The organism is Flavobacterium sp. CF136 (genome assembly GCF_000282055.1).
Taxonomy (GTDB): domain Bacteria; phylum Bacteroidota; class Bacteroidia; order Flavobacteriales; family Flavobacteriaceae; genus Flavobacterium.
The window spans coordinates 1-57,671 of the sequence record NZ_AKJZ01000018.1; the positions used below are offsets into that span (position 1 = coordinate 1).

Annotated in this window: 36 protein-coding genes and 1 tRNA gene (1 of these 37 running past the window's edge); 17 read left to right on the forward strand and 20 right to left on the reverse strand. The window is 34.4% G+C overall.

Annotated elements, in window-relative coordinates:
• Positions 1 to 103: 103 nt before the first annotated feature.
• The 12 genes from PMI10_RS07795 to PMI10_RS07850 form a co-directional block, all read right to left on the reverse strand.
• Entirely contained in the window at positions 104 to 4,144 is a 4,041-nt protein-coding gene (locus tag PMI10_RS07795; protein ID WP_007806421.1) for a hybrid sensor histidine kinase/response regulator, read from the reverse strand.
• Between the two features lie 51 nt (positions 4,145 to 4,195).
• Positions 4,196 to 6,025, reverse strand: a complete 1,830-nt coding sequence (locus PMI10_RS07800; protein ID WP_035631570.1) for a metallophosphoesterase family protein — start codon at positions 6,023 to 6,025, stop codon at positions 4,196 to 4,198.
• Positions 6,026 to 6,231: 206 nt separating this feature from the next.
• Positions 6,232 to 7,818, reverse strand: a complete 1,587-nt coding sequence (locus tag PMI10_RS07805; protein WP_007806425.1) for a glycoside hydrolase family 28 protein — start codon at positions 7,816 to 7,818, stop codon at positions 6,232 to 6,234.
• An 81-nt stretch (positions 7,819 to 7,899) separates the two neighbouring features.
• Positions 7,900 to 8,751 carry a DUF4861 family protein gene (locus PMI10_RS07810; protein ID WP_007806427.1) on the reverse strand — a complete coding sequence of 284 codons (852 nt, stop codon included), beginning with the start codon at positions 8,749 to 8,751 and terminating at the stop codon, positions 7,900 to 7,902.
• Positions 8,752 to 8,836: 85 nt separating this feature from the next.
• A complete protein-coding gene (locus tag PMI10_RS07815; RefSeq protein ID WP_007806428.1) occupies positions 8,837 to 10,633 on the reverse strand; it encodes a hypothetical protein in 1,797 nt (598 codons plus the stop codon).
• Between the two features lie 228 nt (positions 10,634 to 10,861).
• Positions 10,862 to 11,428 (reverse strand): hypothetical protein, encoded by a 567-nt coding sequence (locus tag PMI10_RS07820; RefSeq protein WP_007806430.1) that lies wholly within the window; start codon positions 11,426 to 11,428, stop codon positions 10,862 to 10,864.
• A 7-nt stretch (positions 11,429 to 11,435) separates the two neighbouring features.
• Positions 11,436 to 13,712: a GH92 family glycosyl hydrolase gene (locus tag PMI10_RS07825; RefSeq protein WP_007806433.1), complete on the reverse strand. Its 2,277-nt coding sequence runs from the start codon at positions 13,710 to 13,712 to the stop codon at positions 11,436 to 11,438.
• A gap of 261 nt (positions 13,713 to 13,973) precedes the next feature.
• Positions 13,974 to 16,286: a GH92 family glycosyl hydrolase gene (locus PMI10_RS07830; protein ID WP_007806435.1), complete on the reverse strand. Its 2,313-nt coding sequence runs from the start codon at positions 16,284 to 16,286 to the stop codon at positions 13,974 to 13,976.
• Positions 16,287 to 16,657: 371 nt separating this feature from the next.
• Positions 16,658 to 18,274, reverse strand: a complete 1,617-nt coding sequence (locus tag PMI10_RS07835) for a RagB/SusD family nutrient uptake outer membrane protein (protein WP_007806436.1) — start codon at positions 18,272 to 18,274, stop codon at positions 16,658 to 16,660.
• A gap of 19 nt (positions 18,275 to 18,293) precedes the next feature.
• On the reverse strand, positions 18,294 to 21,305 hold the full coding sequence (locus PMI10_RS07840; RefSeq protein ID WP_007806438.1) for a SusC/RagA family TonB-linked outer membrane protein: 3,012 nt from the start codon (positions 21,303 to 21,305) through the stop codon (positions 18,294 to 18,296).
• Between the two features lie 162 nt (positions 21,306 to 21,467).
• Positions 21,468 to 23,396, reverse strand: a complete 1,929-nt coding sequence (gene nagB / locus PMI10_RS07845) for a glucosamine-6-phosphate deaminase (RefSeq protein ID WP_007806440.1) — start codon at positions 23,394 to 23,396, stop codon at positions 21,468 to 21,470.
• A 334-nt stretch (positions 23,397 to 23,730) separates the two neighbouring features.
• Entirely contained in the window at positions 23,731 to 25,914 is a 2,184-nt protein-coding gene (locus PMI10_RS07850) for an alpha-N-acetylglucosaminidase (RefSeq protein ID WP_007806442.1), read from the reverse strand.
• A 761-nt stretch (positions 25,915 to 26,675) separates the two neighbouring features.
• On the opposite strand from PMI10_RS07850, the gene PMI10_RS07855 reads away from it, so the two are divergent.
• The 6 genes from PMI10_RS07855 (at position 26,676) to PMI10_RS07880 (ending at position 31,468) form a co-directional block, all read left to right on the forward strand.
• Complete coding sequence (locus PMI10_RS07855) at positions 26,676 to 27,473, forward strand: SDR family oxidoreductase (RefSeq protein ID WP_007806444.1); 798 nt, start codon at positions 26,676 to 26,678, stop codon at positions 27,471 to 27,473.
• A gap of 41 nt (positions 27,474 to 27,514) precedes the next feature.
• A complete protein-coding gene (locus PMI10_RS07860) occupies positions 27,515 to 28,462 on the forward strand; it encodes an NADP-dependent oxidoreductase (protein WP_007806447.1) in 948 nt (315 codons plus the stop codon).
• A gap of 55 nt (positions 28,463 to 28,517) precedes the next feature.
• A complete protein-coding gene (locus PMI10_RS07865) occupies positions 28,518 to 28,901 on the forward strand; it encodes a DUF4345 family protein (RefSeq protein WP_007806448.1) in 384 nt (127 codons plus the stop codon).
• 123 nt (positions 28,902 to 29,024) lie between these two features.
• The gene (locus PMI10_RS07870) at positions 29,025 to 29,465 is read left to right on the forward strand and encodes a DUF2147 domain-containing protein (RefSeq protein ID WP_007806450.1); all 441 of its coding nucleotides are present in this window, start codon (positions 29,025 to 29,027) and stop codon (positions 29,463 to 29,465) included.
• A 284-nt stretch (positions 29,466 to 29,749) separates the two neighbouring features.
• Positions 29,750 to 31,273, forward strand: coding sequence for a glycosyltransferase family 39 protein (locus PMI10_RS07875; RefSeq protein WP_007806451.1), 1,524 nt, complete (start codon positions 29,750 to 29,752; stop codon positions 31,271 to 31,273).
• 122 nt (positions 31,274 to 31,395) lie between these two features.
• Positions 31,396 to 31,468, forward strand: a tRNA-Met gene (locus PMI10_RS07880).
• Between the two features lie 100 nt (positions 31,469 to 31,568).
• Here PMI10_RS07880 and PMI10_RS07885 read toward each other — a convergent pair.
• On the reverse strand, positions 31,569 to 32,252 hold the full coding sequence (locus tag PMI10_RS07885; protein ID WP_007806453.1) for a hypothetical protein: 684 nt from the start codon (positions 32,250 to 32,252) through the stop codon (positions 31,569 to 31,571).
• Positions 32,253 to 32,495: 243 nt separating this feature from the next.
• The gene (locus tag PMI10_RS07895) at positions 32,496 to 33,035 is read right to left on the reverse strand and encodes a DUF2004 domain-containing protein (RefSeq protein ID WP_007806457.1); all 540 of its coding nucleotides are present in this window, start codon (positions 33,033 to 33,035) and stop codon (positions 32,496 to 32,498) included.
• 451 nt (positions 33,036 to 33,486) lie between these two features.
• On the opposite strand from PMI10_RS07895, the gene PMI10_RS07900 reads away from it, so the two are divergent.
• Positions 33,487 to 33,726, forward strand: a complete 240-nt coding sequence (locus tag PMI10_RS07900; RefSeq protein ID WP_007806459.1) for a hypothetical protein — start codon at positions 33,487 to 33,489, stop codon at positions 33,724 to 33,726.
• Between the two features lie 29 nt (positions 33,727 to 33,755).
• Positions 33,756 to 36,086, forward strand: a complete 2,331-nt coding sequence (locus tag PMI10_RS07905; RefSeq protein WP_007806461.1) for an AAA family ATPase — start codon at positions 33,756 to 33,758, stop codon at positions 36,084 to 36,086.
• Positions 36,087 to 36,713: 627 nt separating this feature from the next.
• Here PMI10_RS07905 and PMI10_RS07915 read toward each other — a convergent pair.
• The 6 genes from PMI10_RS07915 to PMI10_RS07940 all read right to left on the reverse strand — a co-directional run bounded on the left by PMI10_RS07915 (position 36,714) and on the right by PMI10_RS07940 (position 47,114).
• Positions 36,714 to 39,146 carry a DUF4982 domain-containing protein gene (locus PMI10_RS07915; protein WP_007806464.1) on the reverse strand — a complete coding sequence of 811 codons (2,433 nt, stop codon included), beginning with the start codon at positions 39,144 to 39,146 and terminating at the stop codon, positions 36,714 to 36,716.
• An 83-nt stretch (positions 39,147 to 39,229) separates the two neighbouring features.
• On the reverse strand, positions 39,230 to 40,261 hold the full coding sequence (locus PMI10_RS07920; protein ID WP_035631557.1) for a glycoside hydrolase family 53 protein: 1,032 nt from the start codon (positions 40,259 to 40,261) through the stop codon (positions 39,230 to 39,232).
• Between the two features lie 3 nt (positions 40,262 to 40,264).
• Positions 40,265 to 41,374 carry a glycoside hydrolase family 53 protein gene (locus PMI10_RS07925; RefSeq protein ID WP_007806468.1) on the reverse strand — a complete coding sequence of 370 codons (1,110 nt, stop codon included), beginning with the start codon at positions 41,372 to 41,374 and terminating at the stop codon, positions 40,265 to 40,267.
• A 93-nt stretch (positions 41,375 to 41,467) separates the two neighbouring features.
• Positions 41,468 to 42,526 (reverse strand): SusE domain-containing protein, encoded by a 1,059-nt coding sequence (locus PMI10_RS07930; RefSeq protein ID WP_007806470.1) that lies wholly within the window; start codon positions 42,524 to 42,526, stop codon positions 41,468 to 41,470.
• Positions 42,527 to 42,559: 33 nt separating this feature from the next.
• Positions 42,560 to 44,167 carry a RagB/SusD family nutrient uptake outer membrane protein gene (locus PMI10_RS07935; RefSeq protein ID WP_007806472.1) on the reverse strand — a complete coding sequence of 536 codons (1,608 nt, stop codon included), beginning with the start codon at positions 44,165 to 44,167 and terminating at the stop codon, positions 42,560 to 42,562.
• Positions 44,168 to 44,171: 4 nt separating this feature from the next.
• A complete protein-coding gene (locus PMI10_RS07940; protein WP_007806474.1) occupies positions 44,172 to 47,114 on the reverse strand; it encodes a SusC/RagA family TonB-linked outer membrane protein in 2,943 nt (980 codons plus the stop codon).
• Between the two features lie 545 nt (positions 47,115 to 47,659).
• Between PMI10_RS07940 and PMI10_RS07945 the strand changes: the two genes are divergently transcribed.
• The 9 genes from PMI10_RS07945 to vgrG form a co-directional block, all read left to right on the forward strand.
• Complete coding sequence (locus tag PMI10_RS07945) at positions 47,660 to 51,730, forward strand: hybrid sensor histidine kinase/response regulator transcription factor (protein WP_007806476.1); 4,071 nt, start codon at positions 47,660 to 47,662, stop codon at positions 51,728 to 51,730.
• A gap of 551 nt (positions 51,731 to 52,281) precedes the next feature.
• Positions 52,282 to 52,884: a DUF4255 domain-containing protein gene (locus PMI10_RS07955; RefSeq protein ID WP_007806478.1), complete on the forward strand. Its 603-nt coding sequence runs from the start codon at positions 52,282 to 52,284 to the stop codon at positions 52,882 to 52,884.
• Positions 52,881 to 53,717, forward strand: coding sequence for a hypothetical protein (locus tag PMI10_RS07960; RefSeq protein ID WP_007806480.1), 837 nt, complete (start codon positions 52,881 to 52,883; stop codon positions 53,715 to 53,717). Before PMI10_RS07955 ends, PMI10_RS07960 begins: the two co-directional genes overlap by 4 nt.
• Before the next feature lie 21 nt (positions 53,718 to 53,738).
• Positions 53,739 to 55,838, forward strand: coding sequence for a phage tail sheath C-terminal domain-containing protein (locus PMI10_RS07965; RefSeq protein ID WP_007806482.1), 2,100 nt, complete (start codon positions 53,739 to 53,741; stop codon positions 55,836 to 55,838).
• Positions 55,839 to 55,868: 30 nt separating this feature from the next.
• On the forward strand, positions 55,869 to 56,297 hold the full coding sequence (locus PMI10_RS07970; RefSeq protein ID WP_007806487.1) for a phage tail protein: 429 nt from the start codon (positions 55,869 to 55,871) through the stop codon (positions 56,295 to 56,297).
• A 2-nt stretch (positions 56,298 to 56,299) separates the two neighbouring features.
• The gene (locus PMI10_RS07975) at positions 56,300 to 56,746 is read left to right on the forward strand and encodes a phage tail protein (protein ID WP_007806489.1); all 447 of its coding nucleotides are present in this window, start codon (positions 56,300 to 56,302) and stop codon (positions 56,744 to 56,746) included.
• Between the two features lie 7 nt (positions 56,747 to 56,753).
• On the forward strand, positions 56,754 to 56,915 hold the full coding sequence (locus PMI10_RS22200) for a DUF5908 family protein (RefSeq protein ID WP_007806491.1): 162 nt from the start codon (positions 56,754 to 56,756) through the stop codon (positions 56,913 to 56,915).
• A 1-nt stretch (position 56,916) separates the two neighbouring features.
• Positions 56,917 to 57,612 carry a CIS tube protein gene (locus PMI10_RS07980; protein WP_007806492.1) on the forward strand — a complete coding sequence of 232 codons (696 nt, stop codon included), beginning with the start codon at positions 56,917 to 56,919 and terminating at the stop codon, positions 57,610 to 57,612.
• Positions 57,613 to 57,671 carry the beginning of a type VI secretion system tip protein VgrG gene (gene vgrG, locus PMI10_RS07985; RefSeq protein ID WP_007806493.1) on the forward strand. It continues 1,687 nt past the right edge of the window, so 59 of the gene's 1,746 nt are visible here — the first part of the coding sequence; the start codon lies at positions 57,613 to 57,615; its stop codon lies beyond the right edge, outside the window.

The following is a 57,671-nucleotide window of genomic DNA, read 5'->3' on the forward strand; positions in this document are numbered from 1 at the left end:
TTTCGACGAAGGAGAAATCACATCCAGTATTCTACAATAGTACGTTCAATGCTTGTGTGATTTCTCCCAAAAGGTCGAAATGACAAACTGTGGAGAATTGTTTTTAATTAATCAGCTTACTTGGCGGGAAACCAAACTGTTTTTTAAAGCATCTGCTAAAATATAAAGGATCATTGAATCCTACTAAATCTGTCACTTCAGAAACATTATATTTTTTTGTTTTCAGCAGTTCTGCCGATTTTTTTAAACGTATGGTCCTGATAAATTCATTGGGGGCCAGATCCGTCAATTCTTTAATTTTTCTGTATAATTTAGAAGAGCTTACACCTAGTTTATCACATAAAAACTCTGTTGACAAATCCAATTCACTTAAGTTATCATTTATTAAACCTGTAATTTTTTGCATAAATTCCTCATCAATTGGAGAATGGGTAAGCAGGCTTATTTTGCTTTCTACTTCACCGGAGAATTTTAATTTCAGATCTGATCTTGATTTAATAATATTTTCGATTACTGTTTTTAATAACGAAGGTTCAAAAGGTTTCACTAAATAACCATCGGCTCCTGTTTCATATCCTTTTACCTTATCTGTGTTTTCTGCAAGTGCGGTTAACAAAACAACGGGGATATGGCTGATAAACTCATCATTTTTTAGTTCTTTGCAAAATTCCAGTCCATCCATAACCGGCATCATGACATCGGCAACACATAATATAGGTTTAATCTGTCGGCAGATTTTCAGGCCTTCCTCTCCATTTTCGGCATCGTAAACCTTGTAGTAATCAGACAAATAATCAACCAGATATTTTCTAAGTTCCATATTGTCTTCAATAACCAGTACTTTTTCTTTTAACTCTGTGTTCTGAATTATTTTTTTTGCCGATTTTTCCGGAATAAGCATACTTAGGTTATCATTTTTCAAAGCATATTCAAATACTTCTTTACTATCATAAGAAGTACGGTCTATTGGAATTTCAACCCGGAATGTACTCCCTTTTCCCGGAGTACTTTCTACTGTTATTGATCCTTTATGAATTGCCACTAATGATTTTACTAATGATAAACCAATACCGGATCCGGTATTATTTTCTTTACTGTTTGTTGCCTGATAAAATCGTTTGAAGATTTTTTCCTGGCTTTTTAAAGGAATTCCTATCCCATCATCACTGACTTCAATGACCAATATTCCTTCAACCCCATCTTTGAGCCTGAGAAACAAATCTACGTTTCCGTATTTATTTGTAAATTTTAAGGCATTAGACAGCAGGTTGTAAAGAATCTTATCATATTTATCATTATCTATCCAGCCATTAATATTTTCGGCTTCTGAAATAAAATTTAATTTGATCTTCTTATTATAGGCCATCTCCTTATAAGAATCAAAAATATTTTTTGAATAAGCCAGAATATCTGTTTTTGAAACTTTAAGTTTTAATTCCCCAGATTGTGCTTTTCTAAAGTCCAGTACCTGATTTACCAGGTTTAATAATCTGCTGGCATTTTGATAAATAAGATTGTATCTGCTTTTTTCATACTCAGTTGCATTAACATTGTTTTCATCCAATAATTGCTTTGCAGGACCTAAAATAAGCGTTAACGGAGTCCTTAACTCATGTGAAATGTTGGTAAAAAACCGGAGTTTTTCATTATTCAGTTTAACATCATGCTCCCTGTTTACTTTTTCGGTAAGCAATTCCTGTTTTAGACGGATACGGTTTTTAATCTCTTTTCTGATAAAATAAAAAATACCGGACAACAGTACAAAAATTATTAAAAACGCAATTGGCGTTAACCAAAAAGGAGGAAGAATCCTTATTTGATAGGAAACTATCTTACTCCAATACCCGTCACTGTTACTGGATCTTATTTTAAACACATATTTACCGGGGTAAAGATTGGTATACTGAACAAATCTTGAGTTACTATTAACAGTAATCCATTGTTTATCAAACCCCTCCAGCATATACTGAAACTTGTTAAGCTTCTCGTTTGCAAATGACGGAGTCGAAAACTGAAGCGAAAAATTGCGGTTTTTATAGCTGAGTTCTACTTTTTTACCATAATTCAAATCATTTAAAAGAGGAACCTGACCGTTGATCTCCATTTCCGGGAATACCTCTTCGTTCTGAACTTTAAATTCTGAAATAATTGGTAAAGGGGACCATTTATTTCTTTTCATTGTATGGGGTGAAAAAGAAATAACACCGTTTTTACCTCCCAAATAAATATTAGAATTGTTAAAATTAAAAAAACCGCTGGAGCTAAAAACATCCAATCTGTTTCCGCTATTTACATGATATATATTAATCTCTTTTAAATTGGCATTCACCCAGGCAATACTATTGTTGTTTATGTTTAACCATAAATTCCCGTTAGTGTCTGATAACATGTCGGTAATCCATTTTCCGGAGAGTTCCTTAAAATTTGAAATTGTTTTGAAATTGTTTTTTGAAGGTTCATAAACACATAGGCCATAACGGGTAGAAGCCCATATTTTTCCGTTTTTATCGATCATAACATCACTGACGTTATCATCATACGGCACCCCATTTTCTTTTTTAGAAAGTGACTTATAAGTTTCTATTTTGCCTGATGTATTGTTATATCTCACCACACCTGTTTCTGTGGCAAACCAAACATTGTTTTTAATATCTTTTTCGATAGCATTGATCTGAAAACCGGGCAATAATTTGCCTTTCGAAGCTTGAACTTCTAAGGTATTGGTGTTTATCATAACAGCCCCTTCCCCAAAAGAACCTACCATCATTGTCTCCGGTCCAATTTTGCAAAAAGCAAATACTGCCGAGGATTCAAACCCCAGATTGATTTCTTTTGAAGAATTAGTCACATAATTATACACCATCAAATTACCGTTCCAAAGACCACAATAAAAAATCTTTCCATCATCCGAATAAATACTGGCGACATCCTTATCATTATTATACAGTCGCATAAAACCTTTGGCATTAGAGATAAAAAGTCCATTATGACTGGTTGCTACAATTACTTTTCCATCAAATGTTTTAGCAAAACCTCTTATACGCGGAGCCTGATTGCCTATGTGATGGGATATGTCTTTATTGAGCATAAACTGATTTTCGTATGGATCAAATTTATCCAGTCCGTCTTCTGTTCCTATCCATAGCACTCCGGAGGCGTCAAAATATAATGCAGAAACCAGATTATCAACTATGGACGTATCTTCTGATAATACGGAATAATACCATTTGTAATCTCCTTTCGGAATATCTTCCAGATGCTTGCACACCAGTAATCCTCCTAAAGTACCCACCCAATATTTACCATCCTGAGCTTGGGCAACCGATAAAAAATACGGACCTAAACTCCCTCTAATCTCTTTGTTTTCAATATATAAGTTTACAAATTGATCGGTTTTTTTATCCAATTTATAAAGTCCCTGACGCGTTCCCACAAAAATATCTGACTTGGCGTCTTCATAAATAAAATTAACATACGGATTCTTTGCATTAGAATTAGGAACAAAAAGCGTATAGTCATTAATTTTCACAATAGCTCCTTTGGCGTCCATGGTAATTTTTGCCACTGATCCTTTTTCATAACTCCCAATCCAGATATTCCCTTTTTTATCTTCAAAAATTTCTTTTACATAATCAAAACCCCTGATTGGAATCTTCTCAAATCTGTTTTCCTTCAAAAAAAACAGATAAACACCTTTAGTTTTAGTGCCTACCCAGACTCTTTTGAATTTGTCTACATAAACCGACCGAATCTCTTCTTCCGGCAGGCTATTGGGATCATCTTTTTTGGAAAAAAAAGTGGTAAAAACCTGAGTATCTAATTTAAAAAGAGTCAATCCTTTTCTGGTACCTATCCATAAGTTGTTTGATGCTTCATCCAGTTCCAATGCTGTTATGTCATCATTGTACAATTTATTCGTACCAGGAGAATAACTCATATAGTTTTTAAACTGATACCCGTCAAAACGATTCAATCCTGAGAAAGTTCCCAACCATAAAAACCCTTTTTTGTCCTGAACTATATGTCTGACAGAATTATGCGACAATCCATTATTGTCATTATAATGTGTAAATTTTATATTCTGTGAATGAGAATAATAAAAAGTTACTAAACAAAAAAATAATATAAAAGGATTCTGTTTCATAATAATGAATTATCAATGTAATGTACTGTTTTTAAATAAGTAAACATTATTTTAAGGATTGATTCGATCAATCCGGTTCGTTTTTAAATTGATTTTAAAATGATTTGACGGTTTTCCATTCATGGTTTTTAGAAATATTTTTGACCATAAAACCAACTTATTATCATTCGATTTTTCTAACTGTTCGCAGACCATTTTATATTGTTTCAACCTGTTAATACCTATTTCCGGAATAGCTAATTCATCTGCATTTTTTAATCTGTAAAAATCGAATATCATATCAAAACCGGTCCATGATTCGAAATTCTGTATTGTTAAGTTATTAAATAATAATTGTTTTTCAATATCTGAAGTATTTTTATTGGTTTGCAATAGTTCTTTACCGGAAAGATTTTCAATGGATTTTAAAAATTCAACCGGAAAATCTTCAGGCAAAAACCGAAGACGCACTAATTCTTTTAAATGCCATCTTGTAAAATCCTCATAATCTTTAGCTTTCAGAATCTCTTTATTCCAAATATCAGGGCTTTTTATATCTTGCAAATGGGTATATTCTTCCTTGTAAAAAGGAAATAAACTATTAAATTTAGAAACCTTGCTTACTACTACAGTTTCAATCTCAACTTCAGTATCAGAATGAATCGTAAGTATTTTATAAGCCGGCATATAAGCAGCCAGAGAAGGTGTCTGAATATTAAATAAGGTATTGCCATTTGCAGTTGTTCGGACTCCTGTATCATTAATATGCATGTGTCCGCCAAAATGAATCTGAATACCTGCATCTGCAAATGTCCGGGCTACCTCTTCATTGGGTACTCGCTGCAATTGCATTTTATCAGAACCAAACAGCAATTTTAATTCGGGTGATGCATCATCATTAAAATCTACCATTGGATAATGGCTGAAAGCGATTAGTATTTTACCTTTTTGTCTGGCTTCCGCCGAAACCTTTTTCACCCAGTTTATTAAATGATTTTTATAAATAAGGACATTGTTATAACCCGTACTTGCTCCTGAAAAATCATGTGGATCATTGGGCAGACCTGATAATTTTTGGTTCGGAACATACGCATTGGCATCTATTGCCAAGAGCCAGACCCCTTTAATTGGCTCAACCAGATAACTGGCATCCGGAAGAAATAAATTGGTGTTTTTAACCGCATAAGTTCTTTTTTCTAATGCAGATTCTTTTAAAGCTTTATCATAAGTATAGCTTTCATAATTATAGCCTGAAAAAGGAGTTTCCCAATACAAATAGTTTTTTTGTGGAAAAAATCCAAAATCAGCCATTTCATTCAGTGTCTCTTTATACCCCCAGTTTTTTATATCGGATGTAATAATGGGTTCCAGTTGATTTTCCTGCTGTTTCAAATTCGTTTTAGAACTACTGATAATTTGTTCTTTTCCGTCTTTACCCAAAAAATCAGTTTTGGTCGCTTCTTGCGAAAAGGGTTTTACCACATCATGATTTCCTGTTGTGACAAAAAATGACATGCCGTGTTTTTTTGAGTACTCGTTTAATATTTTCCTCAATCCGCGTACATGCACAGGCTGTCCGTCATCACTAAAATCCCCCGGAAGTACCACTTGTCTGATTCCTCTTTTTGCAATGTCATTTAAGGCTTCTAAAAAGGCAAAATAATTTTCATTAAAAATCCTGGTGGAATGCAATTGTGAATTCATAGTCCTAATATTGGCATACTCTCCTGTTACCGGATTTTTAATTCCCTGATAGTCATTATCCTGAAATCTTGCAAAAATATCCTGTAAATGAACATCGGCAATAAACGCAATTTGCAGAGAAGACTTCTTTTCTGTTTGTTGCGCTTTACAGGCACTAAAAGAAAGTAATAGCAGTAATAAACCCGATACTCTTAGCATATAATTTTGTTTTAACATCCTGGATGAAATTTAATAAAAATAAAATGTTTTCAGAAATCAATGTCATCCTGAACCCATTCGACTTCGCTCAGGATAAACTTAGTCGAAGGCTTTTTAGATAGAAAGGGCTTCAACTCCGCTCAGCCTGACACCTATTTTGAATTACACCTAAAAGTTTTGTTTTTAATATTTTTTAAAGGTCTAGATTACTTACTCTTAATTTCTATTTTTTGTCCTAATAGCTGATCCTCCAATGTTGATGAAATTACATCCTTAAAGATAAGTTGTTTTTGCTTTTCTTTCGGAAAATCTATGCCTTCCAGTTTTAAGTTTTGAACATCATCAAATACAAATGCGGGTCTAAAGTCGGAATCATTCAGTATTAGTTTAATATTTTTCATGCTAATTCCGTTGACATGTCTCACATAAAAACCATAAGCCGGCAATTCTCCAAACATAGAAAATTCAGGATAATCTTTTGCTGCTTCCGGTACCTGATTCAATCGCGATAACGAAATATATGCCATTCCTTTTGTAGCTCTTCCGGGATAATTTATTTCAATGTTTTCGAGGATTACATTTTCAACAGCATGACCTTCCAAACCTACAATTGAAGAGGGAAAAGGATTATGGAAAAAATCAACTTCCGGTCCTCTTAAATCATAATTGCTATCCGGACGACCAAATGGCACTTGTACTTTTATGTTTTTCAGGTGTACGTTTTTTATGCTTCCCGGTTTATCACCACTTCGTTGTCCTAAACGTATGAAAACAGCATTCCCTGTATTTACGGCTTGTATGTTTGAAACATCGATGTTTTCTATAATCCCGCCATCAACAGATTCTATGGCAATTGCGGATCGAAAAGTATCATAGACCTTAATATCTTTAATCGTCACATTTTTAAATCCTCCAAAGGAAGCTGTGCCAAATTTTATTGCGCTGGCACTCGATCTAATGGTACAACTGGCAATATAAACGGAATCATTATAATATCCCGGATAGTACGATTTTAAACAAATTCCGTCATCTGCAGCGTTTATATCGCAATTGACAACTTTGACATTTTTACAATCCGTAATATCTATTCCATCGTTGTTCCAATAGGAGCGGTTTACTATTTTAAGATTATCCAGTGTAAGATTCGTGCATAATTCAAAAGACAATCCCCAACAGGAAGCTTCTCCAGCCTTTAACCCTTCGACTAATACAGTATCGCATTGTGAAAAACGAAACAATTTGGGTCTCATGGTTTCGTTTGGCCTGTTTCTGCGGAGGCTATATTTTGGATCTATGGAAACACCAGCATGATGAAGACTGTCAATATTCAAAGCCAGTTTTAAACCCTGACCATCAATTGTCCCTTTTCCCTTCAATGCGATGTTATTTGCTTTATGTGCTAAAATCAAAGCCATCTGGGAGTTGTCATCGTTTTTTGGCGAAATGGGTCTTCCTTCAAAAGCCATATTCACATAATCTTTAGGATTTGTACTTCCCAACAATACCGATCCTTCTTCAAAATATAAAGTTACATTACTTTTCAAAATAATACTTCCCGACAAAAATTTGCCTTTAGGAAAAATCACACGTCCTCCTTTATTTTTAAAAGCAGCATCAATTGCTTTTTGAATAGCGATTGTATTAATCGTTTTTCCATCTGCTTTTGAACCATATTCTGTAATCAGAAACTCCTTTTGAGATTTGATTATTTTTTGTGCCTGACATTTAAAACCAAATAAAAAAAGACTGACCAATAAGGTTGTAAAAAACAGTTTCAGTTTAATTTTTGACATTTTATTTTTACTATTTTACAATTCAAACAAAAATATATTAAACTAAAACTGCTCCTTAATTGGTATAAATTTCAAATAATCTTACTTTTTTATGTAAGCTTCTAATTTATCCAAAGTATTTAGTTCTTCTTCCCTTGCACTTGAAGATATGATTTTTGTTTCTAAATTTTTAGTTGGTTTTGAGATTAACAAATATTGTGTTCCATCATCGTTATTTTTTACATAATCTTTTGGATTGTACATTATTGCCGCACCAATTTCGACAACTTCTGCAGCTACGTCTTCAGGATGTTTTCCCCATACAGCAATATAATTTGCTCCTTTTTTTGTTTGGAAATCCTTAAAATAATTTATTCCGGTAACAAATTGTACTTTTTCTCCGGTTAAACTAACAGCTTCAACTTTAGCTTCTCTTTTTCCTGAAAATACGGTAACACGAACTAAAATATCTACTTTTTTCCCTTTGTAAGGAACTCCTCTTGAAATCATTTCCATCCATGAAGTAGTGTCTGTTTTTCCAACACGGGCCAAACGATTCGATACCGGATTCAACGGAACTACTTTTTCTCCGTCCCAAAGTTTTACTCCTCCTAAACCTACTGTTGATGCAACTTTATAATAATCCGCTCCCCATCCTTCTTTTTGTTGTTCCGGAGTTGGGTACCAATGCGCTTTTTTCAGCTCTAAACCCGGTTTTGCTTTAGAATAAACGTCTATAGCCACTTTATCACTAAAATAAATTCTCAATGCCATCCACTCGTTTTCGACTGCAGGTCCGTGATGTCCGATTGTTTGATATAAATCTCCTGATTCTGAACCTATATCAGTCAAATAAGTAATTTTATCGGACTTCATATACAAACTTGTGTCTGTATTATTTTGTGCAAAACATGTACAACAAAACAACAAAGCGGTAATAAATGATAATTTCATAATTTCAATTATTTATAGATTAAATTTTAATTATCGTAAAATTAAAACAACCTTTCAAACAATGCACTAAGAATTACCTGATTTATCAAGAAATCGTCATTTTGTGATAAAAAGGCGTAAATCCCGTAATATAGACATGCTCTCCATTTGTACGCAAACTACCCTGATGATACGTATATTCTTCACTATCCAGATTTTCTATGTTAAGATGTTCACCTTTTCCAGGTCCAAATTGTATGGTATCAGTTCCCGCAGAAAGCGCTCCAAATCCGGATTTAAGGAAATAGTTCTTTTTTTCATCCAATGTTGCTCCGGTTATGTTGCTTCCTTCCTTAAAACACATTTCGATAGTTACTTCAACATTTGGAGGCCCGTCCACTTTAAAATCTAAATTCAGCGTTCCATTGTCTTCAGTGATTTCGATTACCGTAACTTGTTTTTTTACATTGCTTTTAGCTCTGGAATCAAAGTCCATTTTATTCCAAAATCGCCCATCCGGTGATTCGGATAATTTATAATCACCATCAGCTTTGCGAAATTCTTCGGCAAGAGGCTGGTAATAATCTGCTTCTTTCGTTTCTTTAAGTATGTATTTATTTCCTTCTTTCACAATACCGTCGCTGCTAAAATATCCCATCCTGAAAAACGAAGTAGAAAGCCGCATGTATTTTAGTATCGCATCTCCTTTTCGATACATTAAAAAGTTAGGGTTTGAGGACCTTCCGGAAACAATCATTACAGGTTTGTCATTACCGCCAAATAGTGTTACCGAAGTTTTTCCCCGTCTGATTCTTGCCAGATTTGAAATTGCAAAAAACTTTTCAAAATCATTTGCAACTTTTCCTTCAATAGGAATTTGTTTTCGAAGCTCATCATTTTCCATAAAAAATGCCAGCGAATTTGATAAAATATCATTGGTGAATTCGGGAAGATTTTCGATAGTATCTGCCATATACGCAAACATTGGATTATGGGTGCGGATTGCCATATAGCGATACTGTAAATAAAAGTTCGTGACTTTTAAATTCATAAACTGATCCTGTCTTTTAGAATCAACAGTAACCAAATCACCGTTTGGTTCTGTATAATAAAAATAGGTCGTCAGATTTTTTTGAACGATATCCAATAGCTGAGGCCTGTTTAATAATCTGGCCATCGTAATTAATGCTTTATCAATAACCGCAGAGTAGATTCCGCTACGTTCTGAATAATGCCCGTCCTGATTAATGTAAATTCCTTCTGCCAGCCATTCATCAATTCTTCGAACATATCTGACATCCGGATACAGGGAATTGATATTTGCCAATGCAGCACAAATAACCCATCTGTGATTTGGAGTATGAACGCCTCCGGTTACCATAGCTTCACCTGCATTCAGAATAAATTTTTTCAATTTATCTTTCAACTGTACTAAATCAGCTTGTTTATTACTTTTTAATATAGCAGCTGCCGGACATATATATTCTAAAATAAAAGCGGTATCCGGTGGAGATTGCCTGTTTCCTCCGGCGTCTAGCGTACCGTCACTATATTGTTCTTTCAATAAAACATCTATGGCTTCATTCATTTTTTCAGCCAAAACTTTTGACTTATAATATTCTGATCCCGAATTGGACATTGAAGCAGTCATAATTGTTATCGAACTTGCGACACCCCGAAAACTGTTAAGTTTGATAGCCGGATCAAGCGGTGCCCTGTTCAATATGCTTTTAACTTTGGCGTCATTATTTAAAATGAGCTTTTTCATTAATTCAGTATCTTCTTTAGCAGTGCTGTTGTTTGATAACAGATCATTTGCAAAAACAACATTACTAACCAAAGCTCCTGCTAATGTCAGGCCTCCTAGTTTGATAAATTTTCCACGGCTCATCTGATGTTTCATATGGATATTTTTTGCTGATTTCAACTTAATAAAATGGTTCGCTTACAAAAGTTATGTGGCAATTAGTTTTTGATAATAATTTTTCGTCAGTTCTAGGCTTATTTTTTTTTACAAAAAAGCATATTAAATGACGTTACCAAATTAAGACCCTAAATCCCATCAAAACTTTGTGATTCGACTCCGCTCAGGGTGACACTTGGGAGGAAAGAGGTTACCAATGGTTATATATTACTTATCTACTATTTTTACTAATGTCCAATTTATGCCTAATGGATTTTTAGTTATTTTACAAATAAGAGGATACTCCGGATTTTTTACAATCCACATTTCGGTTTCATCAATCTGAGCGATGACGTGCAAAGCGTCTATTGATTTTCCATCTATTACAGCACCATTTTTATCTTCATTTTTATCTAAAACATACGTTGTATTGTTATAAATGAACTTGTCGTTTTTTAATAAATCCTGATAAGCTGATTGCGAAATCATAAAAAAAGTTTCTGTAGGTTTTAAGTTCAGAACCGGTGCAAATTCGCCTTGGTTATAACTTAATTCAGTACCATTTTTCAATGCTTCGGGCAAGATTACAATACTGCTTTTTACACCTCTTGTGTCGAGATCAAACACCAACTTATCATAAGCAATTTTAGTGGTTAGCGTTAAAGTTCTTGTCTGGCCATGCAGCTTGCAGATATAATGTAATTCGGTATTGTTTTTAATTGTGGGAATATAGTTTTGTGCGGTCACCATTTGAAATATTCCACAAAAAAGGATGGTTAAAATTGTATTTTTCATCGGTTGCTTATTTTGTTGGTGGTAAAATAGTAGTTCCCCAAGCCGAAGGTTTTGAATCCATTTCGAAAATCAATTCTCCTCCTTTAACAATATCTTCGTGTAAAATCCAAGATTTGTCGTATGGTTTTCCGTTTAATAAAGCTGATTTGATGTATTTATTTTTATCACTCATCTTTTTAGCGGTAATTTTAAAACTTTTACCTTCTTCAAACTGTAAAGTTATTTCCTTAATTAACGGCGCATTCAATAAATAATAGGGCTGACCCGCATTTGGGTACAATCCCATCATATGAAAAGCCAGCCACGAAGACATCGCACCGGAATCGTCATTGCCCGGCAAACCTTCTCGTGAAGTATTGAAATTTTCTTTAATAATGGCTCTAATTCTGTCACTGCTTAAATACGGTTTTCCGATCCAGTGATACATGGTAGGAGCCAAAAAAGAAGGTTCGTTTGAAACGTCATATAATTTAGTATCAAAAAAAGTATCCAGTCTGTTTTTAAAAGCCAAATCTCCGCCGGATTTAGCAACAATTGCCGGAATATCATGAGGGACACTTAACGAATATTCCCAGGAAGTTCCTTCATAAAAAAATACGCACCAATGACACACATACCAAGGAGATTCTGTTATTGTTGGTGTATATTTATAGGTCGGCTTCTGAATTTTTGATTCCCCGAAAACAACATCATCCAACCAATTACCGGATGCATCTTTAGGCATAATAAATCCTTTTGCACCGTTGTTTTCATAATCGTCGCGCCATAAATTTTTCCAATATTCTGATTGTTTTATATACCTGTCATAAATAGCGGTATGATTCAGACCTTTGGCAACGGTAGCAATATTATAATCGTTGTACGCATAATCCATGGTACGGTTTCCTGCGCGGTCTGTGCCAAACGGTACATAACCTAAGCGCAAGTAATCCAATAATCCGCCTCTGCCTTCTTTTTCTTCATTGCCTCCCGGTGGTACTTCAGCATCCTTCAGCATGGCTTTTAATGCTAATTCATAATCTATCCCTTTCAAGTTTTTTACAAAAGCATCGGCAAGGACAACCTCAGCATTAGAACCTCCTTGCGTACGGCCATTATCATTGCCGCTTCTGCCTTCCGGCAAATAACCTTCACGTTTATAAATATTCAATAAAGCATTGACAATTTCTACCTGACGCTTAGGATCAATTAGCGTAATTAAAGGGCTCGAACTTCTAAAAGTGTCCCAAATACAATAAAAATCATCATAATATGGTTCATCATTAGTCCATAACGGGTTTTCTCCTGTTCTGTTTACCGGCATTATCATAGTGTGATACAAACCGGTGTAAAACATTTTTTTATACTCTTCAGAAGTATCCGGTGAAAGTTTAATACGGCTTAATAACTGTTCCCATTTATTTTCTAAGGACGATAAAACCGTATTAAAATCCCAATGTGGAATTTCAACTTCAATATTATTTTTTGCTTTTAATTCACTCAAAAAAGAGATCCCAATTTTAACATTTAATTCCTGTTTTCCTTCTTTGCCAAAAGAAAGCAGTGCTGCTGTTTTCTTTCCTGAATCAAACTGAGCAGCTTGATTGGAGTAAAATTTCCCGTCTTTCCAGGTAACATATTTAGCAATTGGCTGATCAAAAGTAGCCCAAAAGTAAACGGTATAAGCACGGCCGTTATTCCATCCGCCTCTGATTCTGCTATATCCCCTAACTTCAGTATCTGAAACAATTTCTATTTGAGAACCTACAAATTGCTGTGCTTCTCTTGCATTAGGTTCAGGATTTTCTCCCAGAAAAAATCCCGGGTCAATTTTTAAATTTTTGGATGTATTTTCAGGATACGTAATGCGATAAAAAGATACTTTTTCAGCAGTGGTTATTTCAGTTTTTATCTGATTTTCTTTAAAAACCGTCTCATAGTAACCCAACTTTACGTTTTCTTTTTCTCTGTATGATGTTTGGTCCAATTTATCCAATGTTCCTGAAAAAGGCATAATCTGAATGTTTCCATATTTAGGACCACCACCGGTTCCGCTAACATGAACCTGACTAAATCCTGTTACTTCTTTTGGCAATGGCAGCCAGCCGCTATTTGGACTTACTGTACAATCCGGACTTGGTTTTACCATTCCATAAGGACAGGAAGGACCTACAAAAACCCGACCATCCCCTTCAGATCCAATCATGGGATCTACATAATTATGAAGCTGATTCTGGGCATTGATCTTAATAGTGCAGCATAACGATATTCCTAAAAAAATTATAATCTTAGTATATATTTTCATTGCTTATTTTATTTCTTTAGTATTTGATTTTGTTAAAGATGAGCCATTGTGAAATATATTTTAACACACTTCGACTCCGCTCAGTGCAAGTTAGAAACATAGATTTTCTCAGTGCAAAAAAGAGTTTAAAAGAGAAACCTATTTCTTTCACATAGCTATATGTATTTAGATTAAGTGAAACGCCTTTTACTTTTTCTATTTTAAACTATGATTCTATGTGTTAAAAATTTTAAGTTAAACTTTTAAACAGATTATACTGTATTACTGCTTTGGCGTATTAGACATTTCTAAAATTAATTCCCCTCCGTTTGTAATTTCTTTATGAGAAATACTGAACTTTTCTACAGGAGTATTGTTATATTTTATTTCATTGATATAAATATTTTCAGCACTGTTATTACTGGCGCTAATAACAAAATTTTTACCCGGATAATATTTTGGATTTAATTGAATAGAGACTTTGTTAAATATAGGGCTTCCTATCTGGTATACCGGATTTTCATCTGTACCTCCATTCATTTGGAACAAACCAATTTTAAGCAATACATTCAGGCTTCCCATTAATCCCTGATCTTCATCTCCATTATAACCTGTTGCAGGAGATAATCCGCTAAAAGTTTCTTTTACTACATTTCTGGTCCAATATTGTGTTAAATCCGGTCTTCCCAGTAAATTAAAAATATTGGATGTTTCCATGGAAGGCTGATTCCCAAAGTTTATCGGAATACGGCTAAACTCCGGATGCAGCTCAGCATCATGAGAGGTTCCGGAAGTGAATTTTAATTTTTGAGCAGTTTCAAACTGAGTGTTTAATTTTGCTGCAGCTTTTTCTTTTCCGCCCATTAATTCCGCCAGACCATCAATATCATGAGGTACAAACCATGTTGATTGTGCTGCATTCGACTCTATAAAACCATTTTCATATTGATACGGATCAAAATTTTCACCCCATTTCCCTTCAATATTTTTCGGGCGCATCCATCCGGTTGTTTTATCAAAAACGTTCTGATAATTTTTAGATCTGACCATAAAATAATTGTAGTCTTCTTCGTGATTTAATTTTTTAGCCAATTGTGCCAGGGTCCAATCCTGATAAGCATATTCTAAGGTCTGACTGGTTCCATCCTGATGACTTCCAAATTCACCATCGGGAAGCGGATAAGGAACAAAGCCGTTTTCTAAATAATATTTCAATCCTCCTCCGCTATCTGTATTATGTTCATATCCGGCTTTTCCCATAATACCGTTTAGCATATGGTTTTTTTTCAGTGCGATATAAATAGCTTCTAAATCTTCTTGGATTATTCCTTTTTGAATAGCGCTGACAATAAAAGGTGTGGTTGAAGCTCCGGTCATAACATAGGTGTCATTACCTCCGGAAGGACCACGTGGAATCATTCCGCCATCTTTATAATATTGCATTAATGACCATACGAATTCTTCCATAATTTCAGGATAAACAAGTCCCCAAAGGGTATTTATTGTCCATTGAGCTCCCCAAAACGCATCAGAATTGTAATGATTGAATTTTGGTTTACCGTTTGCATTCAGAGGCAATTGTCCAATTCTAAATTTTTCTCCTGTGTTATCAGGATAGGCACCATTTGCATCACTAATCATTTTTCTTCCCTGCAAAGCATGCCAAAGATCTGTATAGAATCGTCTTTGATCTGTTTCTGTTCCTCCTTCAACTTTAATCCTGCCCAACAAATTATTCCATTCATTTTTTGATTCGGTAACTACTTTATCAAAATCCCAATGTGGTAATTCTTTTTCAATATTAATAGCTGCATTTCCAATTGAAGTATATGAAATGCCCACCTTCATTAATATTTTTTTATCCGATTTACCAAAATTAATTAAATAATTGCCTGTACCGGTATTTTGCTCTATCGAGGTAACAGGCTCATTAAGTTTAATTTTAAAAAATACGGTTAATGGTTTTGGACGTCTGAAATTAGTGCTTAATACTAATGATCCTGAAAGTTCATAATCGTTATTCTTTTCTAATATGCCATTTGTATTTTCGCATGGCCCGAGAATTGTATTTAGATTGAAAAGAATCCCTTTTTGCGCATTAGCCGGAAAAGTATATCTATGAAAACCGACTCTTTTGGTACTGGTTAATTCTGCAGTTATTTGGTATCTGTCCAATTTTAGCAAATGGTATCCGGGAGTTATTTTTTCTGTTTCATGACTGAATTTAGAATAAAAATCTGTAAAAATAGTTGCTTCATTTTCCTTTGAAATTGTTACCGGCATCACAGAAACCCCGGACATCTGCCATTCATGAATATGACTAAAACCTTTTATTGTATCCGTTGTATATTTGTATCCGCCTCCCCAATCACCTTTAATTTCAGTATCCGGATTTAAATTCACCATACCAAACGGACGACTTGCCGATGAAAAGAAAAACCATCTTGAATTTTCGGTATCGAGCAAAGGATACACCATATCTGCTGCCTCCTTTTTTTTAAAAGAAGTACTTTTTTCGGTTTTACATGACACTAAAAAAATAAGGGCTAAACTTATTCCAATGTGTCCAATTTTATAAATTTTATCTAATTTCATCTATTCTATTTATATTGACAGGGGCTGACAATTTGTGTATGCTGAATTGATTTCATACTAATCAATTAATTCTAAAAGATATTTATGGAAGAATCTGCCTGAGAAATATTCTTTTTCATTTCTCAGGAAATTCAACCGGCATGAATATTACAGAAGACAATGTATTTATCATGTTTCTGCGTTATATCCTGCCATTCTTTATAATTAGTCCGGGGGCAAAAAAGGCTTATATTCAAATGTAAAAATGTAAAATTTTCAAAATCGGTCTTACTACTTTTTTAAGAAAAAAGGAGAAGAAACTCGATCTTCCTCTCCTTTTTAAAATTAAAATCAATGTGTAATGTGTAATGTATTTTTAAATTAATTTCATCCTAATTATATCCTGTAGTCTGAACTAAAGCAGGATTTAAAACCAAAGCATTAGTAGGAATCGGGAAAACACGACGATAGGTTTCAGAATTTGTTTTGAATCCCCATGAGCCTTCATATTTACCAAATCGGATCATATCGTTTCTATGCCATGCTTCCTGTGCAAATTCACGAGATCTTTCTTTGTAAAGTTCTTCTAAAGTCACACTGGTCCATGCAGCAGAAGTAGTACGGTTAGAACGAACCATATTTACTAATGAAAGAGCAGTCTGACCTAAAGTTTCACTGCCACCACGAAGAATTGCTTCTGCTTTCATCAGGATTACGTCTGAATAACGTAAAAATGGCACGTCATTATTTTGATTACGGCTTGTTGAACTCTTATCAGGATAAAATTTAATATTTCTGTATCCCATATTCCAGGCAATCTCATCATTTCCACAATCAAATAAGGCCTGACTTTGACGAAGAATAATATCCGGTGTTAAATTTACCTGATATGTATAGGCGGCACTTCCATCAGAACCAGTATAAAACTGATCGTATCCTTTCTTTGTTGTAGTAACCATTACAGGTGTAACACCGTCATTCATATATTGCAGACCAGTTAACCATTGATTATTACGAATATCATTGGCGTCATTAAAATTAGCATAAAATTCAGGCAGCGTACTTCTTGGTGCACTAGGCGTAAAAGCCAGACCAAACTTTGTTCTTTCTGAACGCGGCACATCATAACGTGAATGATACATCTGCCCATTGAAACCTACAGTTACAGCTGAAGGATCGTAAGGAACTGCAAAAATAAATTCTTTCATTGCCGGTCCATTGGTTGGATAAAACATTTGAAGATAAGTCGCTCTTGGTTCAATGTTATATAATCCTGAATTAATTACCTGGTCACAAGCTGCTATAGCATCATTGTAACGCTGCGTTCCGGTATACACTTCTGCATTCAGATACAATTTTGCAAGCAGGGCATTTGCCGTTTGCTTGTTTGGTCTGCCGTAAGTTGTAATTCCTGATGCCGGATTTAAGTTAGGAATTGCTTTTTTTAACTCTTTCTCAATGAAATTAAAAACCTCTGTTCTGCTGGATTTAGCGTGAGAACTAAAATCCCCATATACCGTATCTAATGGTACATCTCCATAACTGTCCATCAGCATATAATACGATATAGCGCGCATGGTTTTTACTTCAGAAATTAAAGTTGATTTTTCTGAACCTTCAGGCATTGCCTGATCCAAAATTGAAATTGTCTGATTGCTAATCCCTATCACTTTAGACGACCAGTCCCAAAGACTGCTTATTATACCATTATCCGGCGTCCAGTCATGATAATGCATAGCAATATAGTTTCTGTTATCAAACCAGTTACCTCCTCTTGCAGGCATAATGGCTTCATCTGTAGATAATGATTGTGACCACCACCATGAAAATGAAAAATCACCGCGAAAAGCCGAATAAACAGGCCCTGTGGTCTGAATATACTGTGTTGAGTTCTGAGGGAATACATCCGGTGTCAGTTGTGTCGTAATTGGCACATCAAGATCTTCACAAGACCAAAACAAACCAACCAAAAGTATTGGAAGCCCTAAATATTTTAATATCTTTTTCATAATTTTTACAATTTAATTTTTAGAATATCACATTTAAACCAAACATAAAAGTTCTGGTTTTTGGATAGAAATTATTCGAGTCTACACCTGGAGCAGTACCTCCTTGCTCTACTTCCGGATCAATTCCTGAATACTTGGTAATAACAAACACATTATTTATCGTTTCATAAATACGTATTTTTTGGATGTATTTGCCCACTCTGCCAAAATCATAACCCAATGTCATATTATCTAATCGGATATAACTGCCGTCTTCTATAAAACGTGACGAATATTTATAAGAGTTCAAATCGGCTGGTGATTCATTTTCTGCATCAACTAAAATATTATTGGTCATTGCGGTACTAGGCCTGAATAAATCGGCACGGGTAGCATTGAAAATTTTATTGCCAAACACTCCTCTGAAGAAAATACTCAAATCAAATTTCTTGTATTGAAAATTATTTCCCCACCCTAATAATACTTTTGGCTGTGCACTTCCTGCATAATGGTAATCAACTCCTATAAGAGGTGTAGTTGTCAGGTTGCCATTTTTATCATAATATTGAGAAACACCGCTAGCATTTTTTCCTGCATATTTAAGTGTAAAGAACTGCCCAAGAGGTTTTCCTTCTTTAAAAATTTGCAAAGTGCTGCCTGTTTGTCCTCCTCCATCAGGCTGTACTCTACGGATAGAATCTCCACCTATAAAGAAAGGGTTCGTCAATTTAACAATCTCATTCTTGTTGCTTGAAAAGTTCAAATTGGTTGACCAGGTAAAATTCGCAGTTTTTACAGGTGTAGCGCCCAAACTAACCTCAATCCCTTTATTAGACATAGTTCCACCATTAGCTACAATAGTTCCTACTGGTACAAGTACAGGGCTTACAGCATAATTAAAAATCATGTCAGTCGTTTTCTTGTCATATAGATCAACAGAAGCCGTTACTTTTCCGTTCAATATGGCAAAATCAACACCTATATTTGTGGTAGCTGTTTTTTCCCATTTCAAATCCGGGTTTGCTGCCTGATTAGGGCCATAAGCTCCTATTTGTTGTCCGTTATAATAAAAAGTTCCTAAACTTCCTGAAATAAACTGAGCTGTATAAGCATTAAATCCTGATGAATTTCCTGTTACTCCATAACTCGCACGGAATTTTAAGTCACTAAAAAGTTTTTGATCCTGCATAAAACCTTCTTTGTCAACTCTCCATGCAGCTCCTACAGAAGGAAAATACCCCCAACGATTATTTGCTCCGAATACTGAACCTCCATCTCTTCTGATTGTTCCCTGCAAAAGGTATTTATCTTTATAATTGTAGTTTAAACGTCCAAACTCTGAGATCAAACGTGTTTTTTGATAGGCTCTGCTATCTCCAAAATTTACTACATAACCATTCACTGAAGTATAATTGCTTAAAGCAAGGTTATTATAGCCTACATTATCTACTGGAAAATTAGTTGCTGTAGCCTGAAATCCGTCTCCTAAGATATTTTCCTGCCATGAATATCCTAAAACAGCTTTTATTTTATGACTCCCTAAAGTCTTGTCCCAGGTTAAAAAACTCTCAATAATATTATTAGTATTCTCATAAGAATTTCTTAATGCTGAACCATTTACTCCAAAATTTACAAGTCCTCTTGTTTGAGGCGGATCTGGATTATTGTAGAAGTTTGCACTATTATATTTCGAATAATAGCTATCATAAAATTCTCCATGTGTTGCAGTTAATTTTTGATGTGCAACGTTTAAGTTATACGTAAATCCAAAAGGAAGTTTTACTTCAGTAGTAAGGCTGCCGACAAGATTATTTGCTTTTGTCTCATCAGTTCCATGCTCAATCATAGCCACCGGATTAAAATATCCCGGACTAACAAAATTTTCGAAAAAAGTTCCATCAGGATTTTTTACCGGAGAAACCGGAAGATAACTTACAGATTGCAAAAGCACTGCATTACGCTGAGGCACATTGGTATATTTGCTGCTTGAGTTGGTAACATTCAAACCAAATTTAACTTTATCATCAAAGGCATATTGCTCAACAGATAAACGGGCAATCACACGCGAAAAATCACTTTTCATAAGAACTCCTTCCTTATTAAGAGAAGTTAAACTTGCTGTATAATTACCATGTTCACCACCTCCGCTCATTGATATGTTATGACTGCTTGAAGCTGCCCCTCCTGATCTTAAAATTTCTTTCTGCCAATTTGTATTAGCCCCTTTATCATTTTCAGGAGTGAAATTTAAATTGTTTTTGGCAGTAAACGCCCTAAGTTGATTAGCATCCATCATATCAAGCTGATTTGTAACATGCTCATAACCAAAATAACCATTATAAGAGATTTGAGTTCTGTCTTTACTACCTTTTTTTGTAGTAACCATAATAACCCCATTGGCAGCACGGTTACCATAAATTGCAGTTGCAGCAGCATCTTTCAATACATCAATAGTTGCGATATCATCTGGTGAAATAACCGAAATGTCAACCCCCGGAATTCCATCTACTACATAAAATGGCCCCTGAGAACTGTTTAACGTTGAAACTCCACGCAAAACTACTGAAGCTGATCTTGTAGGATCTCCACTTGATGAAATGTTCAGACCCGAAACCTTACCTTGCAGCAACTGTCCTACATCACTAATTGCTCCTTTATTTAATTCTTCAGCTTTAATTGAAGTTACAGCAGTGGTTAGGTTTTTACGGGTGCCTTTTCCATAACCAACCACTACAACTTGTTCTAAAGCAGTAGTAGTAGGAGACAATTTAATTGAATAATTGGTTTTTGATTCCTCTAATTTGAGAGTCAGGTCCTGAAATCCAATATAGGAAATTACCAATACAGCATTTTTGTTTGAAACACTCATTTTAAATTTCCCGTCAAAATCTGTTACGACACTTTTGTTCGTACCCTTTTCGAGTATATTGGCAGCGGGTAATGGTATACCCTTCTCATCTGAAACTATACCGGTCACATCTGTTTTTTGTGCCCATGTATTAATTGAGAAGCCAAGAAAAAAGGCTAATAATAAAAGTTTAAGTTTTTCCATGTTTAATTAGTTAAATTGGTTAATATAGTTAGGACGAAATTAACACTAATGAAATGTTAACAAATGGACAGGTTATTCAGAAACATGGATGTTTTTAGTAAAGTCAATGAGAATAAGGGGTTTGAGACTTACTTTTACAATATTATTGTAGTTAAAGTTTTACTAATATATCCATCTCACAAAAGCTTCCATTGCTGCATAATGTGATAATCCAAGCTGATGGTATAAATCTGCTGTTTCCCTGTTGCGATCTTCGGCGCGCTGCCAAAATTCCCTGCTGTCCGAACCCTGAAAAACGACTCCGTCTTTTTGTGATTGATGTTTAAAAATGCCTTTCCTTTTTTCCAGTACCTGATCCGGTCCCATTGGTACCGCCATCTCAATTTCATCTATTCCCCACTCCTGCCATGCGCCTCTGTAAAGCCAAACCCAGCAATCTTTCATGAAATCTTTTGTTTTCAATCGTTTTACTGCTTCAAAAATTGCATCCAAACATACTTTATGGGTACCATGCGGATCCGCCAAATCTCCTGCTGCGTATATCTGATGAGGTTTTATCTTCTCAATCAAATCCATAGTTATCCTGATGTCTTCTTCTCCTAATGGTTTTTTCTCAATCGTACCTGTTTCATAAAATGGAAGCTCCATAAAATGGATCCGGCTATCCGGTAATCCCACAAAATGACATGTAGCCTGGGCTTCTCCTTTTCGTATCAGGCCTTTAATATTTCTTACTTCAGGAATATCAGTTTCGCTGTTTTTTTTATTCTTAAGAAATGCAACCGATTTATTGTAGATATCATTAGCTTCCGTACTTGCAATTCCAAATTTATCATTGTAATCACACACAAAACCTGCGAATCGTAATGCTTCATCATCTGCTACAGCAATATTTCCAGAAGTCTGATAGCCAATATGTACTTCATGACCCTGTTCATGTAAGCGTTTGAAGGTTCCTCCCATACTTATAATGTCGTCGTCCGGATGTGGACTAAAAATAAGAACCCGTTTTTTAGCCGGTTCCGCTCTTTCAGGGCGTTTACTGTCATCGGCATTGGGTTTTCCACCCGGCCATCCGGTAATGGTGTTTTGCAGTTTATTGAAAATTTTAATATTAATATCATATGCGGGACCTAAGTCTGCAAGCAAATCACTCATCCCGTTCTCAATATAATCGGCATCTGTCAACATTAGTATTGGTTTTTTTAAATGCAAAGCCAAACCTAAAACAGCTTTTCGTATAAGTGTATCTGTCCAATTCACATTTTCAACCAGCCATGGTGTGTTGATACGGGTCAATTTTGAAGCTGCCGATTTATCCAGTACAAAAGTGGTATTATTATGTTCCTGCAGAAAAGAGGCGGGAACCAGATTTGTCACAGGACCTTCGACAGAAGATTTAATTATATTCGATTTTCCTTCGCCCCAAGCCAGCAGTATAACTCTTTTGGCTTCCATAATCTTTTTTACACCTAAAGTAATCGCAGTTCTTGGCGTATTATTCAAACCTGAAAAATCCTTACTTGCAGCTACCCGCGTAATATGATCCAGGGCAACTAAACGGGTTTTTGAATTTTGCAGCGATCCGGATTCATTAAATCCAATATGACCGTTACCGCCAATTCCTAAAATTTGTAAGTCAAGACCTCCCAGCGCTTCAATCTTAGTTTCATAATTGCTGCAGTAATCCCCTATCGCTTCTTTCGATAAAGTACCATCCGGAATATGAACATTTTCCGGCAAAATATCTATATGATTAAATAACAGTTCTTTCATAAACCGAACATAGCTATTTATAGAATCCGGCTCCATTGGATAATATTCATCTAAATTGAATGATACTACGTTTTTAAAACTCAGTCCTTCTTCTTTATGAAGGCGAACCAGCTCCGCATATAAGCTTTTTGGACTCGATCCCGTAGCCAGGCCTAATATGCATAATTGTTTTTGGGCCTGTTTTTCTCTTATTAAACCTGCTATTTCATTAGCTACTGATTTGGAAGCTATCACTGAATTTTCATAAACTACAGTTCCTATATTCTCAAATCTCTTTTCAAAACTTGTTGCTTTGTCTATGTCGCTTTTTAACATCGCTTTTATTTTATTTATTGATTAAATATTTTGTAAATTCCTAATAACCTGAGTTCGATATAAAATCTATTGTTCCAAAAATCAATTTTATATGGAGCGTTCCTACGGAACTGCTTTCATCATTACTGGTTATCAACGGATTAAAATCCGTCGCTATAATATGTAGTGAGCCTATGGCTCTTTTATGCTAAAGCTCCTGAGGAACAATTCGTTTTGCAGCAACGGTTTTAATCCGTTGAAATATTCTATGATGAATTTTAAGGAGTTCCGTAGGAACGATTCATCTATGAATAATTTAAATTTTGAGGTAAATAAATCTTGTATCGAACTCAGTTTAATACATTTCTTTGCTTTGGCACCATTTAATTTCCCATTGCTTTATTGATTCTCTTACTTTCAATTCATCAAATGAGGTATTATTGACTACTGATTCTCTTTGCGCCTGTAAAAACATTTTCCATCTTGGCCAATAAAAACCTTTGTACATCCCACGCCATGATCTGGAAGCATAATCATTCAGGTGACCTTCTCCTCCCCAAAGTGTTATTAATGTTTTTGCATTTTTTACGTACAGTTTGGATACCTCAGGAGAACTTCCATAATCTGAAGCAGATTTTAACCAATTATTCAGGCTGTTCAAAGGCTGCCCGGAAAGCATATTATCTATATCCAAAGCCTGTTTCTCTATTTTTTTAAATAATTCGTCAGCTTTCTTTATATCTTTCAACTCATATGCGGTAACACATTCTATCAATAAATCGTCAATACAAAGTGAATAATAGTGCCTTGACATATCCAGCAAATCATAAAAATAAAGGCTGTTTTTATTGAAGCTTTTGCTTTCTCTTTTCAAAATATCCAAAGCTTGTTTTAGCTTTTGCTTATCTCCGGGATTCCCTTTAAATTCTGTTATTTTTAGAGTAGGTCTTTTAAAAAACAAATAAGCTCCGGCCCTGTCGTCCCACCAGCGTGTTTCCCAATATTTAGTACTGTAAACTGATTCGATTAACAATTTCCAGGCTTGAAAAACAGGGGTAGAAATATTTTTTCCGTATCTGGCACTCAAATATTTATTTAGCCAGTCATTTACAGATTCCTTTCCCTGACTCCATGGAAGATCATAAATATACTCGTAAACTATGGAGTTGTTATTTAAACCTTCCGGCATTACTCCGTAGCCAACAACATTTCCTTTATTAGAATTTCCTAATAAGTGTGTGAGTTCATTTTTGTAGAAATTTAAATCTCCATAAACAGGATTCGATCCTCCATAATTATGTACATAACCATACGTCCATTGTTTTCCGTAGAAAGCTTCTTGCTTCTCCCATACTTTATGCCTGTCGTTTGCATAATCCTGAATCATCATCCTGTCATTTGGCACTTTACTAAGAAAAGCTTTAGTGGCTTCTTTTGTCCAAAACTCTTTATTATCTCCAAAAAGCCACCCCTGCATAACCCAGGTAGCGTCTGGTGAAGCTTCATTAATAGTTTCAAAAATGGTTTTTCCATAATCTGACAGTTCTTCATATTTATGTTCCTTAGAAACTGGAGGCGTAATTTCATTAAAAGCATCGGCTAAATAAAAATCAGCTTGGCCGTATAATTTTGTGTAGATTTCTATAAAACGTTTTCCTATTTCCTTAAACAAAGGGTCATTAGCATCCAACAGGTAAGTACTTTCAAAACCTCCTCCTGACCAGGATTTTAATTCGCTGATTTTTGAGCCCGGATGTTTCTCTGCAAATGCTTTTGGCACATAACCACTAAAGGCGGGTACAACAGGATGCATTCCTAAAGCTCTCATTCTTTGCAATATTTTCTTCTGAACATTTTCTTTTTTATTGATCCATTCTTGTGGTAATGGTCCTTCCAGACTGTTTATATTCCCCATTCTTTGCCATGGCAAAAATGCAGGCCCAGTAAAATGTGCTTGTAACTGACTGTCTGTTAATCCATACTCTTTCCATAATTGCTGCCAGACTGCTTCTTGTCCTTCCATTGCTGTAGGCAGGTTAACACCGTGAAGCGCCATCCAGTCTATTTCCTGTTCCCAGCGCTCCCAATCCCACCATGGAGTAGTATAACCGAAAGTACAAGCGTTTAAATATTCCCTGTATTTAAATGGTGTAGATTGCTTTTTTGAATACTTTGGCCAGGCCTTTGGCAAGTCGATTCTGTTTCCTTCCCAACTAACCAAAACTGCTCCAATATCCCTAAGAAAAGTATAGGCCGCATAACAAATTGCGGTATTAGATGTTGCCTGAATTTTTACCCGATTCCCTGTTGCTTCTACTTCAAACCAATCCGAATTGGTTTGATCTTTATTTTCAATAATACTTAATTCAAACTCATCCGCACGATTCCCAATAAGCCTCGCTAATACAGCCATTGAACTTTTTGTATTTTCCTCATTTTTACAATACGCATTAGGTGCCAAAAAAAATAGGATTGCAAAAAAAGCAATACTACTCCTTAAGGGTTTATAGTTTCTAATTTCCAAACTCTCTCTTCTCATATAGACGATATTTATATATTCATTAAAACATTTAGTTTAAAAAATAGACGCAAAAAATAGGGAGATTATTAATCTCCCCTTTACACTAACTCAAACTAAAACAAACTCAATAATCACTTAATATTTGTATTAAATATTTACATCCTACACTTTACTATTCCACTTTTGTCATCCGTAAATAAATTAGATACTTTAATTAAGATAAAATTATGAATAATGAATCTTTAAAAGATGGACGCATCATTCAAAACTATAGACATATTATCCATCTTTTATCCTGAAAGTTTCCGCAGTATCTGGCTGATTACAATGATTTATCACTTTTAACAGGCTGTATTGTCGACAAAATGAAGGAATTAGAGAAGATTATATTGAAAGCAAAAGGTGTATTTTTTTATAAGACAGGAACCAAATAAAGCAGACAATGAATTTATTTTTCTATAAAAACATAGAATACTAATAAATGTTAAAATTATTATAAAAAACTTAAGCTGTCTTATAAAATAAACTTTTTAGTATATTTTTGTCCTGTGAAATAGTAGTTATGATGTTGAGAAAAAAGCGGAAAGGGCAAAACAATTTATTATAGAAAAGCGGTTTCAAACTTTAATGAAAAGGAAGAATTTATTTTTTTTGACTAAAAATATACTTTTTAGTCTGTTTTAATTAACTATTTAATAAATCAAAAAATCAGTAAAACAGCTGAAAAAATATACTAAAAAGTCTAAAATAAATTAAACTAATCAATAAAATTAAAAAACATGAAACAAACAATTTTAATAACAGGCGCATCATCAGGTTTTGGTTTGCTAATTGCAAACGAGCTGCACAAAAAAGGTTACAACGTAATTGGTACAAGCAGAAACCCTGAAAAGTATACATCATTACCATTCAAAATGATAGCTTTAGACCTTGCTTCAGAAGAATCAATAAACACTTTTTCCGAAAGAATTTTTAAAGAAATAAATCGCTTGGATATTCTTATCAACAATGCTGGCTTTTTAGTGTCGGGTATTGCAGAAGAAACACCCATAGAGTTAGGAAGGCAACAATTAGAGACCAACTTTTGGGGAACTATCAAGGTAACTAACGCTGTATTGCCTTATTTTAGAAAACAAAGATTTGGTAAAATAATAACGGTAGGTTCAATTGTAGGACTTGTTTCATTTCCTAATTCCGCTTACTATGCAGCTTCAAAACATGCATTGGAAGGGTATTTCAAAGCTTTACGATATGAGTTGAATGAGTTTAATATTCGTGTTGCCATGATTGAACCTGGCGCCTTTAAAACAAGCATTTTAGATAATTCATCATCACCTTTAACGAAAATTGAAGATTACAATACGCTAAGGAATAAAATTGAAAAATATACAAATTTCATAGTAGAACAAGCAGAGGATCCTGCAATGGTTACGGCAAAAGTGCTTAAAGTAGTTGAAACAGATAAGCCTAAATTTAGAAATTTGGTTGGAAAAGGTTTGTCTGTGTTAATTACTTTACAACATTTTGCTTATGGGATGTTAGAAAAAACAATTCTCAAACAATTAAACAAATCTTAAAATTCAGATACTGAAAGCATTCATCGTAAACATATAAAAAAATGAAAACAATAATCTTAAATGAAGCAGGTAGTGTTGATAATCTGCAATATATAGAAACCTCAAAGCCAACAATTAAAAGTGATGAAGTATTAGTAAAAACAATTTCATTAAGTGTCAACCCGGTTGATTATAAAGTAAGATCAAGTGATGGAGCATTAAATTGGATTCTCGGTGCAGACAGACCAGCAATTATAGGTTGGGATTTGTCAGGAACAATTGTTGAAGTTGGAGAAAATGTGACAGATTTCAAAATTGGTGATCCTGTTTTTGGAATGGCAAATTTCCCTGGAAAAGGAAATGCTTATGCCGAATTTGTTGCAGTACCATCAGCACATTTAACCTTAAAGCCTGTAAATATTTCTCATCAGGAAGCCGCAGCAGCTACACTTGCTGCACTTACGGCCTGGCAAACTTTAGTAAAAAAAGGAAAAGTAAAAAAAGGGGACAAAGTGTTAATTCACGCAGCATCAGGTGGTGTAGGACATTACGCTACACAAATCGCCAAACACCTTGGAGCTTATGTAATTGGTACTTCATCAGCAAAAAACAGAGAATTTGTTTTACAAAATGGAACAGATAAACATATAGATTATACAACAGAAAATTTTCAAGATCTGGTTACGGATGTTGATTTTGTGTTAGATACCATTGGAGGTGATACTATTTTAAAATCATTAGATATAACAAAACAAGGTGGAACAATTGTTTCAATTGCAAATAGCAATATTTCTAATGAAGAGCTTGAAAAAGCAAAATCAAAAGGTGTTGATTTATCATTTGCACTTGTAGCGTCATCAGGTGATGATATGTTGCAAATTGCACAGTTAATGGAAAAAGGCATATTGAAATCACACGTTTCCAAAACATTTTCTTTTGACGAGATGAGTGAGGCTCATTTGTATTTAGAAAAAGGCAGAACTGTTGGTAAAATTGTAGTAAATATTTAAGTTAAACAAAGCATTGCCATAAAAACAAATAAATAGATTTTAAAAAATAAAATACATGAAAAAAACAGTTAATGCTTTAGTAGTGCTAAGTATTATTACAGTATTATTATTAGGGATTAAAAATATGTTTTTCCCTTCAGATACATTAGAATTGTATGGTATAGATTTAAAGGGAGCATTAATCCATAATACCTTTCGGGGACCAATAAGCGGTACACTTATAGGAATTGGATTGATGTTACTTATGGGTTTGCGAACTAAAAATAAAACTTGGTATCAATCTTCTCTATTGCTTATATCAGTAATACTTTTTGGCAGAATATACAGCATTATAGTTGATGGCTGGTCAGATGCATTAATGCCGCCAATAGTAGTAGAAGTTTTTTTAATTGTTGTATTGTATTTTGCTTCTAAACAATTGGATGTTTCTAAAAAATAAATTTAACAAGTAAGATATTTTAATGTTTTATCTGTAAAAAAATATGACTAAATCACGTTTCGCCAATTCTACAAAGAGATAATTAAATTACATCAAACGGGGTAATTTTCAAATAATAAAAACATGAAAAAAGTATATTTAACGCTAATACTACTAACTATAACAATTTCTAATGTGGTAGCCCAAAATACTCCTTCAGATAAAATAGTAGGTCTTTGGATGAGTCAGGAAAAAGATGGGAAAATTGAGATTTACAAATCTAATAATAAATATTTCGGAAAATTAATATGGGGAAAGACCATGTATGAAGCTGATGGGGTCACCTCTAAAAAAGACGACAAAAACAAAGATAAAAACCTTAGGTCCCGCAAACTTAAAGACCTGATCATACTTACGGATTTTGTTTACCGGGATGGTGTTTGGGATGACGGCGAAATTTATGATGCCTACAGTGGTAAAACATATAGCTGTACAATGAAACTAACAAACGGGAAACTCAACATTAGGGGGTATATTGGTATCTCTTTATTGGGAAGAACTGCTATTTGGGAAAAAGTAAAATAATTATCTAACTGTTTAAGTGTAATTCAAAACAGGTGTCAGGCTGAGCGGAGTCGAAGCCCTTTCCTCCTCTAAGTTTATCCTGAGCGAAACCGAATGGACTCAGAATGAAAATGGCAAAAATTATCCTCTCAGGATCACTAAGCAAAGCTTCGGAGAAATCTGAGGCTTTCTTTTTGTCTTTTATTTCTAAATCTTCTGCAACTTTAAAATTAAAAATAAATGATATATTAGCTAAACATTTTAAGTACTGATATAAATCTATTTAACAAAACAACTAAATTCCCATGACCAAAAAAATATTAATTTTAGTTGGGTTTATTATTTTAAAATTTGTTTTGCAATATGTTTTGCTAAGTCCCGAATATGATTTGCAGCGTGATGAATATCTGCATCTCGATCAGGCTCATCATTTAGCCTGGGGATATTTATCAGTTCCTCCGGTAACTTCGTGGGTTTCTTATATTATATTTTTACTCGGAAATTCTGTTTTCTGGATTAAGTTCTTCCCTGCCCTTTTTGGAGTCTTAACACTTATTATTGTTTGGAAAACTATTGAAATACTCAAAGGCAATCTATATGCCTTAATTTTAGGTGCAACTTGTATTGTGTTTTCATCATTGCTTAGAATCAATATGTTGTACCAGCCCAACTCACTAGATGTATTGTGTTGGACAGCTTTTTATTATGTTGTCATTTTATACATCACTACCGAAAAAGCAAAATGGTTGTATGTAGCCGCTGTGGTTTTCGCTTTTGGTTTTCTGAATAAATACAACATTCTTTTCCTGCTTATTGGCCTCTTGCCTGCTCTTTTGCTTTCTGGCCAAAGGCGCATTTTAGCAGAGAAAAATCTGTATTTCGCTTTAACTATCGGATTGGTATTAATTCTGCCGAATCTTTTATGGCAATACAACAATCAATTTCCGATTGTTCATCATATGAAAGAACTGGCCGAAACACAATTGGTCAATGTTGATCGTATAGGCTTTTTGAAAGAACAAATATTATTTTTTATCGGATCACTTCTGGTTATTCTTTCAGCTTTATATGCGTTGTTGTTTTACAAACCTTTCTCGAAATATAAATTCTTCTTTGCTACTATAATTTTTACACTTATTGTTTTTTTATATTTCAAAGCCAAAGCGTATTATGCAATTGGTTTATATCCTGTTTATATTGCTTTCGGAGCTGTTTTTCTTTCCAATGTGATGAATACGGATTGGAAACGTTATTTACAACCTGTATTTATAATCATTCCGCTATTGTTTTTTATACCGATGTACAATTTGGCTTTCCCAAACAAAAGTCCGGAATATATAGTAAACCACTCAGAAAAATACAAAAAACTGGACATGCTTCGTTGGGAAGATGGAAAGGATCATGCCCTGCCGCAAGATTTTGCTGACATGTTGGGATGGAAGGAACTTGCCCGAAAAACTGATTCTGTTTATGCTGCCTTATCAAATAAAAAAGAAACAATAGTACTTTGCGACAATTATGGTCAGGCCGGAGCCATCAATTATTATACAAAAAAAGGAATTAAAGCCGTTTCTTTTAATGCCGATTATGTGAATTGGTTTAATCTTGATGTGAAATATAAAAACCTAATCAGGGTTAAAGAATATGAAGAAGTCAGCAATGAGCTTAAAGAAACCAGTCCGTACTTTCAATCTTCTTCTATTGCCGGCGAAATAAAAAATAAATATGCCCGGGAATACAAAACCACTATTTTTGTCTTTACCGGAGCTAAAATCAATATCAATAAAAGAATAGAACAGGAAATCAAAGAAGAAAAAAATTATCATTAAAAAATATAAAAACAGAAGCACCTCCATTACAAAGGATTATACACTTAATCTCTTTTCCTCAAAAAAAACCGGTAATTTCTTTGCAAAACTGTATTTACTGCGTATCTTTGCACCCGAAACATCGCGGGATAGAGCAGTAGGCAGCTCGTCGGGCTCATAACCCGAAGGTCACAGGTTCGAGTCCTGTTCCCGCTACTAAGCAAAGCTTCAGAGAAATCTGGAGCTTTTTTTATTATATCTTGTTATGTTCATAAGCAGGACGTTTTCTCCAGCATGAAATCACCGGCAGCTATTGTTACAACATAAAGTTTGTACCAAATTGTGTGAATTTTGATATTCGACCATCATATTTATTTCTGGTACTTCCGCCTTTTACTACCTTTTCTTCCTGAATTACAGATTCAACTCTAATGTATATAGAAAATCCAACATCAGGTTTTTCCATAAAATCTTTTTTATTCTCTTTTTTTAGAATAAAGTTATTTTCATAAAGATGCGGATCATTATTTTTAACTGCTTTACTATATACTGTTATAGATTGTCCACCACTTTGAGTATTAGAAATGAACTTTTCCAAATAGTCAATTGTGTAATCTAATTCCCCAATAAATTGATTTATGTAAAAACCCATAAAAATTGGTTTTTTAATTTTATCATAATATCTGATCTTAAATGCTTTTTCTAATATTGCTATGAAAACTGGATCAAACTCTTCAGTTACATCATTGTTAACTTTCGCTAGCAGATTTTTGAGTAAATTAAATCTGTCAAAATGGTAATTATACCTTTCTCTTTCTTTAAGATTAAAGACAATTACAGCTTTCAAATATTTTTCTACAGCTGTACTCGCAAGATTCAGTCCTTGAACTATGAAATGGTTATTAAGTAAAAAGCGAGCTGCAATATAATCTCGATATCCAAGTTCAGTAAGCGAATATCCATTGGATAACTTTTCCATGTAAGTAATTGATCTATCCATAATGTTACGTTTTATAATTTATAAAATCAATCATATAAAAATTACTGATTAATGATCCAAAGATATTTAAGTAGTATGCAGTGATTTTGCGTAGTTCAAGAATATTTTCTAAAACAGTTACAAGATTTATTAGCAAAGCTTGAAGAAAAAAAATTATAAAAGCAACTTCAATAGGATTATTAAAAAAATCCCTATGGCGTGAGCGTCCTGCTCGTGTCAGATTTTTTTTAGGACAAGACATTTTTAGCTTTCCTCTACAATTTCTACAAGATTTCTATTTCTGTCAAACCTTGCAACAATCAAATATTGTGTTAAATAATCATTTATTGTATAATCAAAAACGCCATAACTTCCTGAATCTTCCGGGTAAATCCCTATCCTTTTTAAATGAATTTTATCAAACATTATTTTTGTTTGCGTTTCTGAATCTTCAAAACTATTAATTCCTAAGATTTTCAATCCTTCACTATCTAATTCTTTTAAATGGTGTGCGATATAATCTTTGACAACATTTCCGGTATTAAATTCTTCAATTATTTTATTTTTTGCAATTATTTCGAATTCGGATAGCTTTTGTAGAAAATCTACAGCTTTTTTTATGGTTTTCAAAGGAACTGATTCTTCATAGAAATTTAAATCTAATGAAATCAACATTCCATTAATTTCAACAGAAACATTATATAATTCTTCTGTCTTATTAATATCTATTTCTTTGAAATAAGGAAAATCAACTAAAAGAGGTTTTTTACTTTTGAATTGGAATAAGTTTTTAAAGAAGTCCATTTTAAAAATTTAGTTATGTTAATATTATATCTAACTTATTCATATTTGTAACAAAATCATACAAAATCAACCAAATTAGGGTAAATATACATGATAAATACCACACATTATTTATTTTCAAATATATAGCTTTTTCATTACGAATCATCAAAAGGGCTTTTAATTTGACGGATGCTTTTGGTAATTATATGGATAGATATCCAAAGAAAAAATTAAGATGCGTATCCTATAATATTGTAATAATCTTCGAAAAACTGGTTAGATAATTGAATGCTTCCCGCTACTAAAACAACAAAAGCTTCAGAGAAATCTGGAGCTTTTGTTGTTTTTAACTATCTTTAAAACTCTTTTTGTCAACATTTCGTCGAGTTCACGAGCGGGACGCTCGCAACAGCAGGGGAAATTAATACAAAGTGTATTGAAGAAAGTTCTTAAAATAAATATTTAAATTATGAATAAAAAATTACAAACGATACACGAAAGACTTATAGCATGCGGATTAGGTAATTCTGTTAGAGTTTCAATTTTAAATCCAAATAGTGAGGCTGAATGTTTATTATGCTTTTTATTATTGACTGACAGATTCGATAATTTTGAAGAGTTATTACTTGCAATCAGGAATTGTTTAAGTGAAATTCCAGTTATTATAAGCGGTATTAATGATAGTAGAATAACTATTATGGCTGTTTAATATATCTCTGTTAAAATAAACAACAATCTATGAAACCAATTGATTTTATTGGAATTAAGAATTTTAGAGTATTCGATGACCAAGAAGGAATTTTTGAAGAACTTTCTTCGATCAATTTACTCACAGGCACAAATAATTCAGGTAAAAGTTCGATAATAAAATACCTTCAGATGCTTAAGAATAGTGTCGCTGGAAGTAAAATTCCCTTTGATTTGGATTTAAACGAGCAGGAACACTTCTTGGGAGATTTTGAAAATGTATTAAATAATACAGCTAATAGAAATATTGAAATTTCTCTACCTTTTACATTTTTAGGGATAACAACAATCTATTCAACACTTTCTTTTGAAATACCGTCACATAATGACAGTTACAATGGGCATCTGAGAAAAATTACGATAACTGATAAAAAAGATAATACTGATCTTTTTTCATTTTCCTATAGAGAAGCAACTGATTCAGAGAAAGATTCTCATTTAAAGAAACATCAGCTTAAAATGCAGGAGTATGAACAAAAAAAGAGCGCTGAAGAAGAAAAAACACTAGTAGAACAATTTCTTAATCCATCTTATTATATGTCGCCTTACAGTCCACTTATTGCATATATTGACTGGAGCATCAATGTGGAAAAATTAAGATATTATGTTAAGGGATTATTAGAGTTCTATGAAGTCTATTTAAAAAATAAACGAAATGAAAATTTTCTAGAGGGTGCTGATAAAGAATTGGAAAAAAAATCTTTTAGTGCTTCTTTTTTTATAAAGTCACTTAAAAGCGATATGTTGGTTGAATCTTGGAAAGCTTTCCTTGAAAGTGATTTTAGAACTGGGACAAAGCTTAGTGGACAGGAATCACTTCTGGAACATGACTTCCAGTCTGAAGAATACTTTTGGCCTGAGCCGCAAATTGAAGAAATATTACACTATCAGTCTATTGATATTTTAAATAAAAACCTAAACTGGAAAAATAATTCGGATCCAGAAAATGAATACTTTGTCATTTCTGAATGTTTTAAAAACAGTTACAAAGAACTCATTGGTAGAATTTCAACCATAAATTATCTTTCAACCGTTAAAGAAGAAAATTCGCGAATATACATTGGTACAAATAATTCAACTTTCACAAAATTATTAAAAGATTACAGCTCTCTTGACATTGATACCCAGTTTGTCAATGAATATCTAAAAGCTTTTGAGATCGGTGAAGAAATTGTAGTGAACTTTGAACGTAAACTTCAAATAATTAAAATTTCGATTAAGACTGATCAGTTTCACGCACGAGATCTGGTTGATTTTGGTTATGGAATTAAGCAGCTGATTCTGATTTTAATGCATATTGGGGTAATAGCGAAAAAAAACAAAAGGAGTAAAGAAATTAGCAATGACGAGGGTGATTATTACCCAAAAGATTATTATGTTCCCAGCCTACTTCTAATTGAAGAACCCGAAACAAACCTCCACCCGAAATGGCAGTCTTTGTTGGCAGAAATGTTTGTAAAGGCTAATAAATTATATAATATCCAGTTAGTAATTGAAACGCACAGCGAATATCTCATCAGAAAATTCCAGACCCTTACTGCGGAAGGAAAAATTAAGAGTAAGGGCGTCAAGATATTTTATCTAAGGGGAGCACAAAAAATAACAGAAGATAGAAAACAGATAGAAACTATTTTTATAGAGTCTGATGGAACAATAGATTATAAACTTTTTGACGACGGTTTCTTCGATGAAGCTGATAAATTGGAACTAAGTCTACTTAATGTTCAGAGAGACAATTTCTTCAGAGATTTTGAAGCACTGAAAGCAGATAAAGAGGATAACGAAAACAAAATAGTTGATTTACAGCTGAAGATCGACGAATTTACCAAAAAGGCTGATATAAGATTGTATCAAACATTGGTAAATGCAATTTTTATTAATTATTCAAAATTGTTACCAGACAGTCTACGGTATTTATCCACTGGTCAGTATCTTTATCACAATATCGATGACCATAGTGACTTTTCACCTGTGATCCTTCAATATGGACGGTCAGTTGAGAATGAATTATGCGGCTTATTCAGAAACATTAGTCATACAAGAAATTGGATGATCGGAGTCATGCAGGGTGCACTTGAAAGATTTAAATCTATAAGCACAACTATGCCTAACATCAGTTCTACAGAAGTTACATTACTGCAGGGGTTATTAGCAGCTACTTTTAATACCCCTCTCAGCTTAAAAATAGAACTGATCGATGATCTACGTGATAAAAGAAATGAAGCTGCACATCCTGGCCCCATGAGAACTAAGGTGGAAGCCCTTACTTACATGACCAAAACCGAAGATTTTCTCAAGAAGTGGATTGAATTAAAAAAATAAATATTTTTAGTGAGAGAAAAAAATTGAATAGGACTTTAATACCAAAAAATAGAAATTAGAATAGTACTTTAATTTATTTTGGTAAACAAAATGCAGAAATAATACAATAAGATAATTTAACTTATATAGCAGGCAGAATAGCTGTACATTTTGGATATTGTGAAAAAGACAGTATCAAGTTCTACAATTAGTCTATTTAACTAAAGATCTTTTAACACTGAATTGAGATGTTACCGATAAAAATTACGATACCCAAATTGCGAGATTTGGTTTTCATTTAGGCTATAGGTTATAAAAACAACAATTCAATAAAAACGTTTAAAAGCAGTTTCATAAGTGTATGAACTCATCATTTCTTGGAAACCTATATTTTTGAATTAATCATTATACACTTTCAATATCTTTAAATCATCAATAAAATGGTTCGAGAATTGTCCCGTTAGGGCTACAAGGTTAAAGAAAAAGCCTGAGAAATCTAGATTTCTCAGGCTTTTTTTATGGTCTCGATAAAATTTTTCGATTTTGTAAAATATAAAAAATCCAGTACTTGCAAGGTATGCTGACTTGATTTCAGCTTCCTTTAATTTCATTTGTAAAAAAAAGCAACCTGGGTATTAAAAAATTCTATTAACGTTCCGACTTCAAATTTATTTTCCCTTTCTGAAGTCCTTTACCTGTTACTTCCAATTGGATTGAACCTGCTGTTTTGATTGCTTTTACCAAAACTACAAGTTTACCGCTGAAAAGCTTCATATGATCCTGATGAAATATTTCTAGTGATGTCGCATCACCATTACATGCAGCTCTGTAAGTTGCAGCCCCTGTTACTTTAAACTGCAGTTCATTATCAGCTACAGGACATGGAATTCCATTTTTATCTACTACTGAAACTGTTACGAAAGAAATATCCTCGCCATCAGCCTTAATAATTTTTCGATCTGCATTGAGAACAATTTTATACGGATCGCCGGCTGTTTTAACCTCACTTTCGGCAGATTTTTTCCCATTTGAATCAAATGCTACGACTTTTACCGTTCCCGGCTCATATTTAACATCATTCCACATTAAACGGTAGCGGTTTTGCGGAGTAGAATTATTTTTTTTCTGAACTCCCATGCTTTTTCCGTTTACAAAAAGCTCTGCACTGTCATAGTTCGTGTAAACAAATACCGGAGTGATTTCTCCTTCTCTTCCTTTCCAGTTCCAGTGTGGCAGTATATGAAGCGTTTTATCATTCGTATTCCATCTGCTTCTGTAAAGATAAAAACGGTCTTTAGGAAGTCCTGCTAAATCTGAAATTCCAAAATAAGAACTTCTTGACGGCCATTTTTCATCATAAGGAGTAGGTTCTCCCAGATAATCAAAACCTGTCCAGACAAATTCTCCAATAACCCACGGTTTGTCATCCTGAAGCACAAAATCTTCATCAGGTACATTCGACCAGCTGCAGGCTTCGAGATCATACGAAGAACTTTGAAAATCATCGTATTGTTTATTCTTTTCCTGAACTACAGGAAACTTATAAATCCCTCTTGAACTCACTGTTGAAGCGGTTTCCGAACCTAAAATAAATCCTTGCGGGAATGCTTTATAAGCTTCTTCATAAAGATGAACCCTGTAATTCAATCCCGGAATATCCAGTAAAGATCCAAAACCGGACGCCATCGTTTGTTTTACCTGATCCATTCCGACAGTTACCGGACGTGTAGGGTCTTCCCTATGAAAAACATCCTGTAAAAATTTGGCTCTTGCCAAACCTTCTTTTCCGTATTGGTCAGGAACTTCATTTCCTGAACTCCACATTACAATGCAAGGATGATTTCGCGTGGCTCTCACTAAGTTTACAATATCTTTTTCTGCATATTCTTCAAAAAATCGATGGTATCCGTTTTCTACTTTTGGCTTTGCCCATTCATCAAAACTTTCTGCAAGGAACATAAATCCCATCTCGTCAGCCAATTCCAATTGTTCAAAAGAAGGCATATTATGAGAACTTCGGATGGCGTTACAGCCCATATCTTTTAAAATCGTGAGCTGTCTTTTAAGTGCCGCTTTGTTTACAGCTGCGCCAAGAGGCCCTAAATCATGATGAAGACAAACCCCTTTAAACTTGGTCACTTTACCATTAAGGCTAAATCCTACTTTTGGTTCGTATTTAATAAATCTGATACCAAACTTTATGTTTTGTTCGTCTTTTAATTTTCCGTCTGCTGCGTATAATTTGGTTACTGCTGTATACAAATAAGGCGTTTCGGGACTCCATAAATGAGGTTTGGCAACTTCCAACATCTGATGAAATTTTCCATCTTTCGTTTCTGTACTTTTTTGTGTTGCTACAACCTTGTTATTAGCATCCTTTATTTGGGTCACCATTGATACATTACTGCCATGAAATTCCGCTTTAATATCAACAACGGCATTATTCTCTTTCATATCAGGAGTTGTAATAAAAGTACCCCATTGGGTAAAACTTTCTTCCTCAGTTACAACAACACTAACTTTTCTGTAAAGACCGGCTCCGGGATACCATCTTGAAGAAAATGGCATATTAGTCAGTTTTACAGCCAATACATTTTCTGACCCTTCGATAAGATCATTGGTTATGTCAATAGAAAAATAACTGTAGCCATACCCCCAGCCTCCTATCTTTTTTCCATTTAAAAAAACCTGAGGTTCACTCATCGCTCCTTCAAAAATAAGGAGTACTTTCTTTCCTTTTTTAAACTCCGGAAGCGTAAATGTATTACGGTACCAGCCTGTTCCGATATGCGGAAGTGATCCGGTACGGCCTGTTTTTTCGGTTGGAATTTTTTCTCCGTTTTGTTCAATTGCCGAAACCTGTTTGTCCCATTCTTTATCAAAAGGTCCGTAGATAGCCCAGTCGTGAGGTACACTGACTTTTTCCCATTTCGAAACATCAAAATCTACAGCAAAGGCATCTCCTTTTACTTCTTTAGAAAAGCGCCAGTTATCTTTTAAAATAACAGTCTGTGACATCACTTTTCCAGACGAAAAAATCAATAGAGCTAAAAATAATATTGATTTAAAAATTAATTTCATTTTCATTTTGTTTTTACCATTACGAAATTAAGTCCATAAAGTTTAAATAACTTAATCTTTAATGGCAAAATTTTATCGTTTATCTAATTTTTGAAAGCATCCAATGCCGGAGATGGTTTTCCGTCAGGAAGCCAGGCGTTTAACTGATAACCACTCCAACTTTTTTCGCCTTGTGGTTCCCAGTAAATAACTCCTAAACCTTTATTATCAGGCACACTTTTTACGGCTTTTATAGTCGCTTCAAGCATTTCTTTAGTGTTTTGTTCTAATGTATAATCCCCACCGACTTCGACCACCATTACTTCTTTATTGTAGCGGGAAGCCATGTCTTTCAGATTATTTTCTAAATCTAAAATGGTACTTTGATAATCTGTTTTAATCCAATATGGATAATAGGACAAACCAATTACATCATATTTTACGTTATTCTCAGTAGCTTTATCAAAAAACCATCTGAATTTTTCGTTTTTGTTTCCTTCGTCCAGATGTACAATAACTTTAATTTTAGAATCTATAGCTTTCGTAGCATCATATCCTTTATTGAGCAATTGTGCCAGTTGAGCAAAATTGTCTGTATGTCCTTCCGGCCAAAGCATTCCGCTTGGAATTTCATTTCCAACCTGAACCCATTCCGGAGTAACTCCTGCATTTTTTAGCAATTTCAGCACATCGTACGTATGACTGTACACATCATTCAGTAATTCAGGAAAAGAATGTTTTGCCCAGGCTGCAGGTTTATTTTGTTTGCCCGGATCTGCCCAGGAATCGCTGTAATGAAAATCGATCATGATTCGCATTCCTAATTTTTGAGCGCGAACTGCCATGACAACCGTTTCTTCAGGACTGCAGTGTCCGCTGGCTTTATCATCATTTGGATTTACCCAAACACGTAACCTGATGGTATTTATTCCGCGGTCTTTTAATAATTGCAGACAGTCTTTTTGAGAACCGTCTGCATCATAAAATTTATAGCCTGTTGCTTCCATTTGTGGTAACCAGCCTACATCTGCTCCTTTTGAAAAAGAATCTTTCGGGCTTGCCATTTTAGATTTACATGAAGTAAATAAAACGGCAGTTATCATCAAAAAAGATATAATTTTACGTAATTTTTTCATGTTTTAGTCTTTGCTGAAAGCCTGCATTACTGATAGGGCATTATTATCAAAACTGTATAAAGCCTGGTTTTCAAAAGTAGAACCGCTTGTAGCCTGTTGCCCTTTGAAAGCAACCCACTCGCCTCCCCAATACGCAAAACCCTGTCCGTATTCTGATGCTTTTACCTGAGCTCTAACTGCCATTACAAAAGTTCTTTGCCCTGCCGGGGTAGCAGGATAATCCGGAACTAATTGATCAGCTGCACCTACAATATTATTGGTAAAGTCATTAAACGAAAGTGTAAAAGGATAAGCCGTTTCGGCAATCAGGACTCTTTTGCTGTATTTTTTTCCTAAAGCATCAAGAGTTGTTTTTATTTGATTGATGTCTTTTCCGTGCCAAACAGGATAGTATGATAATCCGATATAATCATAATCAATGGTTTTCATTTTGTTAAAAAACCAGTCTGTACCACCTGCATTTATACCCGCATAATGAATCATGATTTTGGTATTTGGGGCTTTTGCACGAACAGCTGCACTTGCTGTCTTTAAGATGTCAATACATTGTTGTTCGTTGCTAATTAAATTTCCCTGAGGCCATAGTAATCCGCTGTTGATTTCGTTTCCAATCTGAATAATATCAGGATTGATTTCGGTAATAATTTTGGATGTATAAGTTGAAACAGCCGTTTTTAAATCGGTAAAAGATAAATTTTTCCATTCTTCAGGAGTAGTCTGAACTCCAGGATCTGCCCAGTGATCAGAATAATGAACGGTAAGCCATACTCTAAGGCCTGATTGTTTGATTCTTTGAGCAAATTTTTTCACTTCAGCAAAACCTGAATGACCGTTTGAAGGATTGTTCCACAAACGGATTCGGACTGTATTACACCCCGCATTTCTAAGTGTGGTAAGCATGTCTTCTGCTTTACCGTTGCTGTAAAATTTAGTTCCGCGTTCTTCCATTTCCGGAAGGTAAGAAACATCCGAAGCTCTGATAAAAGTATCATCAGCAGCCGGCGGATCTACGATAGGCGTATCAGAAGAATCGTTATTTGAACAGGAAAACTGAATTGCCGTAATCATCAGCAATGCAATTATTGACAGGCGTTTTTTTATCTGTAAAATCATAATGATTGAAATTTATAAATTGTTTTTCTACTTAAAAAAGATTAAGAAGCCTCAAATAAGTTACCTGAGGCTTATCTTAACTTTTTGTCATTATTATTGAACAGCTATTAACATATAACGGTTATCGATATCATTAAACCAAATATCATATTTACCTGCTTTAATCTGAATATCAGCTCCTGAACTGTCACCAATCCAATTAGTATCAGCAAGGAATTTAAATTTACCGTCGGTTGTAAAAGTATAAGTGATTTTCCAGATATGAGGATTAAAAGCTGACTTAGTCATTGCAACACTGCTTCCCCAATTGTCTAATGGTGCAGCATCTCCAATTATACCTACTGTCGTGTAACTTGGCATAGTTCCGGTAAAAGGCGCAATTTTATAGGTAAGGTCCTTAATATTTAATTCAAAAGAGTAATAACCTGAAGCGCTTGTTGGGAAAACACCCGGATCAGCATCACCTTCAGTCGCTCTGTATTGTACTTTTTCTCCACTTGTGCCATACGCTGGAGCCCAGAAACCAACTTGTTCAATCAATTTAAAACCGTCTTTGTTTAAATAACCTGTGTAATAGTGTTTTGTATTGTCTGCGGGATCTCTGAAAATTGGCATAAGATTACTGGTAACACTCCATCCTGCTGCTGTTCCAGGCCCTATTAAGTATAAGTCAACCGGAGGTGTCACGCCTTGGTAAGGAGTTACTACAATGGTAATGATGTCTGAGAATTTTGGTTCTGAACCCGTTGTTCCTACTGTAGATTTAATTCTTACATCAATAGTACCTTCAACACCAGGTTCTAATCCAAAATCTAGTGCTTTTGCATTCAGCTCTGAAACAGAAACGGTTGCATTTGTTGAAGTAGAAGTTGTAATATCAACCGGTGCGGCAAACTCAGTATCGCTAACAGCAAATTGTAATGTGTAGCTTACAACGGTTGGTGTTCCGTAGCTTACTTTTTCCCAGGTTACAGTCAGCGCAGTATTGTTTGGCGTTTCTTTATTAAGAATTGTAGAAGAACCCGCTTCTGGTGTGATGATTGCGAAAGCCGCTTCCTGAGGTTCCAAAATCATTAAATTCTCTTCGTTTTCACAAGACCATAATCCTGTAAGCATTGCAATTGCTATGAATATTTTATATATATTTTTCATTTTCTTATCGTTTATATTGTTAAAAAAAGGTGTTTAGTAACCGGTATTCTGAGTTAAGTTTTTATTAGCTCCCAATGATCCTTCCGGAATTGGAAAAACACTTCTGTAAGACGGAATTGAGATTCCTTTTGCAGAATTTCCTTTCCATGCCCAGTTATAAGATCCTCCGGTATATTTTCCAAAACGAATCAAATCTTGTCTTCTGTGCGCTTCCCAGTGTAATTCACGTGCTCTTTCATCGATTAAAAAGTCAAGTGTCAGGTCGCTTAAAACAATGTTTCCAATTGTAGAGTTACTATTCGCTCTTTCTCTTAAATCATTTACATACTCCAGTGCCTTAGCGGTTGTACCGTTTCCTCCTCTTAGAGTTGCTTCTGCATACATTAGGTAAACATCGGCTAATCTGAATAATGGAAAATCAGTATCTGCATATCGGGTACTTGATCCGTTTGCTCCTGTAGATGTTTTATTAGAAAATTTAGATAAAATATAGCCCTGAGTTTTTACACCAAGATCTGCAATATCAATAGTTCTTTGTTTTGTTGGATCTCCTGCTACACCTTTTCCGATAGTATTTCTGTCATCCTGGCTAAATTTTACACCATCAAATTTTTGTGCAAATTCTTTTCTGATGCGAAGTGCTCCTGTCCAGCCTTCAACATAAAAATCGGCAGCATTATTTTCCCAGGCTCCAATTTGTCCGTTGGTTAAAACCGTTGTGGCTCCCCAGTTTTGAGATAGTGCCCCATCAGACTGAATTCCGAAAATAATTTCTTCAGAAGTATTGTTGTCTGCCTTAAAATTATCCAGATATTTTGGTTTTAAAGTATACCCTCCTGCAATGATTTCATTACACATTGTGATACAGTCATTATAACGGTCGGTTTGTGTGTAAACCTGAGCATTCAGATATATTTTTGCCAGGATCATGCGTGCCATAGACTGGTCTAATCTTCCGTAAACATTGGTTCTTGCCGGTTTTAAATTCGGTAAAACAGCTTTTAATTCACTTTCAATAAAATCAAACAATTGTTTTCTGTCGTATTGAGGTCCTCTAAAATTTAAAGGATCATTTTCAGTATACATTGGTGCTTTTCCAAACAAATCCATCATGTTATAGTAAGCATAGGCTCTTAAAACACGAACTTCGTTTCGGTAAAGTTCAATATCAGCCAAAGTTGCAGCATCCGTAATTTTTCTGGCGCTTAATTTTTCAGGCGTACTTTGACGTAAAAATTCATTAGCATAGGAAACAGAAACCATTGTTCTGCTGAACATTCCTAAAATAACAGGATTGGCAGCTGTCCAGATATTACGTTGTAATTCGGCTGTTCCACCGTCATTTTCATAACTCCAGACCAATTCGTCTGTTGTTAATTCCTGCAGGTACAATAAACATCTTGTAAACTGGCTTGTTCCTGCATCTACACCTTCTAATGCAGAATTATCAGGTCCTGTAACACCTGTTAAAGTTAAGTTTCCATAAACTCCCGCAGCAGCAGCTTTGTATCCCGCCGGAGTAGAAAATAAAACATCAGATGAAAGTACATCATCATCTTCAGAGACTACATTCAAATCATCCGTACAGGAATGAAAAACGGTAGTCAATGCTATAATTGCTATTAATATATATTTTTTCATTGGATTAAAATTTAAGGTTAAGACCAAACAAGAAAGAACGCTGTCTTGGATAAATCGTTTTGTCTACCCCGTTATTTGTAATTTCAGGGTCTAAACCGCTATATTTTGTAATTACAAAAACGTTTTGAACTCCGGTTGAGATTCTTAAAGTTGCTTTATCGTTTAACCAATTGCTTAGTGTATATCCTAAAGTTATGTTGTCCATTTTTAAGAATGAAGCATTTTCAATATAAATATCTGATAAGACTACATTTGAAGCTGTCTGAAAATTTGTATTCACAATAGAAGAAGGAATATTACTTAAAACCCCACCATTCTCCATAGAATCATATTGTGCCCTGGAAGCATCTATTGCATTAAAAATTCTGTTACCAATACTTGCTCTTAAATTGAAAGAGAAATCAAACTTTTTGTAATTCATATTGGATGCAAACCCCAAAGTAAAATCAGGATCAGGGTTATTATAGATGTATTTGTCGGCATCATTTTTAATATTGTCTCCATTCAAATCTGCAAAAGCACCGTCAATTGGTTTTCCGACAGTATCATATAATTGCTTGTAAACATAGAAAGAATAAGGAGTGAATCCTTCGCGGAAAATTTGTCCCGGAGTTCCGGTTCCGGCGATATTATCACCTAAAAAGATATCTGAACCAATAGCTAATTCAGTAATTCTTCTTTCGAATTTAGCAGCGTTAAAATTCATATTCCAGTTAAAATCTGTCGTTTTAATGGCATTGGCATTAACTGTTAATTCGATTCCTTTTGTTGTAAAACTACCAATGTTCTGATATACCCTGTTAGAATAATTACTTCCGTCTGAAGTAGCTACATTCGCTAATAAATCTTTGGAATCTTTATAATAAACATCTAAACCAGCCGTGATACGATTATCTATAAAACCGAAATCAAGACCTGCGTTATAGGTCGTTGTTTCTTCCCATTTCAAATTTTTCGTCGTTTTGTATGGAAGGGCAACCGGTATAGCGTCTGATCCGAAATAATATTCAGAATTTCCTCCTCCAACAAGATATTTCTGAAGGTATCCGTTTGGTTCCGGAATATCCTGCTGACCTGTAATACCGTAACCTAATCTTAGTTTTAAGTCGGATATAACAGTATTGTCTTTAAAGAATTCTTCTTTAATTTTCCATGCAAAAGCAGCTGCAGGGAAATTCCCCCAACGGTTTGCTTCTTCAAATCTTGAAGAACCGTCTCTTCTGTAAGACAGCGTCAGTAAATATTTGTCTCTGAAACTTAAATTAGTTCTTGCAAAAAATCCTATCAGAACCGTATCTGTGTCAAGAGTAGTTTCAGGGAATGTTGAAGGTAAATCGGGATTTAAAATATTACCGGTTTCAAATTTTGAACTTTCAAATCTTTGATACGAGTAACCTCCTGTCAATTCAACATTTAAAGAACTGAACGTTTTATTATACACTAAATACGTATCTAATAATTTGTTTTGTCTTCTTGCTTCGGTATATTCATTAGTACCATAAGGAATGTTTTCGTTTGATGGGGCCGAACCGGCATTTGCACCAACACGTCTTGTTCTTTCACCGTTTGATTCATCAAAACCAACATTTGCAACTGCTCTTAATTCAGGCAGAAAGTGAAATTTATAATCTAATTCGAAATTTCCAAAAAAGCGGTCACTAGTTCCAATATCGCGGGTATTTATTAATTGCGAAACAGGATTTCTTGCCGCTGTAGAAACCAATGGATAATTACCATTAGAATCCATACCCGTAGTATATTCAAAATAACCGTCGTACGGCGCACCTTCAACTTTTATAGGCTGAGTTGGGTCGAAACCAATTGCAGATCCTTCAACTCCATCAGTAAATCTGTTTTTTTCGTAGGCATAATTTGCAGATAATCTTGCTTTTAAATGATTATCGAAAAATGTAGGATTCATCACCAAACCAACCGTGTTTCTTTTAAACTCGTTGGTTAGTCGCAAACCTTGCTGATCAGTATTACCTAAAGTTAAGCTTGTTGGAAGGATACCAAATAAACTTCCTCTGATGGCTAAACTCTGATCTAATGATCCTGTGTTTCTGTAAATTGCTTTTTGCCAATCTGTATTTGCAGTTCCTAATTTGTCAACATCTTCCGATCTTCTTTCTTCGATAACTTTTCTGAATTCATCTGCACTAAAAACATCAACTGTTTTAGTAAGTCTTCCCGCTGAATATTGTACATTGTATTCTGCAGAGAATGATTTGCTTCCTTTTTTAGTAGTAATGATAATCACCCCGTTTGAAGCTCGTGAACCGTAAATAGCTGTTGCAGATGCGTCTTTTAAAACGGTCATCGACTCAACTGTAGCAGGATTTAAAGACGCTAAAAATGAAGCAGAACCTGTATTGGTTGTATTGTCAAGCGGTAAACCGTCAATAACGATCAAAGGATTGTTGCTTGCAAAAAGCGAGCTTCCTCCCCTGATTCTTATTTCTGATAAGGATCCCGGAGCTCCGGAAGAATTGATGGTTAAACCCGCTACCCTTCCATTAAGCAGATTTTCAGTAGTAATATTGTTTCCTTTATTAAAATCTTTTGTAGTAAGTGATGTAACGGCACCGGTAGCATCTTTCTTTTTTACAGATCCGTATCCTACCTGAACGACAACTTCTTTAAGTAAATTAGTGTCTTCCTGAAGATAAACAGTCAGGTCCTTTTTTGTTCCAATGGTTACGGTTTGAGTTGTGTAACCTGTGTAAGAGAAAGTAATTTGGTTTTCTGGCTTTACGCCGGAAAATTCAAATTTTCCATCAAAATCTGTCGAGGCATTTAAATTCCCTCCTGACACTTTTATGTTCACTCCCGGTATGGGCTGTCCTGAACTTTTGTCCAGAACAACTCCTTTGATTTTGTTCTGAGCGAAAACACAAAACGGGAGCAGAAGTAATAAGAGCAAAACTCTGTTGTGAATTTTTTTCATACTTTTTAATTGGGTTAGTTTAAGTTAGTTTTTGTTTAAAGTTGTTTTCATTGGCTTGCTATGAATAAAAAACGAAACAATGTTATTCAAACGTTATAGCTCGTCAAATCACATTGCAAATTAAGGATACAACAAGTTTTTATGACAGGGAAAAATTCATTTATAAAAGGGGACAATTTCGTAAAAGCCTACATACCGCACTTTAAAAAAACATATTTGTCATTTTTTTACTCTAAAAAAAACGACATAACAAATAATCGGTCATTCTAATAATATATTTAATAATCAATTAAGTTATAGTTTTTAATCGGTACATTTTTAATACTTGAAAGAATAATCCTTAAATTATAAAAAACGTAGAAATCACAACCAGCAATTCATCCAAAAAGCAAAATGTTATTTTTACCATTATATAATAAATCCTTAATTTCGCAAAGTATGCAGATTTCACCTATATTCATATAAAAAACTGATCTGGGCTTTCAGATCACATTTCTTCTATTTTTCGTATATGAAAGAACAGGAAGCTTTTTAACAAAAAATCTATGAATAAGCTAAAGTCTTTTCTTCTTATTATTTTTCTTTCTTTAAAAGTATTTGGACAGAATTATCCAATAAAGCATCTTGATATTGCATCAGGTCTTTCTAATAATTCTGTTGCATCAATATATCAGGATCAAAATGGGTATATGTGGTTTGGAACTTTTGACGGACTCAACAGATATGATGGAAATGATTTTAAAATTTACCGCCATATCCATACTGATCCTAATTCTATTCAGGGAAATGCGATAAGCTGTATTGAAGGTGACTATAAAAATAATTTGTGGATAGGAACAACAGCAGGTCCTGTTGTTTTTAATGCTGAACGTTCGTCTTTTACTCCATTGAAATATTTCGGAATGGATAAAAAAGCTAAGCAGTTAAAAATTACTGCTTATGAAATAATTGCTGTACATTCTCAAAACATAATTCTTGTCGCAACAAAAGAGGCGATCGTACTTTATAAAGAAGGGGAGCAAATTGGAACGGCAATTCCTTTTAATGGAAAATTAAATTACATAGCCAGATCCATATCTTATGATGCAAAGAAAAAAATATTTTATGTATTTATTACTGGCTCAGGTCTTTGCCAGTATGATATTAAATCAAATAAAATAACACTTCTCAACAATACAATTACAGTTGCAAATTGTATAAAGCTGACCAATGAGGGGCTGTGGATTGGCTCTGATGAAGGTGCTTATTTATATAATCCAGGCCTGAATACATATTCTAAAAATCAGTTTTCGGAAAAAACATCTGTACGCGATTTTTTTCAGCAAGACAACAGACTTTGGATTGCCACTGACGGTGCCGGTGTTTACACTATTACAAAAAACCAGTCTACTCCTGTTTTATATCGTGCAAGTGGCCCTGTTGCATTACTTAAAAGCAAATCTCTTTATGATATTTTCGAAAGCAAAAACGGAGAAATATGGTTCGGAACCCTACGCGGAGGTGTAAGTATGATGGGTAAAAAGCCTCTCTATTTTAATCATTTTAAAAGCAAGGATCCAATAACCAATAAAGAAGACGAAGATCCTGCCGCAAACTTCATGCTTTCTTTTTGTGAAGATGAAAAGAAAAATATCTGGATAGGCACAGATGGCGCCGGAATACGTTACTGGAACAGAAAACAAAACACCTACGACGTCTACTCTACTACATCATCATCCGGCAGAAAAATTCAAAGTAATTTTGTTACAAGTATCGTCAGGGATTCTGATAATGCCATCTGGGTAGCTATGTGGAAAGGCGGAGTATGCCGTATCGATCCAAAATCAAAGGCAATTCAGAATTTTTCCATTTATAATCAATTCACTAAAAAAGCAGAGCAGGAATCATGGCTGCTCTTTTTAGATTCAAAAAAAACGTTGTGGCTAGCCGTAACTAATGCTGGTGCATTATATCAATTTGACAGGAAACAAAATAAATTTGTCTGCTACAGTAATACTTTACGCGATGTTACTTCTCTTTATGAAACCAAAGACGGAAAAATCTGGGGCGGAACATTCAATTCTTTTTTTGAAATAGATCCAAAAACAAAAAAAGTAAAAAACTATCATTCTGATTATAACATCAGATGTATTACTGAAGATCAAAATAAGAATCTTTGGATTGGTACTGTAGAAGGAGGTCTGCTTTTATTCAACAGAAAAGCAGGCACTTTCAAAAAATACACTACTCAAAATGGTCTTTCAAGCAATACTGTACTCCGTCTTTTAGAAGATAAACAAGGAAATTTATGGATGAGTACGTATCACGGAATCTCAAGATTTAATCCTAAGAATAATACTTTTAGGAATTTTGGGGTCACTGATGGACTGCAGGGAACACAATTTAGCTGGAATGCAGGTACGAAACTTTCAACTGGAGAATTTATTTTTGGAGGTATAAACGGATTCAATGTTTTTGATCCCGATAACATAAAAGACAAAAAAAATACCGGCAAGTTTCTGCTAAATGATTTGTTGGTGAACAATGAGTCTTTAAAACTGAACAGTCCATATATAACAGAAAAAAAACTCGATATGATAAGTGCTGCCGAGCTCCCTTATGAAAAATCGGCATTAAGTTTTGATTTCGTTTATCTGGATTATGTCAATTCTGAAAAAATAAATACCGCTTACTTTCTCGAAGGCTGGGATAAAAACTGGAATTATACCACAAAGGATAACAGAGCAAATTATTCCAGACTGACTGAAGGAACTTATATTTTTAAAGTAAAGACAACCGATGTTTTTGGAAACTGGACCAATGAAGTAACGCTGGCAACGGTAAAAATTCTTCCGCCCTGGTACAGAACATGGTGGGCTTATACTTTTTATCTAATCGCTGCTGCCGGTGCAATTTATGCCTACGTAGGGTATCATAAAAACAAGGAAAGACTTCGCTATGAAATAAAGCTTACCCGTATGGAGCATAAAAAAGACAAAGAACATGCTGAAAAACAGTTTTCCATGTTCACTTATATGGCTCATGAATTGCGCACTCCCTTGTCTTTAATTATAAATCCGCTTAAAAGTGCAATTGAAAGAAAAAACCGTTCTGAAGATGATCTTGATATAAATCTGGCCTATAAAAATGCTAAACGATTATTGGGTCTTACAGATCAATTACTACTATTTAGAAAAGCAGAAACGGATCTTGATGAACTCAAAATTTCTAAGATTAATTTAAACAGCTTGTGCCGGGAAATTTACGAAAGCTTTACGCAAATGGCTGCAGTTAAAAGTTTAAATTATCAGTTTATTGAAGAAAAAACAACCGTTGAAATATATGGCGATTATGAAAAAATAGAGATTACTCTTTTTAATTTAATCTCAAATGCTTTCAAATTCACCCCTAATAAAGGATCTATAAGTATTCAGATAATTGAGAACACTGCTGATGTTTCTATTATTATATCGGATACCGGAAGTGGAATTCATGAAAATGATATTGATACTATTTTTGAAAAATTCAAGCAAATTCAGTCTAAAGCCAGCAATGGTTTTGGAATAGGCCTTTATATTGCCAAATATTTTGTGAATAAACATCATGGTGAATTAAAGTGTAAAAGTAAAGTAGGAAAAGGTACTTCGTTTACTATTATACTTCCAAAAGGAAAAAGTCATTTTGCAGAAATGAACATAAACGAGAATCATCCGCATATGTCCTCACTTGTGGGAGAACTTCTTGAAGGAATGCCGTCAGATAATCTAAATACATCTAAAAGCAGTAATCAACCATCAAATTCTGAAAATATCCAGTCAGCATTAATCAGTACAAAAAAAGTATTGCTAATTGTTGAAGACAATCCCGAAATGAATCATTATCTCGTACAGCTTTTCTCCAAAAACTACATTGTTTATTCGGCAGCAAATGGATTAGAAGGACTAAAACTTGTCCAAAAACACATGCCTGATATTGTACTAAGCGATATTTCTATGGAAGGCATGAATGGTTTGGATTTATGTAAAGAAATCAAACAAAATGATGATTTAAGCCATATTCCGGTGATACTTCTCACGGCTACAACCAGTAACGACATCCATTTGCAAAGTATCACAGAAGGAGCTGATGATTATGTCACCAAACCTTTTGACAGTGAAATACTTCTGGCGCGGGTAGATGCCGTTCTTCGAAACAGAGGACAATTGCGAAAGTATTTTCTGGACAGCATAACACTTCGTGAAAATGTAAATAAGGTTCCTCTCGAATATAAAGAGTTTCTTGATAAATGTATCGAAATCGTCGAAGCCAATCTTGAAAACAGCGAATTTAACCTAAAGAGTTTCTCTGCTGCAATGGGTATGAGCCATTCCAGTCTTTACAAAAAGATTAAAGCAATTTCAGGACAAACCGTAAATGTTTTTATCAGATCTATCAGAATCCGCAGAGGCGCAGTAATTATGCTTACTGAAAATATTAATATCGCGCAGGTTGGTCCTCTGGTTGGTATAGAAGATCAGCGCTATTTCCGTCAACAGTTCGTAAAATTGTTTGGTATGAAACCTTCAGAGTATATCAAAAAATATAGAAATTCTTTTAATAAGGAATTGAATATCATTCAGAAAGGAGATATTAGATAGATTCGAAACCAAATGATTTTAGAATTAGAAATTATTTCATAGTTTAGAAATTTTCACGACACTAAATTATTGGATTTTTGAATTATTAATTTAAGATACAAGTGCAATAATCTTCAATAAACTGGTTAGATATTTGAATGCTTCCCGCTACTAAAACAAAAGCTTCAGAGAAATCTGGAGCTTTTTTTATGCTTTAAAAAGTCTTAGTATAATTCTGTAAAATACACAAATCTACTGCTTTCCATGAAAAGGGGTTCGAATACCGTCAGGTTAAAAACAATTCTTGGACTTGAATATTTAAAAACTAAAATGTTAAAAATGAACATTTTATGTTTTTTCTTCATTAAAATTTTAAAGATTTTATAAATTTTGATGTTCCCTTTTACGCAAAAAAGTAAAATAAAAATCATTAATTTACTCAACTTACTGATAATCAATATTTTATAAAATAAAAAAAGTAGGAAAAAAGGGTGTTTTTCCCCTTTTTTCCTACTTTTTTATTTTTTTAATTTGGATAAATAATGTAGGATGTATTAAAACTTTATCACGAAATGATTTTTGAAATTATTCAGATTATTACAGAACAAGTAAACAACTATCTCGAAGAAATTGGGCTGGACAAATCTGTAGTTGCTGAAAATATTGCTTTTTTAGAATCTCAAAATGAAGATATAGGTACAGCCTTAAAAGATGGTGTGGCACTTACGTTAATCAATTTAGACGAAGAAGCTACTTTAAAAAACTTCCCAAATCATACTATTGAAAATACCAAAACAATTTATAAAAACAGTATCATCAATTTAAATCTGTATTTACTTTTTAGTGCCAACAGAGACAAATATGTCAATTCACTTAAAGACATTTCAAAAATTATTGAATTTTTTCAGGGAAAAAGACTTTTTACCCAAGCCAACACTATTTATAACAGAAGCAGTAGCGCAATGAGCAATGTAGACAACTTTAGATTTACGGTTGAGCTCTACACTCCCACTTTTGAAGAGTTAAATTATATCTGGGGAACGTTAGGCGGCAAGCAGCTTCCATCGGCTTTATATAAAGTGAGTATGATACAAATTGAACGCAATATTGTACAAGCAGAAGGACAAGTTATCGGCGAGTTCACAGGAATAACCAAAAGAAAAGAACAGTCATGAGTTTTGCTGCTACATATGGATTGTTATTTGAAGTAACGCTTCTTCATAATTATTTTTTGAATAATGGAGAAGAAACTTTTGCAAGTATGACAAATGCTGATAAAGAAAAAATGCTGCAGCAATTTGATACAGATGCATTTACAGCAATAACGCCAACTTTAGAAACCAATATTGTACTTAAAAACTACAAAATGATATTCAAAAAAAACAAAACAGGTTTCGGAGTATACATTAAAGTGAAAGATGAATTGGATCCATTTATAAAAGTCCCAGTTGATTTAAACTTAAAATTTTTAATCAAAACCAATGATTATCAATTCGAAAATTATACTAATCTGGACTTTGCTTTTAGTCAGGTATTTTTATTTAGCAACGTTAGACCTTTAACTGAACCCGTTTCATTTGAATATCTTCCAAAAATAAATGACAACAAACTAATTTCAAATGCCTATTTAGTATCTGAAGAAACCACTGCCAATTTAATTTCGACACTGCAGCCGTCAGAACAACAAAATGTCTTTGGGCTTATTTCATTAACCGCTAAGTGCGACGACAGTTCAGGAAACATTGTAGATGATTTGGGAAAAATGATAAGTCCAAATTTTAAAATTCATTTTGATAATCGAAAAACGCTTTGGAGGTACATCAATCGTAAAGCAGGAACTGTAATTAACACTATTAACGCAAAACCATTAACGCGCTCCGGTTTTGTTGAAATTGACCCGCTTAACGATTTTAATCCTTCAGAACCGGCAGAAAGTCAATATCCAAATCCATCTGTAAAATCAATAACAAAAATCAATAGTGATTACTATTCGGAAATATTTATTTAATAATTAAAAAACAAATCAATTATGGCAACAACTTACAAAACGCCTGGAGTATATGTTGAGGAAATCGTAAAGTTTCCCCCTTCTGTTGCCCAGGTAGAAACAGCGATTCCTGCTTTTATTGGCTATACCGAAAAAGCCACGAACAAGATTAATGGAGATTTGAAATTGAAACCAACAAGAATAACATCTCTTTTAGAATACGAACGCTTTTTTGGCTTTGCAAAACCAGAGACAACAATTAGTGTTACCATTAATGATGTTTCAACTGATAATGGAGACACAAGATCTATTGTTGTCGATCAGCCAACTTCAAAACAGCCTTTTTTGATGTATTATTCATTGCAGTTGTTCTTTGCAAATGGCGGCGGTCCTTGCTACATTATTTCGGTAGGGCGTTATGGAAATGATTTAGATGAAGCAGACACTCAGATCACAGCAATCAATAACAGCACTGCGTTGAACGACGGATTAGCAGAATTAGAAAAGGTAGACGAACCAACACTAATTCTATTTCCCGATGCCACAAAAGTAAGTGGAATAACTATAACTGATTTCTACGGATTATACAATAATGCATTAATGCAATGCCAAAATCTTCAGGATAGATTTACCTTAATTGATACTTTAAATTATGATGAATCAAGCCCAACAGATACTAATATAGATGATTTAAGAGCTAAAATTAGTTCTGAAAAAGACACTATTAAATACGGAGCTGTTTATTATCCTCACTTAGAAACCATACTGGATTATGCTTTTGACAGCAGTAAAATTATATTAAAACATTACTCTTACACAGCAAAAGCGTATGATCAAATTGCTGCAGGACTGGTAGCTATCGAAAATCCAACTACAGGAATTGATGCGACTGTAGCTAAATTAATTGATGTCACCACTGTTCCCGGAAATATTTCCGGCCAAATGAGTGATCTGCTTTTACAGATGTACAGTAATGATGCAACCGGTTTTGATTTAGGCGGAACCTTTGTTAGTAACCCTGCCAAAAAAACAGCTTTCCTGAATAAACTGAATGTTCTGCTAACTTCTTTAGAAAGTTTATCGCTGTTGAGAAATTCGCTGAACGACGAAGCAAATGCTGCAATCAGCACGATATCTGATGAGGATATGGTTATTGCCAATAGTATCTCAAGTGCTTTAACTGCGTTTAATCTGAACTTTACTGACACAAGCAAAATTGACTCTGTATATAAAAATTTAAAAACATTAAAAAAGAAAATACAGGACGAGAACGCAACGGCTAAACTGCTTAAAATTATATCAACTGATACTGTAAGTTTTGATAAAGAATTAAAAAAACTTGTAGACTATACTCCTTTGAATACTCAAACAGCAATTACGATAGTTACAAATAACTTTTCTGGTATTAAAGCATCCCTGCTTACACTTGTAAATGCTATTAAATCTGTTAGTGGAAAAGATGTAAATAATGGAGCATTAAACGGAAGAAAATTAAGCACTTTGGAAAGTATCGACAATGCGACTTTTAATAAAATACTTACTGAAATTTACAACCTGCCAATAACACTTCCTCCAAGCTCTGCTATTGCGGGAGTTTATGCCAGAGTTGACAGAGACAGAGGCGTATGGAAAGCTCCTGCAAATGTAAGTCTGAATTATGTAATAAAACCAACCGTTCAAATAACAAATACCATTCAGGACAATTTAAATATTGATACTGTTGCAGGTAAATCTATCAACGCTATCAGAACCTTTACCGGCAAAGGAACCTTGGTTTGGGGGTCAAGAACCTTAGCCGGTAATGATAGTGAATGGCGTTATGTACCGGTTCGCCGCTTCTTCAATATGGCCGAGGAATCTATTAAAAAAGCAACCGAACAGTTTGTTTTTGAACCTAACGATGCCAATACCTGGATAAGAGTAAGAGCTATGATTGAAAATTTCTTAATTCTTCAATGGAGAGCCGGAGCTTTGGCAGGAGCGAAACCAGAACAAGCTTTTTATGTAAGAATCGGACTGGGACAAACCATGTCGGCTATGGATATTTTAGACGGCAAAATGATCATCGAAATTGGTCTGGCAGTAGTTCGTCCGGCTGAGTTCATCATTCTTCGTTTCTCTCACAAAATGCAGGAATCTTAATTATAAATCATCATTAAAAAAATATAGATCATGAGTTATCCATTACCAAAGTTTCATTTCTCAGTTGACTGGGGTGGAACAAAAATAGGTTTTACAGAAGTTTCCGGATTAGATGTAGAAACTGAAGTTATTGAGTATCGTCAGGGTGCAAGTCCGGAATACAGCAAAATTAAGATGCCGGGTATGCAGAAGTACTCTAACATTACCATGAAAAGAGGCACTTTTAAAAGCGATAATGAGTATTACGCCTGGTGGAATACGGTAAAACTAAACACCATCGAAAGAAGGGATATCACCATCAAATTACTTAATGAGGAACACGAACCAGTGATTACCTGGAAAGTAAAAAATGCATGGCCGACAAAAGTTCAATCGACTGATTTAAAAGCCGACGGAAACGAAGTCGCCATCGAGTCAATTGAACTGGTTCATGAAGGTTTATCTATTCAAAATGACTAGTCATGGCTAACTATTATCCACCCGTAGGTTTTCATTTCCTGGTTGAATTTGATCAACTGGGCACAAAAGAAAAAGACCATCAATTTCAATCCGTATCAGGACTTTCTGTAGATCTTGAAACAGAAGAAATTGTCGAGGGTGGAGAAAACAGATTCAAACACAAACTTCCCGTTAAAACCAAATATCCCAATTTGGTTTTAAAAAGGGGGATACTTATTGATTCTGACGTAATTGAATGGTGCAGAAAAGCATTAGAAAATTTCGAGTTTAAGCCCGTAGATTTAACTGTAAAACTCTTGAATCAAGACCATGAGCCTTTAATGCACTGGAAAGTTATACATGCCTATCCCGTAAAATGGGCAGTTGAAGATTTTAGTGCTTTAGAAAGCAAAATTGTTGTTGAAAGCTTTGAGCTTGCTTATAATTATTTCACTCTTCATAAAAAATAATTTTACCATGCCAATTGAAATCAAAGAGCTTCACATTAAAATAAACGTGAACGAAAACTCAAATTCGGGTGCAAAACCAGCTTCTTCATCAGCTGCTGCTGAAAAAGATACTGTAGCCGAATGTGTCGAGCAAGTAATGAAGATTATTGAACGAAAAAAAGAACGCTAATATGACAACGACTAATGGTGAATTAAAAAAACTGAAGATCATTGCTTATAGCGATCCTCAATTCAACAATCCAATTTCGGATATTGAAGAGTTCATTACTTTGATGAATCCCGAAAAGTATACTTTTCATTACAAGATAGAGCAAGATACAACTCAAGCCGCTGGAACGAGCAGCCCTGCACCAAGATTTACAGCAATTGCGCCGGAGGAATTAGAATTGGATTTTGTTTTTGATCGAACAGGTGTTATTGCCGGCAAGGAAACTACCGAAAATGGAGTTATTGAAGACATTGAGCATTTTAGAAAAGTGATTTTAGAATATAATGGTACTGAACATAAGCCAAACTATTTAAAAATTGCCTGGGGAAGCCTGCTGTTTAAAGGATCTCTCACGGAAATGACCATTGAGTATAAACTTTTCAGGCCAGATGGAACACCCATTAGAGCCATTGCAAAAGGAAAATTCAAAGGAGTTGTTGAAGATGAGTTAAGAGCAAAACAGCAAAACAATCAATCTCCGGATTTAACACACACCCGAATTGTAAAAGCTGGCGATACGCTTCCGTTAATGTCTTTTAGAATCTATGGTGATTCCAAATATTATCTCGAAGTAGCAAGAGCCAACAAGCTTATCAATTTCAGAAAATTAAAAATTGGTCAAAAAATATTTTTCCCTCCTCTACAAAAACAACAATAGATGAACAATAGCGGCGTCATACAAACCAGTAAAAGTGCAGATTTAGTAACGCACAAATT

What these genes read in the sequence shown, in the direction of transcription:
- PMI10_RS07795 (WP_007806421.1), bottom strand. Translation starts at nt 4,144, where the DNA reads ATGAAACAGAATCCTTTTATATTATTTTTTTGTTTAGTAACTTTTTAT.
- PMI10_RS07800 (WP_035631570.1), bottom strand. Translation starts at nt 6,025, where the DNA reads ATGCTAAGAGTATCGGGTTTATTACTGCTATTACTTTCTTTTAGTGCC.
- PMI10_RS07805 (WP_007806425.1), bottom strand. Translation starts at nt 7,818, where the DNA reads ATGTCAAAAATTAAACTGAAACTGTTTTTTACAACCTTATTGGTCAGT.
- PMI10_RS07810 (WP_007806427.1), bottom strand. Translation starts at nt 8,751, where the DNA reads ATGAAATTATCATTTATTACCGCTTTGTTGTTTTGTTGTACATGTTTT.
- PMI10_RS07815 (WP_007806428.1), bottom strand. Translation starts at nt 10,633, where the DNA reads ATGAAACATCAGATGAGCCGTGGAAAATTTATCAAACTAGGAGGCCTG.
- PMI10_RS07820 (WP_007806430.1), bottom strand. Translation starts at nt 11,428, where the DNA reads ATGAAAAATACAATTTTAACCATCCTTTTTTGTGGAATATTTCAAATG.
- PMI10_RS07825 (WP_007806433.1), bottom strand. Translation starts at nt 13,712, where the DNA reads ATGAAAATATATACTAAGATTATAATTTTTTTAGGAATATCGTTATGC.
- PMI10_RS07830 (WP_007806435.1), bottom strand. Translation starts at nt 16,286, where the DNA reads ATGAAATTAGATAAAATTTATAAAATTGGACACATTGGAATAAGTTTA.
- PMI10_RS07835 (WP_007806436.1), bottom strand. Translation starts at nt 18,274, where the DNA reads ATGAAAAAGATATTAAAATATTTAGGGCTTCCAATACTTTTGGTTGGT.
- PMI10_RS07840 (WP_007806438.1), bottom strand. Translation starts at nt 21,305, where the DNA reads ATGGAAAAACTTAAACTTTTATTATTAGCCTTTTTTCTTGGCTTCTCA.
- nagB (WP_007806440.1), bottom strand. Translation starts at nt 23,396, where the DNA reads ATGTTAAAAAGCGACATAGACAAAGCAACAAGTTTTGAAAAGAGATTT.
- PMI10_RS07850 (WP_007806442.1), bottom strand. Translation starts at nt 25,914, where the DNA reads ATGAGAAGAGAGAGTTTGGAAATTAGAAACTATAAACCCTTAAGGAGT.
- PMI10_RS07855 (WP_007806444.1), top strand. Translation starts at nt 26,676, where the DNA reads ATGAAACAAACAATTTTAATAACAGGCGCATCATCAGGTTTTGGTTTG.
- PMI10_RS07860 (WP_007806447.1), top strand. Translation starts at nt 27,515, where the DNA reads ATGAAAACAATAATCTTAAATGAAGCAGGTAGTGTTGATAATCTGCAA.
- PMI10_RS07865 (WP_007806448.1), top strand. Translation starts at nt 28,518, where the DNA reads ATGAAAAAAACAGTTAATGCTTTAGTAGTGCTAAGTATTATTACAGTA.
- PMI10_RS07870 (WP_007806450.1), top strand. Translation starts at nt 29,025, where the DNA reads ATGAAAAAAGTATATTTAACGCTAATACTACTAACTATAACAATTTCT.
- PMI10_RS07875 (WP_007806451.1), top strand. Translation starts at nt 29,750, where the DNA reads ATGACCAAAAAAATATTAATTTTAGTTGGGTTTATTATTTTAAAATTT.
- PMI10_RS07885 (WP_007806453.1), bottom strand. Translation starts at nt 32,252, where the DNA reads ATGGATAGATCAATTACTTACATGGAAAAGTTATCCAATGGATATTCG.
- PMI10_RS07895 (WP_007806457.1), bottom strand. Translation starts at nt 33,035, where the DNA reads ATGGACTTCTTTAAAAACTTATTCCAATTCAAAAGTAAAAAACCTCTT.
- PMI10_RS07900 (WP_007806459.1), top strand. Translation starts at nt 33,487, where the DNA reads ATGAATAAAAAATTACAAACGATACACGAAAGACTTATAGCATGCGGA.
- PMI10_RS07905 (WP_007806461.1), top strand. Translation starts at nt 33,756, where the DNA reads ATGAAACCAATTGATTTTATTGGAATTAAGAATTTTAGAGTATTCGAT.
- PMI10_RS07915 (WP_007806464.1), bottom strand. Translation starts at nt 39,146, where the DNA reads ATGAAATTAATTTTTAAATCAATATTATTTTTAGCTCTATTGATTTTT.
- PMI10_RS07920 (WP_035631557.1), bottom strand. Translation starts at nt 40,261, where the DNA reads ATGAAAAAATTACGTAAAATTATATCTTTTTTGATGATAACTGCCGTT.
- PMI10_RS07925 (WP_007806468.1), bottom strand. Translation starts at nt 41,374, where the DNA reads ATGATTTTACAGATAAAAAAACGCCTGTCAATAATTGCATTGCTGATG.
- PMI10_RS07930 (WP_007806470.1), bottom strand. Translation starts at nt 42,526, where the DNA reads ATGAAAAATATATATAAAATATTCATAGCAATTGCAATGCTTACAGGA.
- PMI10_RS07935 (WP_007806472.1), bottom strand. Translation starts at nt 44,167, where the DNA reads ATGAAAAAATATATATTAATAGCAATTATAGCATTGACTACCGTTTTT.
- PMI10_RS07940 (WP_007806474.1), bottom strand. Translation starts at nt 47,114, where the DNA reads ATGAAAAAAATTCACAACAGAGTTTTGCTCTTATTACTTCTGCTCCCG.
- PMI10_RS07945 (WP_007806476.1), top strand. Translation starts at nt 47,660, where the DNA reads ATGAATAAGCTAAAGTCTTTTCTTCTTATTATTTTTCTTTCTTTAAAA.
- PMI10_RS07955 (WP_007806478.1), top strand. Translation starts at nt 52,282, where the DNA reads ATGATTTTTGAAATTATTCAGATTATTACAGAACAAGTAAACAACTAT.
- PMI10_RS07960 (WP_007806480.1), top strand. Translation starts at nt 52,881, where the DNA reads ATGAGTTTTGCTGCTACATATGGATTGTTATTTGAAGTAACGCTTCTT.
- PMI10_RS07965 (WP_007806482.1), top strand. Translation starts at nt 53,739, where the DNA reads ATGGCAACAACTTACAAAACGCCTGGAGTATATGTTGAGGAAATCGTA.
- PMI10_RS07970 (WP_007806487.1), top strand. Translation starts at nt 55,869, where the DNA reads ATGAGTTATCCATTACCAAAGTTTCATTTCTCAGTTGACTGGGGTGGA.
- PMI10_RS07975 (WP_007806489.1), top strand. Translation starts at nt 56,300, where the DNA reads ATGGCTAACTATTATCCACCCGTAGGTTTTCATTTCCTGGTTGAATTT.
- PMI10_RS22200 (WP_007806491.1), top strand. Translation starts at nt 56,754, where the DNA reads ATGCCAATTGAAATCAAAGAGCTTCACATTAAAATAAACGTGAACGAA.
- PMI10_RS07980 (WP_007806492.1), top strand. Translation starts at nt 56,917, where the DNA reads ATGACAACGACTAATGGTGAATTAAAAAAACTGAAGATCATTGCTTAT.